Source organism: Curtobacterium sp. MCLR17_059 (assembly GCF_003234665.1).
GTDB lineage: Bacteria > Actinomycetota > Actinomycetes > Actinomycetales > Microbacteriaceae > Curtobacterium > Curtobacterium flaccumfaciens.
This window is the reverse complement of sequence record NZ_QKSU01000010.1, coordinates 55,898-111,238: the sequence shown is the minus strand read 5'-3', so window position 1 is coordinate 111,238 and position 55,341 is coordinate 55,898. Positions and strand designations below refer to the sequence as shown.

59 protein-coding genes and 1 tRNA gene (2 of these 60 only partly in view) are annotated in these 55,341 nt (G+C 69.5%); 30 read left to right on the top strand and 30 right to left on the bottom strand.

Going from position 1 to position 55,341, the window contains the following annotated elements:
- From DEJ12_RS14060 to DEJ12_RS14020, 9 genes are all read left to right on the top strand, one after another.
- Positions 1–291 carry the end of a ParA family protein gene (locus DEJ12_RS14060; protein ID WP_017885900.1) on the top strand. 585 nt of this gene lie to the left of the window's left edge, so the window shows 291 of its 876 coding nt (coding positions 586–876); the start codon falls outside the window, past its left edge; the stop codon is at positions 289–291.
- Positions 275–1,078 (top strand): ScpA family protein, encoded by an 804-nt coding sequence (locus DEJ12_RS14055; RefSeq protein WP_181433035.1) that lies wholly within the window; start codon positions 275–277, stop codon positions 1,076–1,078. The genes DEJ12_RS14060 and DEJ12_RS14055 overlap by 17 nt, the downstream gene beginning before the upstream one ends.
- Entirely contained in the window at positions 1,068–1,757 is a 690-nt protein-coding gene (gene scpB, locus DEJ12_RS14050) for an SMC-Scp complex subunit ScpB (RefSeq protein WP_258370495.1), read from the top strand. The genes DEJ12_RS14055 and scpB overlap by 11 nt, the downstream gene beginning before the upstream one ends.
- A gap of 1,156 nt (positions 1,758–2,913) precedes the next feature.
- The gene (locus DEJ12_RS18250; protein WP_231495626.1) at positions 2,914–3,702 is read left to right on the top strand and encodes a pseudouridine synthase; all 789 of its coding nucleotides are present in this window, start codon (positions 2,914–2,916) and stop codon (positions 3,700–3,702) included.
- A 58-nt stretch (positions 3,703–3,760) separates the two neighbouring features.
- Complete coding sequence (locus tag DEJ12_RS14040) at positions 3,761–4,873, top strand: prephenate dehydrogenase (RefSeq protein WP_111030462.1); 1,113 nt, start codon at positions 3,761–3,763, stop codon at positions 4,871–4,873.
- 194 nt (positions 4,874–5,067) lie between these two features.
- Positions 5,068–5,763 (top strand): (d)CMP kinase, encoded by a 696-nt coding sequence (cmk, locus tag DEJ12_RS14035; RefSeq protein ID WP_111030508.1) that lies wholly within the window; start codon positions 5,068–5,070, stop codon positions 5,761–5,763.
- Positions 5,764–5,872: 109 nt separating this feature from the next.
- Entirely contained in the window at positions 5,873–7,393 is a 1,521-nt protein-coding gene (gene der / locus DEJ12_RS14030; protein ID WP_111030461.1) for a ribosome biogenesis GTPase Der, read from the top strand.
- Positions 7,394–7,507: 114 nt separating this feature from the next.
- The gene (locus DEJ12_RS14025; RefSeq protein WP_146245547.1) at positions 7,508–8,134 is read left to right on the top strand and encodes a hypothetical protein; all 627 of its coding nucleotides are present in this window, start codon (positions 7,508–7,510) and stop codon (positions 8,132–8,134) included.
- A gap of 141 nt (positions 8,135–8,275) precedes the next feature.
- Entirely contained in the window at positions 8,276–8,797 is a 522-nt protein-coding gene (locus DEJ12_RS14020) for a hypothetical protein (RefSeq protein ID WP_111030459.1), read from the top strand.
- 82 nt (positions 8,798–8,879) lie between these two features.
- Here the strand turns inward: DEJ12_RS14020 and DEJ12_RS14015 are convergent, their stop codons facing one another.
- On the bottom strand, positions 8,880–11,009 hold the full coding sequence (locus tag DEJ12_RS14015; RefSeq protein WP_181433036.1) for an ATP-dependent DNA helicase RecQ: 2,130 nt from the start codon (positions 11,007–11,009) through the stop codon (positions 8,880–8,882).
- A gap of 65 nt (positions 11,010–11,074) precedes the next feature.
- A complete protein-coding gene (locus tag DEJ12_RS14010) occupies positions 11,075–12,550 on the bottom strand; it encodes a hypothetical protein (protein WP_111030458.1) in 1,476 nt (491 codons plus the stop codon).
- 70 nt (positions 12,551–12,620) lie between these two features.
- Here DEJ12_RS14010 and DEJ12_RS14005 point away from each other — a divergent pair, with 70 nt between their 5' ends.
- The 3 genes from DEJ12_RS14005 (at position 12,621) to DEJ12_RS13995 (ending at position 14,240) form a co-directional block, all read left to right on the top strand.
- Positions 12,621–13,451 carry an endonuclease/exonuclease/phosphatase family protein gene (locus DEJ12_RS14005; protein WP_111030457.1) on the top strand — a complete coding sequence of 277 codons (831 nt, stop codon included), beginning with the start codon at positions 12,621–12,623 and terminating at the stop codon, positions 13,449–13,451.
- Entirely contained in the window at positions 13,448–14,029 is a 582-nt protein-coding gene (locus DEJ12_RS14000; RefSeq protein ID WP_146245548.1) for a hypothetical protein, read from the top strand. Before DEJ12_RS14005 ends, DEJ12_RS14000 begins: the two co-directional genes overlap by 4 nt.
- Positions 14,030–14,166: 137 nt before the next feature.
- Positions 14,167–14,240: transfer RNA gene (locus tag DEJ12_RS13995), tRNA-Pro, on the top strand.
- A gap of 224 nt (positions 14,241–14,464) precedes the next feature.
- Here DEJ12_RS13995 and DEJ12_RS13990 read toward each other — a convergent pair.
- The gene (locus DEJ12_RS13990; RefSeq protein ID WP_111030455.1) at positions 14,465–15,106 is read right to left on the bottom strand and encodes a GNAT family N-acetyltransferase; all 642 of its coding nucleotides are present in this window, start codon (positions 15,104–15,106) and stop codon (positions 14,465–14,467) included.
- Positions 15,107–16,690: 1,584 nt separating this feature from the next.
- Between DEJ12_RS13990 and DEJ12_RS13985 the strand changes: the two genes are divergently transcribed.
- Together DEJ12_RS13985 and dapC are read left to right on the top strand one after the other, a co-directional pair.
- Positions 16,691–17,359: a trypsin-like serine protease gene (locus DEJ12_RS13985; RefSeq protein WP_220034778.1), complete on the top strand. Its 669-nt coding sequence runs from the start codon at positions 16,691–16,693 to the stop codon at positions 17,357–17,359.
- Positions 17,360–17,411: 52 nt separating this feature from the next.
- Complete coding sequence (dapC, locus tag DEJ12_RS13980) at positions 17,412–18,515, top strand: succinyldiaminopimelate transaminase (protein WP_111030453.1); 1,104 nt, start codon at positions 17,412–17,414, stop codon at positions 18,513–18,515.
- A gap of 43 nt (positions 18,516–18,558) precedes the next feature.
- On the opposite strand, the gene DEJ12_RS13975 is transcribed toward dapC, so the two are convergent.
- The gene (locus DEJ12_RS13975; protein WP_111030452.1) at positions 18,559–18,939 is read right to left on the bottom strand and encodes an MmcQ/YjbR family DNA-binding protein; all 381 of its coding nucleotides are present in this window, start codon (positions 18,937–18,939) and stop codon (positions 18,559–18,561) included.
- 531 nt (positions 18,940–19,470) lie between these two features.
- Between DEJ12_RS13975 and DEJ12_RS13970 the strand changes: the two genes are divergently transcribed.
- Complete coding sequence (locus DEJ12_RS13970; RefSeq protein WP_111030451.1) at positions 19,471–20,358, top strand: intradiol ring-cleavage dioxygenase; 888 nt, start codon at positions 19,471–19,473, stop codon at positions 20,356–20,358.
- A 23-nt stretch (positions 20,359–20,381) separates the two neighbouring features.
- On the opposite strand, the gene DEJ12_RS13965 is transcribed toward DEJ12_RS13970, so the two are convergent.
- Entirely contained in the window at positions 20,382–20,747 is a 366-nt protein-coding gene (locus tag DEJ12_RS13965) for a DoxX family protein (RefSeq protein WP_111030450.1), read from the bottom strand.
- A gap of 35 nt (positions 20,748–20,782) precedes the next feature.
- Positions 20,783–21,226 carry a MarR family winged helix-turn-helix transcriptional regulator gene (locus tag DEJ12_RS13960; RefSeq protein ID WP_220034779.1) on the bottom strand — a complete coding sequence of 148 codons (444 nt, stop codon included), beginning with the start codon at positions 21,224–21,226 and terminating at the stop codon, positions 20,783–20,785.
- Positions 21,227–21,366: 140 nt separating this feature from the next.
- On the opposite strand from DEJ12_RS13960, the gene DEJ12_RS13955 reads away from it, so the two are divergent.
- Both DEJ12_RS13955 and DEJ12_RS13950 read left to right on the top strand, forming a co-directional pair.
- Entirely contained in the window at positions 21,367–22,425 is a 1,059-nt protein-coding gene (locus tag DEJ12_RS13955; protein ID WP_111030449.1) for an LLM class flavin-dependent oxidoreductase, read from the top strand.
- Positions 22,422–23,099, top strand: a complete 678-nt coding sequence (locus DEJ12_RS13950; RefSeq protein ID WP_111030448.1) for an NADPH-dependent F420 reductase — start codon at positions 22,422–22,424, stop codon at positions 23,097–23,099. Before DEJ12_RS13955 ends, DEJ12_RS13950 begins: the two co-directional genes overlap by 4 nt.
- Positions 23,100–23,138: 39 nt before the next feature.
- Here DEJ12_RS13950 and DEJ12_RS13945 read toward each other — a convergent pair whose 3' ends face one another.
- The 11 genes from DEJ12_RS13945 to DEJ12_RS13895 all read right to left on the bottom strand — a co-directional run bounded on the left by DEJ12_RS13945 (position 23,139) and on the right by DEJ12_RS13895 (position 36,580).
- Positions 23,139–24,464, bottom strand: coding sequence for a replication-associated recombination protein A (locus tag DEJ12_RS13945; RefSeq protein WP_111030447.1), 1,326 nt, complete (start codon positions 24,462–24,464; stop codon positions 23,139–23,141).
- On the bottom strand, positions 24,457–24,813 hold the full coding sequence (locus DEJ12_RS13940) for an MmcQ/YjbR family DNA-binding protein (protein WP_111030446.1): 357 nt from the start codon (positions 24,811–24,813) through the stop codon (positions 24,457–24,459). The genes DEJ12_RS13945 and DEJ12_RS13940 overlap by 8 nt, the downstream gene beginning before the upstream one ends.
- 112 nt (positions 24,814–24,925) lie before the next feature.
- Positions 24,926–25,402: a MarR family winged helix-turn-helix transcriptional regulator gene (locus DEJ12_RS13935; protein WP_111030445.1), complete on the bottom strand. Its 477-nt coding sequence runs from the start codon at positions 25,400–25,402 to the stop codon at positions 24,926–24,928.
- A 70-nt stretch (positions 25,403–25,472) separates the two neighbouring features.
- The gene (locus DEJ12_RS13930) at positions 25,473–25,889 is read right to left on the bottom strand and encodes a hypothetical protein (protein WP_111030444.1); all 417 of its coding nucleotides are present in this window, start codon (positions 25,887–25,889) and stop codon (positions 25,473–25,475) included.
- Positions 25,890–25,926: 37 nt separating this feature from the next.
- On the bottom strand, positions 25,927–26,766 hold the full coding sequence (locus tag DEJ12_RS13925; protein ID WP_220034780.1) for an NADP-dependent oxidoreductase: 840 nt from the start codon (positions 26,764–26,766) through the stop codon (positions 25,927–25,929).
- A gap of 90 nt (positions 26,767–26,856) precedes the next feature.
- Positions 26,857–27,732, bottom strand: coding sequence for an NmrA/HSCARG family protein (locus DEJ12_RS13920; RefSeq protein WP_111030442.1), 876 nt, complete (start codon positions 27,730–27,732; stop codon positions 26,857–26,859).
- Positions 27,733–28,094: 362 nt separating this feature from the next.
- Positions 28,095–28,670, bottom strand: a complete 576-nt coding sequence (locus DEJ12_RS13915; protein ID WP_111030441.1) for a DUF6338 family protein — start codon at positions 28,668–28,670, stop codon at positions 28,095–28,097.
- Positions 28,671–28,716: 46 nt separating this feature from the next.
- A complete protein-coding gene (locus tag DEJ12_RS13910; RefSeq protein ID WP_220034781.1) occupies positions 28,717–32,562 on the bottom strand; it encodes a TIM-barrel domain-containing protein in 3,846 nt (1,281 codons plus the stop codon).
- Between the two features lie 329 nt (positions 32,563–32,891).
- A complete protein-coding gene (locus tag DEJ12_RS13905) occupies positions 32,892–34,709 on the bottom strand; it encodes a histidine-type phosphatase (RefSeq protein WP_111030440.1) in 1,818 nt (605 codons plus the stop codon).
- 396 nt (positions 34,710–35,105) lie between these two features.
- Positions 35,106–36,089 (bottom strand): zinc-binding alcohol dehydrogenase family protein, encoded by a 984-nt coding sequence (locus DEJ12_RS13900; protein ID WP_111030439.1) that lies wholly within the window; start codon positions 36,087–36,089, stop codon positions 35,106–35,108.
- Positions 36,086–36,580: a MarR family transcriptional regulator gene (locus DEJ12_RS13895; protein WP_111030438.1), complete on the bottom strand. Its 495-nt coding sequence runs from the start codon at positions 36,578–36,580 to the stop codon at positions 36,086–36,088. Before DEJ12_RS13895 ends, DEJ12_RS13900 begins: the two co-directional genes overlap by 4 nt.
- Positions 36,581–36,624: 44 nt before the next feature.
- On the opposite strand from DEJ12_RS13895, the gene DEJ12_RS13890 reads away from it, so the two are divergent.
- Together DEJ12_RS13890 and DEJ12_RS13880 are read left to right on the top strand one after the other, a co-directional pair.
- Positions 36,625–37,047: an ester cyclase gene (locus DEJ12_RS13890; RefSeq protein ID WP_110864774.1), complete on the top strand. Its 423-nt coding sequence runs from the start codon at positions 36,625–36,627 to the stop codon at positions 37,045–37,047.
- A 715-nt stretch (positions 37,048–37,762) separates the two neighbouring features.
- Entirely contained in the window at positions 37,763–37,954 is a 192-nt protein-coding gene (locus DEJ12_RS13880; RefSeq protein ID WP_111030436.1) for a hypothetical protein, read from the top strand.
- Positions 37,955–37,962: 8 nt separating this feature from the next.
- On the opposite strand, the gene DEJ12_RS13875 is transcribed toward DEJ12_RS13880, so the two are convergent.
- Positions 37,963–38,178: a hypothetical protein gene (locus tag DEJ12_RS13875; RefSeq protein WP_111030435.1), complete on the bottom strand. Its 216-nt coding sequence runs from the start codon at positions 38,176–38,178 to the stop codon at positions 37,963–37,965.
- Positions 38,179–38,265: 87 nt separating this feature from the next.
- On the opposite strand from DEJ12_RS13875, the gene DEJ12_RS13870 reads away from it, so the two are divergent.
- On the top strand, positions 38,266–38,610 hold the full coding sequence (locus DEJ12_RS13870) for a DUF2750 domain-containing protein (RefSeq protein ID WP_111030434.1): 345 nt from the start codon (positions 38,266–38,268) through the stop codon (positions 38,608–38,610).
- Positions 38,611–39,018: 408 nt separating this feature from the next.
- Entirely contained in the window at positions 39,019–39,225 is a 207-nt protein-coding gene (locus DEJ12_RS13865) for a hypothetical protein (RefSeq protein ID WP_111030433.1), read from the top strand.
- Positions 39,226–39,339: 114 nt separating this feature from the next.
- Here DEJ12_RS13865 and DEJ12_RS13860 read toward each other — a convergent pair whose 3' ends face one another.
- From DEJ12_RS13860 to DEJ12_RS13850, 3 genes are read right to left on the bottom strand one after another with little or no spacing between them, the layout of a single operon-like run.
- On the bottom strand, positions 39,340–39,936 hold the full coding sequence (locus tag DEJ12_RS13860; RefSeq protein ID WP_111030432.1) for a TlpA disulfide reductase family protein: 597 nt from the start codon (positions 39,934–39,936) through the stop codon (positions 39,340–39,342).
- A gap of 52 nt (positions 39,937–39,988) precedes the next feature.
- A complete protein-coding gene (locus tag DEJ12_RS13855; protein WP_111030431.1) occupies positions 39,989–40,327 on the bottom strand; it encodes an ASCH domain-containing protein in 339 nt (112 codons plus the stop codon).
- Between the two features lie 55 nt (positions 40,328–40,382).
- A complete protein-coding gene (locus DEJ12_RS13850; RefSeq protein WP_111030430.1) occupies positions 40,383–41,573 on the bottom strand; it encodes an FAD-dependent monooxygenase in 1,191 nt (396 codons plus the stop codon).
- 55 nt (positions 41,574–41,628) lie between these two features.
- Between DEJ12_RS13850 and DEJ12_RS13845 the strand changes: the two genes are divergently transcribed.
- Positions 41,629–42,111, top strand: coding sequence for a MarR family winged helix-turn-helix transcriptional regulator (locus tag DEJ12_RS13845; protein ID WP_111030429.1), 483 nt, complete (start codon positions 41,629–41,631; stop codon positions 42,109–42,111).
- Positions 42,112–42,481: 370 nt separating this feature from the next.
- Here the strand turns inward: DEJ12_RS13845 and DEJ12_RS13840 are convergent, their stop codons facing one another.
- Positions 42,482–43,192, bottom strand: a complete 711-nt coding sequence (locus tag DEJ12_RS13840) for an SDR family oxidoreductase (RefSeq protein ID WP_111030428.1) — start codon at positions 43,190–43,192, stop codon at positions 42,482–42,484.
- A gap of 56 nt (positions 43,193–43,248) precedes the next feature.
- Here DEJ12_RS13840 and DEJ12_RS13835 point away from each other — a divergent pair, with 56 nt between their 5' ends.
- Entirely contained in the window at positions 43,249–43,644 is a 396-nt protein-coding gene (locus DEJ12_RS13835) for a MerR family transcriptional regulator (protein WP_111030427.1), read from the top strand.
- Between the two features lie 10 nt (positions 43,645–43,654).
- On the opposite strand, the gene DEJ12_RS13830 is transcribed toward DEJ12_RS13835, so the two are convergent.
- Positions 43,655–44,032, bottom strand: coding sequence for a VOC family protein (locus tag DEJ12_RS13830; RefSeq protein ID WP_111030426.1), 378 nt, complete (start codon positions 44,030–44,032; stop codon positions 43,655–43,657).
- Between the two features lie 112 nt (positions 44,033–44,144).
- A complete protein-coding gene (locus DEJ12_RS13825; RefSeq protein WP_111030504.1) occupies positions 44,145–44,840 on the bottom strand; it encodes a YafY family protein in 696 nt (231 codons plus the stop codon).
- Between the two features lie 99 nt (positions 44,841–44,939).
- On the opposite strand from DEJ12_RS13825, the gene DEJ12_RS13820 reads away from it, so the two are divergent.
- On the top strand, positions 44,940–45,503 hold the full coding sequence (locus DEJ12_RS13820; RefSeq protein ID WP_111030425.1) for a hypothetical protein: 564 nt from the start codon (positions 44,940–44,942) through the stop codon (positions 45,501–45,503).
- Positions 45,504–45,742: 239 nt separating this feature from the next.
- Complete coding sequence (locus DEJ12_RS13815; protein WP_111030424.1) at positions 45,743–46,813, top strand: magnesium and cobalt transport protein CorA; 1,071 nt, start codon at positions 45,743–45,745, stop codon at positions 46,811–46,813.
- Positions 46,814–46,874: 61 nt separating this feature from the next.
- Here the strand turns inward: DEJ12_RS13815 and DEJ12_RS13810 are convergent, their stop codons facing one another.
- Together DEJ12_RS13810 and DEJ12_RS13805 are read right to left on the bottom strand one after the other, a co-directional pair.
- The gene (locus DEJ12_RS13810; protein WP_111030423.1) at positions 46,875–47,654 is read right to left on the bottom strand and encodes a hypothetical protein; all 780 of its coding nucleotides are present in this window, start codon (positions 47,652–47,654) and stop codon (positions 46,875–46,877) included.
- A gap of 25 nt (positions 47,655–47,679) precedes the next feature.
- Positions 47,680–48,219 (bottom strand): RNA polymerase sigma factor, encoded by a 540-nt coding sequence (locus tag DEJ12_RS13805; RefSeq protein ID WP_083389453.1) that lies wholly within the window; start codon positions 48,217–48,219, stop codon positions 47,680–47,682.
- Between the two features lie 110 nt (positions 48,220–48,329).
- Here DEJ12_RS13805 and DEJ12_RS18085 point away from each other — a divergent pair, with 110 nt between their 5' ends.
- Entirely contained in the window at positions 48,330–48,476 is a 147-nt protein-coding gene (locus tag DEJ12_RS18085; RefSeq protein ID WP_181433037.1) for a hypothetical protein, read from the top strand.
- Between the two features lie 35 nt (positions 48,477–48,511).
- Here DEJ12_RS18085 and DEJ12_RS13800 read toward each other — a convergent pair whose 3' ends face one another.
- Positions 48,512–50,029, bottom strand: a complete 1,518-nt coding sequence (locus DEJ12_RS13800; RefSeq protein WP_111030422.1) for a SulP family inorganic anion transporter — start codon at positions 50,027–50,029, stop codon at positions 48,512–48,514.
- 213 nt (positions 50,030–50,242) lie between these two features.
- Between DEJ12_RS13800 and DEJ12_RS13795 the strand changes: the two genes are divergently transcribed.
- The 3 genes from DEJ12_RS13795 (at position 50,243) to DEJ12_RS13785 (ending at position 52,823) form a co-directional block, all read left to right on the top strand.
- Positions 50,243–50,629 (top strand): MerR family transcriptional regulator, encoded by a 387-nt coding sequence (locus DEJ12_RS13795; protein ID WP_111030421.1) that lies wholly within the window; start codon positions 50,243–50,245, stop codon positions 50,627–50,629.
- Positions 50,630–50,799: 170 nt separating this feature from the next.
- Positions 50,800–51,612 (top strand): mannosyl-3-phosphoglycerate phosphatase, encoded by an 813-nt coding sequence (locus DEJ12_RS13790; protein WP_111030503.1) that lies wholly within the window; start codon positions 50,800–50,802, stop codon positions 51,610–51,612.
- Positions 51,609–52,823: a glycosyl transferase gene (locus DEJ12_RS13785; protein WP_027464806.1), complete on the top strand. Its 1,215-nt coding sequence runs from the start codon at positions 51,609–51,611 to the stop codon at positions 52,821–52,823. Before DEJ12_RS13790 ends, DEJ12_RS13785 begins: the two co-directional genes overlap by 4 nt.
- 406 nt (positions 52,824–53,229) lie before the next feature.
- Here DEJ12_RS13785 and DEJ12_RS13775 read toward each other — a convergent pair whose 3' ends face one another.
- The 3 genes from DEJ12_RS13775 to DEJ12_RS13765 form a co-directional block, all read right to left on the bottom strand.
- Positions 53,230–53,430, bottom strand: coding sequence for a hypothetical protein (locus tag DEJ12_RS13775; protein WP_110864786.1), 201 nt, complete (start codon positions 53,428–53,430; stop codon positions 53,230–53,232).
- Positions 53,431–53,525: 95 nt separating this feature from the next.
- The gene (locus DEJ12_RS13770; protein ID WP_111030420.1) at positions 53,526–54,575 is read right to left on the bottom strand and encodes an LLM class flavin-dependent oxidoreductase; all 1,050 of its coding nucleotides are present in this window, start codon (positions 54,573–54,575) and stop codon (positions 53,526–53,528) included.
- 63 nt (positions 54,576–54,638) lie between these two features.
- The gene (locus tag DEJ12_RS13765; RefSeq protein ID WP_111024478.1) at positions 54,639–55,031 is read right to left on the bottom strand and encodes a VOC family protein; all 393 of its coding nucleotides are present in this window, start codon (positions 55,029–55,031) and stop codon (positions 54,639–54,641) included.
- Positions 55,032–55,101: 70 nt separating this feature from the next.
- Here DEJ12_RS13765 and DEJ12_RS13760 point away from each other — a divergent pair, with 70 nt between their 5' ends.
- A protein-coding gene (locus DEJ12_RS13760) for an SMP-30/gluconolactonase/LRE family protein (RefSeq protein WP_111030419.1) crosses the window boundary here: on the top strand, positions 55,102–55,341 show its beginning. Its footprint extends 627 nt past the window's final position; the window shows 240 of its 867 coding nt (coding positions 1–240); its start codon is at positions 55,102–55,104; the stop codon falls past the right edge of the window.

Here is a 55,341-nt window from a genome sequence, read left to right as displayed (position 1 = left end):
CTCATCGAGACGATCGACAAGGTGCGCGACCGTCTCAACCCGGCGCTCAAGCTCGACGGCATCCTGGCGACCATGTACGACTCGCGCACGCTGCACTCGCGCGAGGTCATGGAGCGGGTCGTCGACACCTTCGACGACCGCGTGCTCGACACCGTCATCGGCCGCACCGTGAAGTTCCCGGACGCCACCGTGTCCGCACGCCCGATCACGCAGACCGCGCCGGACCACCCTGCCGCCCACGCCTACCGGCAGCTCGCACGAGAGCTCGTCCAGCGTGGCGCCGTCGCCTGACGCGGGGTTCCGGGTCCGGCTCACCAACTTCGACGGACCGTTCGACCTCCTGCTGTCGCTCATCACGAAGCACGAGCTCGACATCACCGAGGTGTCGCTCGGTGCCGTGACGGGGGAGTTCATCCAGTACGTCCGGCAGGCCGAGTCCGCCGACGAACTCGACGAGGCCAGCGAGTTCCTCGTCGTCGCGGCGACCCTGCTCGACCTGAAGATCGTCGGGCTGCTGCCCCAGGGTGAGCTCGTGGACGCCGAGGACGTCGCCCTGCTCGAGGCCCGCGACCTGCTGTTCGCCCGATTGCTGCAGTACCGCGCGTTCAAGCAGGCCGCCGACTGGTTCGGGGAGCGCTGGGGCGTCGAGTCGCGCCGGCACGTCCGCAGCGTCCGGCTCGAGGAACGGTTCCGCGCGCGGACGCCGGAACTCGTCTGGACCCTGTCGGTGCAGGACTTCGCCGCACTGGCCGCGCTGGCCTTCGCGCCGCGGGAGATCCCGACCGTCGGCCTGGATCACCTGCACGCCCCGCTCATCAGCATCCGCGAACAGGCCGCGATCGTCGTCTCGATCCTGCGCACCCGCGATGGTGAGGGCGTCTCGTTCCGTGAACTGGTCGCGGGCGTCGACCAGACGGGTATCGTGGTGGCTCGCTTCCTCGCGATCCTCGAGCTGTACCGGAACGCGTCGATCTCGTTCGAGCAGCTCGAGCCGCTCGGGGAGCTGACACTGCGGTGGACCGCCGAGGACTGGTCCGACGAGAGCCTCGCGAACCTGGGAGCCGACTATGACGGATGACGTGCACGACACGTCGAGCGCCGAACCCGGCGGCGCCGACGAGATGGCCGACGCCCGCGCGATCGAGCACGAGATCCACGAGCGCGCCGCAACGCAGTCCCACCCCACCATCCCCATCGACCGGCAGCTCGAGGCCATCCTGATGATCGCCGACCAGCCGCAGTCGCTCGTCGCCCTCGGTGCTGCGGTCGGTTCGCCCGTCCCCGCCGTCCGCCAGGCGATCGAACGCCTGGTCGCCGACTTCGACGGCGTCGACGGCACGATCCGCCGTGGCTTCGAACTGCGCGAGGTCGGTGGCGGCTGGCGCTTCTACGTCCGCGCCGACCTGGACCCAGTGGTCGAGCAGTTCGTCGAGGCCGAGCGCCCCTCGCGGCTGTCGCAGGCCGCACTCGAGACCCTCGCGGTCGTCGCCTACAAGCAGCCGATCACCCGCTCGCAGATCGCTGCGATCCGCGCCGTCAACGTCGACGGCGTCGTCCGAACCCTGGTGGCACGCGGCCTCATCGAGGAGTCGTTCACCGACGCCGAGACCGGCGCCATCAACTACGTCACGTCCGACCTGCTCCTGCAGCAGCTCGGCATCAACTCGCTCGACGAGCTGCCGCTCATCTCGCCCCTCCTGGACGACGGTGCGGACGGCTTCGAGCAGAACGAAGGGATCCCCGATGGCAGGGTTTGACGACCGGGGGCGCGGCGCGCCCCGAGACCGAGACGACCGCAACGGACGCTCGGGAGGCCCGGATCGCTCCGGCCGCCCGGCCGGCGGACGCGGTGGGGCCGGCTCCAGTGCCGGTGGCCGCTCCGGCGGGTACGGTCGCGACGACCGCGGGGGCGCACGCCCGCCGCGTGACGACGACCGTCGTGGCGGGTACCCGTCGCGCGACGACCGCGGCGGCGAGCGTGGTGGGTACCGCGGGGCTTCGGCTCCGCGTGACGACCGTGGTGGCTACCGGGGTCGTGACGACCGTTCCGGTGGCGGTGACCGTGGTGGCTACCGGGGTAACTCCGCTCCGCGTGACGACCGTGGTGGCTACCGCGGCCGTGACGACCGTGGTGGGTCCGCTCCTCGTGACGACCGCGGTGGTGACCGTGGGGGCTACCGCGGCAACTCCGCTCCGCGTGACGACCGCGGTGGCTACCGGGGTCGCGACGACCGTTCCGGTGGCGGCGACCGTGGTGGCTACCGCGGCAACTCGGCTCCGCGTGACGACCGCGGTGGGTACCGGGGCCGTGACGACCGTGGGGCTTCGGCTCCGCGTGACGACCGTGGTGGCTACCGGGGCTCCGCTCCGCGTGACGACCGTGGTCGTGACGACCGCGGGAGCTCCGCACCGCGCGATGACCGTGGCGGGTACCGCGGGCGAGACGACCGTGGTGCTTCGGCTCCGCGCGACGACCGTGGCGGCTACCGGGGTCGCGATGACCGTTCCGGTGGCGGCGACCGTGGTGGCTACCGCGGCAACTCCGTTCCGCGCGACGACCGCGGCGGTTACCGGGGCCGTGACGACCGCAGCGCCGCTCCGCGCGACGACCGTGGTGGGTACCGGGGTCGCGACGACCGTGGCAGCTCCGCTCCCCGCGACGACCGGCGCGACGACCGCCGGACTCCCGACGGCCAGCAGAGCCGCGTCTGGCACAACGGCCGCCGCTACGTCGGTGGCACCACGAGCGTCCGCAACAGCGACCGCACGACGCCGAAGCCGAGCGGGCAGCGCGACGACCGGGGCAACCCGGCCGAGGGCACGCCCGAACGGCCGATCATCGAGGACTGGGACGCGGCGGACGGAACGGCTCCTGCCGGGGCCGAGCCGAGCCTCCAGGCAGAGGGTGAGCGCCTGCAGAAGGTGATCGCCGCTGCCGGCGTCGCATCCCGCCGAGTCGCGGAGAACCTGATCGTCGAGGGCCGCGTGACGGTCAACGGCGAGGTCGTGGACGCCCTCGGGCGCCGCGTCGACCCCGAGAAGGACGCGATCAGCGTCGACGGCGTGCCCGTGCAGATCGACTCGTCGCGGCGCTACATCGTGCTGAACAAGCCGACCGGTGTCGTCTCGAGCCTGCAGGACGAGCGCGGTCGCCGCGACCTGACGGAGTTCGTGGACCGGTACGAGGAGCGCCTGTTCAACGTCGGCCGTCTCGACACCGAGACCTCCGGGCTGCTCGTCCTGACGAACGACGGCGACCTGGCACACGTGCTCGCGCACCCGTCGTTCGGCGTGCAGAAGACGTACATCGCGAAGGTCCACGGCAACGTGAACCCCGCAGTGGTGCAGCGCCTGACCGAGGGCGTCGAGCTCGAGGACGGTCCGATCAAGGCCGACAAGGTGCGGTTGCTCGAGTCCTCGCGGGGTGAGTCGCTCGTCGAGATCACGCTGCACTCCGGCCGCAACCGCATCGTCCGTCGCATGCTCGAGGCCGTCGACCACCCGGTCCTCGAACTCGTCCGCCGGTCGTTCGGACCGCTGCACCTGGGCAGCCTGCCGCCGGGCAAGATGCGCGAGCTCGGCACGGTCGAGGTCGGCAAGCTGCTCAGCACCGTCCGTGACGCGAAGCCGTCCGCTCGTGACGACCGCGACGTCGCGCTCGACCAGGACGACGACGAGTACGAGGACGAGTCGGCGGACTGACCGACCCCGAGGCTCGGGCATCGACCGATGCCCGAGCCTCGATCGGTAGGCTTGCCCGGTGACCGACGTGACCCCGACCGACATCGACCGCCGTCTGCGCGGCCCGGTCCGGGTCGTCGGTGCCGGGTTGCTCGGCGCCTCGATCGGTCTCGCCCTGCGTGAGAAGGGTGTGGACGTCGTCCTCGACGACGTCTCGCCCGCCGCGCTGGCGCTCGCCGTGGACTACGGCGCCGGCCGTCGACCGGCTGCCGGCGACCAGCCGGAGCTGATCGTCGTCGCGGTGCCCCCGGACGTCGTCGCGACGGTGGTGGAGCGCGAGCTCGCCGCCCACCCCGACGCCGTCGTGACAGACGTCGCCAGTGTGAAGTCCGGGCCGCTCGCCGCACTGGTGGCGGCCGGGGCCGACGTCTCCCGCTACATCGGGTCGCACCCGATGGCCGGACGCGAGCGCAGCGGTCCGACCGCCGCCCGCGCCGACCTGTTCGTCGGCCGCCCGTGGGTGATCGCGGGGCACGACGGCATCACGTTCCAGCGCGCCGCGGTGGTCGAGGACCTCGCGCTCGACGTCGGCGCCACCGTCGTGCCGATGGACCCCGAGTCGCACGACCTCGCCGTGGCGTACGTCTCGCACGCGCCGCAGCTCGTGTCGACGCTGATGGCCTCGCGCCTGCGGGACGCCCCCGACGGGTCGCTCGGCCTGGCCGGCGGCGGCGTGCGCGACGTCACCCGGATCGCCGCGAGCGACCCGGGGCTCTGGGTGCAGATCATCGGGGCGAACGCCGGGCACATCCGGCCGGTGCTCACCGACCTGCGCGACGACCTGTCCCGCGTGATCGACGCGCTCGGCGACCCGGACGGTGCCGGTTCGCCGCGCACCATCGCCGAGACGATCGCCGACGGCAACCGCGGGGTCGAGCGGCTCCCCGGCAAGCACGGCACCACCAAGCGCTTCGCCCAGGTGGTCGTCCTGGTCGACGACACCCCCGGGCAGATCGCCGCACTCCTGACGTTCATCGGGGAGATCGGCATCAACCTCGAGGACATGCGCCTCGAGCACTCACCGGGCGCACAGATCGGCATCGTCGAGGTGTCGGTGCTGCCCGAGCAGGAACAGCGACTCGTCGAGGAACTCGAGGGGCGCGGATGGAGGATCGCAGCAGCATGGGCCTGAACGACGACACGAACGCAGCGACGAACGACTCCGGTGTGACCGGCGGACCGGACGGGCCCGACACCGGCCTCCCGACCCCGGGCCAGGGCGGTGCCGGCGGCCCGCTCAGCGGCAGCGGCGACGGCGGCGCACTCGGGGGCCCGGCAGGTGGCCTCGGCGAACCCGGCGGGGAGCCCGGCTCGACCAGCGCCCCGATGCCGTCCGGCCTGGCCGACGGTGCCTACGTGGCGAAGATCGTCATCGCCGTCGACGGCCCCGCCGGCAGCGGCAAGTCGAGCGTCTCCCGCGCGGCCGCACGCGCCCTGGGCTACGGGTACCAGGACACCGGCGCCGCCTACCGGGCACTCGCGTGGCACGCCCTGCAGCAGCAGGTCGACCTCGACGACGCCGCGGCGGTCCTGGCGAGCTGGGACACCTTCGACTACGCCATCGGCACCGACCCCGACGACTACTACGTCAAGGTGGGGGAGACCGACGTGACCGAGGCCATCCGCAGCCCCGACGTCACCGGCGCGGTCGCCCACATCGCGAAGCTCCCGGACGTCCGGAAGCGCCTGGTCCAGCTGTTCCGCAACGTCATGCGGAAGACCGACGCCCCGGGCATCATCACCGAGGGCCGGGACATCACCACGGTCGTCGCACCCGACGCCGAGGTCCGGATCCTGCTGACGGCCGACGAGTCCGTTAGAATGGCCCGACGCTCGGCAGAGGTCACGACCCAGTCGGCCGCCGAGACCTCCGCAGCACTCGCTCGTCGCGACGCGGCGGACGCGAAGGTCGTCGACTTCATGAACGCCGCCGACGGCGTCACGACGCTCGACTCCACCGACCTCGACTTCGACCAAACCGTGCAGGCGGTCGTCGACCTGGCCCGCGCGGCCACGCACTGACGCACGACCGGACGGCCTCGGCCGCCTGGTCACACCACGGCCGGACCCCCGGCCCCGGCCGGCAACGGCCACCGACACCGCGGCCCCGGCCGCTCGCGAGGAACCCAAGATGGCTCAGCTGGACAACCCGGACAACGACGACTTCCCCCGGTACGACGACGCCCTCGGCGAGCGGCTCGCCGGACTCGACGAGGCCGAGGCCGAGCAGCGCGCGACCGCGCTCCGCGCCGGACTCGAGGAGTACGACCTCGAGGACGAGGACCTCGCCCTGCTCGAGGCCGGTCAGGTCGGCGAGGACGGCGTCCACTACCTGCCCGCCTACCCGGTGCTCGCGATCGTCGGCCGCCCGAACGTCGGCAAGTCCGCGCTCGTGAACCGCATCCTCGGTCGTCGTGAGGCCGTCGTGCAGGACGTCCCCGGCGTCACTCGCGACCGCGTCAGCTACAAGGCCGACTGGAACGACAAGCGCTTCACGCTCGTCGACACCGGCGGCTGGGAGCCCGGCGCCGAGGGCATCAACGCCTCCGTCGCCGCGCAGGCCGAGGTCGCGATCGACCTCGCCGACGCCGTGCTGTTCGTCGTGGACGTCACGGTCGGGATCACCGCCACCGACGAGCACGTCGTGAAGATGCTCCGCGGCACCGACCGCCCCGTCATCGTCGTCGCGAACAAGGCCGACGACGAGCGCCGTGAACTCGACGCCTACGAGCTCTGGAACCTGGGGCTCGGCGAGCCGCACCCGGTGTCGGCCCTGCACGGTCGCGGCGTCGCGGACCTGCTCGACCTGATCATCAAGACGCTGCCCGACATCTCGGCCGTCGCCAAGCAGGAGGTCGGCGGCCCCCGCCGTGTGGCCATCCTCGGCCGTCCGAACGTCGGCAAGAGCTCGCTGCTCAACAAGGCTGCCGGTGAAGAGCGGGTCGTCGTGAACGACATCGCCGGCACCACCCGTGACCCGGTGGACGAGCAGATCGAGCTCGGCGGCAAGGTTTGGCGCTTCGTCGACACCGCCGGCATCCGGAAGCGCGTCCACATGCAGCAGGGCGCCGACTTCTACGCCTCGCTCCGCACCACGGCCGCGCTCGAGAAGGCCGAGGTCGCCGTCGTCGTCCTCGACGTCACCGAGCCCGTGTCCGTGCAGGACCTCCGCATCATCGACCTCGTCCTCGAGTCCGGCCGTGCCCTCGTGCTGGCCTACAACAAGTGGGACCTGCTCGACGACGAGCGACGCCGTTACCTGGAGCGCGAGATCGAGCAGGACCTGGCGCACGTCGCCTGGGCCCCGCGCGTGAACATCTCCGCCCGCACCGGCCGCCACCTCGAGAAGCTCGTGCCGGCGCTCGAGACCGCTCTCGAGTCGTGGGACACCCGCATCCCGACCGGCAAGGTCAACGCCTTCATCGCCGAGCTCGTGCAGGAACACCCGCACCCCGTGCGCGGCGGCAAGCAGCCCCGCATCCTGTTCGGGACCCAGGCGTCGAGCCAGCCGCCGACCTTCGTGCTCTTCACGTCGGCGTTCCTCGACCCGCAGTACCGACGCTTCATCACGCGTCGCCTCCGCGAGGTCTGGGGCTTCTCCGGCACGCCGATCAACGTCAACATGCGGGTGCGCGAGCGCCGGAAGCGCTGAGCGCTCCCACCCGTCACGCAGAACGCGCCTCGATCCGTCGGGGCGCGTTCTGCGTTCGCGTTCGGCCTGGAGGCCCGGGGCCGGTCCGGCGCGCCGGTGCGGCATCATGGGGGCGTGGGTACCGGGCCGTGGGCAGCGGACCGACGTCGGCTCGCCCTGGTGGGTGTCCTCGTCGGTGTGGTCGTCGTGGGGTCGGTGTCCCTGTGGACGATCTCGCACGCACCGGACGACGGCGACTCGGTCACCCGTGCCGACTCCGTGCCCTCCGAGCCGGCGCAGTCGCCAGACGTCCGACTGCCGCCGGCCAACGGCCTCGAGGAACCGATCGACCCCGAACCCGTCCGTCCGGTCGACGGTTCGCCCATCGACCCGTGGTGGCGCCGCGTCCCGCCGGTATCCGGTGACATCGTCGGCATCGGAGCTGCGGCCTCGGGGCACGTGCGGATCGCCGGGAACACAGGTGACGAGACCCTCGCGGTGGAGATCGACCACCTGGAGACCGGCGGGGACGGCCCGGTCGACGTGGTGCTGTCCGCGGGGACGGTGCGCGGTGGCTCGAAGCCGGTGTGGACCCCCGCCGGGGAGTCCTACGACCTGTTCCAGGCCGCCGGGGTCGAACAGGGGCTGACCGTCGTGCTCAGCGACCCGTGGTCACTGCCCGACGAGGTCCGTTCCCTGGTCCTGCTGGACGCCGGCACCGGCACCGTGCTGGGCGGCGCGGCACTCGTCCCGTCGGACTGAGCGGGGCCGGGGCGGGGGCCTTGCTGTGCCGACGCAGAACGACTGTGTCGTGGTCGTCCGACGTCGACAGTGTCGTTCCGCATCGGTGCTCGTGGCTGTGCCGCGTCTGCTGTCGGCCTCGGGATGGGGCACGATGTACTGGTGACGCAGCAGAACGACGGACTCGGTGTGCTCGCCGACCGTGTGTGGTGCCGTCTGCGGCTCGACCGGTTGGCCGGAGGTCGGCAGTCCGGGTACGTGATCCGCGAGGACATGCTCGAACACCCCGACACCGTCCGCTCGTTCCGGTGGATCCGGTGGCTGCTCGTCGCGGAGACCGTCGTCGGCCTCACCGCCATCGTGGTCGCCGTGCTGCTGACCCGCGCGGGGGACACCCTGTCGTGGGCGGTGTGGTTCCGGTCCACCGTGGTGCTGCTCATCACCCTGACGCTCTACGTGTTCGCCTGGCGTGCGCAGCTCGGGTACTACTGGGCGTACCAGCGGCTGCGGTTGTTCAGCCGGATCTTCCCGATCGTGACGCTGATCGTCGCGGCGATCCCCGGGCTCTACCCGTTCTGGATGGTCATCGAGCAGATCCTGTTCTCGGTGCTCATGGTCGGCATCGGCGACGTGCTGACGAGCGACCACATGCGGGCCACGTTCCCGAAGCCCGCGCGGCGGTAGGGTTCCGGCGGGCGGGTGGACCGGCTCCGCGACAGAACACGAGTCGATCGACGCGTGGAGTGTCGCAAAACAGGTGCGGAGGCTACGCGACCGTGGCCAGGGCGAACGGGAGCACGGCGGAGGCCCCGGCGCGCCGGAGCTCCCGGCCGGCGACGGTCATCGTCCACCGGCTGTCGACCAGGTCGTCGACGAGCAGCACCGGGCCCTCGTGTGCCTGCAGGGCGGCGGCGAGCGACGGATCGACCACGAAGGTGTCCCACACGCCGGACAGTCGGTAGGCGCTGTTCGTCGCACCGTCGCCACGAGGGGTCCCGCCGGCACGGCCGAGCGTGCCGAGGAACTGCAGCCGCCCGATGGTGGACAGCGCCTGGGCGAGGGACCCCACGAGCTCGGGCCGTGACCGCGAGGACATCGCCACGACGCCGGTCGGCCGGGTCTCCCACGGCCAGTCCTTGAGCGCCCGGACACAACCGACGACGAGCTCGCGCGAGATCGGGGCATCCGGGGTGGACGGCGAGAACAGTGCACGCAGGGGACCGCCCCAGCCGAGGTCGGTCAGACGCGCCACCGCACGGCCGGGCTGCACGAGCTCGTCCGCGCCGATCTTGCCCCGCACCGAGACCCCGAGCGACGACATCCCCGAGGGCCACTGGGCACGCGGGGCGATCTCGACGCCGACCTTGTCGAGCGCGGCCGCCGCTCCGGACGAGTCGGTGTCGGACACGGCGGTCGGGAACCACGCCCCGGCGCAGTTGTCGCACCGGCCGCAGGGCTCGGCCGAGGGGTCGTCGAGGTCCTGCTGCAGCAGCTGCATGCGGCAGGCCGAGGTGGACTCGTAGTCGAGCATCGACGCTGCCTCCGCAGCACGGGCCGCTGCGACCCGCTCGTACCGGGGCGCGTCGTACTCCCACGGCTGCCCGGTCGACACCCAGCCGCCGGTGACGCGTCGGACGGCGCCGTCGACGTCGAGCACCTTGAGCAGGAGTTCGAGGGTGGAGCGCTTGATGTCGACCAGGCCCTCGAGCGCCACGGTCGACATCGCGGTGTCGGTGGACAGGGCGCCGAGCACGGCGGCGGCGCGGGCCTCGGTCGGCATCGAGGCGCTGGCGAAGTACTGCCAGATCTCGCGGTCCTCGCGCCCGGGCAGGAGCAGGACGTCGGCGTTGTCGGTCGCACGACCCGCACGACCGATCTGCTGGTAGTAGGCGACGGGCGACGAGGGAGCCCCGACGTGCACGACGAACCCGAGGTCGGGCTTGTCGAACCCCATGCCGAGCGCGCTCGTGGCGACCAGGGCCTTCAGCTCGTTGCCCTTGAGCTGCTGTTCGAGCTGTTCGCGCTCGTCGGTGTCGGTGCGCCCCGTGTAGGCACGGACGGCGTACCCGTTGTCGCGCAGCAGCCGGGCGATGTCCTCGGCCGCCGAGACGGTGAGCGTGTAGATGATGCCGCTGCCGGGCAGGTCGCCGAGGTGCGCGAGGAGCCAGCCGAGCCGCTGCCGGGCATCGGGCAGCGTGAGCACGCCGAGGCGCAGGGACTTGCGAGCCAGGGACCCACGGATGGTGAACACCGGGTCGGCCGGACCGGCGGTGAGCTGCTCGGCGACGTCCTCGACCACGCGCTCGTTCGCCGTCGCGGTGGTCGCCAGGACGGGGACGCCATGGGGGAGCGACCGGATGAGCTCGGCCAGCCGGCGGTAGTCCGGCCGGAAGTCGTGGCCCCAGTCCGAGATGCAGTGCGCTTCGTCGACCACGAGCATGCCCATCCGGGCGATCAGGGTCGGCATCTGCTCGTCGCGGAACTTCGGGTTGTTCAGGCGCTCGGGGGAGACGAGGAGCACGTCGACCTCGTCACGGGCGAGGGCAGCCTGGGTCTCGCCCCACTCGTGGGCGTTCGCGGAGTTGATCGACACCGCACGGACACCGGCCCGCGCGGCGGCGGCGACCTGGTCGCGCATCAGGGCGAGCAGCGGCGACACCAGGACCGTCGGGCCGCCCCCGCGTCGGCGCAGCAGCAGCGTCGCGAGGAAGTACACCGCGGACTTGCCCCACCCGGTGCGCTGCACGACCAGGGCGCGCTGCCGGTGCTCGACCAGCGCCGAGATGGCCTCGAGCTGGCCGGGGTGGAACACCGCGTCGGGGCGCCCCGTGAGCGCAGCGAGCGCCTGCTGCGCCTCGGCGGCGATGTCTGCAGAAGGCGGGGCGGTGGTTTCCATGCCCCCATGCTGTCAGCACCGACCGACGTAACGCAGGTCGCGCCTCCAGGCTGTGGAGAAGCTCCCTACTGGTAGGTGACCAACGACGGCGTCGGCCGCACGTCCCGCATCGTCTGCGCGGGCGTCAGCATGGGCGTGTCCTCGTCGTAGAAGTTCTTCCAGCCCCAGTGCAGCCCCTCCGGCGCGCCCTGGTGCAGTGCCTTCCACGTCGCCTGCTTGTCCGGCTGCGACCCCTGCCCGTCGACGTGCACGAGCATGTCGAGCTCCGGGTGGGTCTGCAGTGCGGAGCGGTCCTGGATCATCGACAGCCGGAACTGGTGCAGCACCAGGGCCTTCGGCGGCAGCCCCTCGTCGCGCACGAGTCCAGCCAGCCACGAGGAGACCTCGTTCACCTCGGACGCCGAGACGCTCCCGATCTGCTTGAGGGGCACCTGGTCCTTCGTCAGCCGCCACTCCGGGTCGAGCGCCAGCCAGACGCCCGGCTTCTTCAGCAGCGACTCGTACTTCTTGGCCTGCGACAGGAAGTCCGACCGCCCGGGCTGCAGGTCGATGATGACCGGCATGTCCGCGTCGTGGGCGGCCTCGACGTAGGGCTCGAGCGTCGACACCGGCAGCTCCGTCGAGTAGTCGCCGTCGGCTCCGGCGTCCCCGGCGGCGACGGTCGCGATGACCTCCATCGCCGGCGTCACGAGCTCGTCGGACTTGGCCCGGTACGGCTTCGCGACCTGCTCGGCACGCTGCACGGTCTCCTTCGGCCCCTGCTCACCGAGCACGCCCAGCGCCGGCGCCCCCGGAGCCCCGTACAGCGCCACGTACCGGTGCCCGTCGAACGGCCGCTGGCCGCCGTTCCGCAGCTGGAACCCGCCCTCGGCAGCCCGGACCGTCCACTCCGGGTCCGGCAGTGCCTCGAACGCCGCACCGACCAGGACGGTCGGGTGCTTCGCCCGCTCGTGCAGCGCGGTCACCACGTCGGGTGCGGCAGCCGGGTCGGTCACGCCCCTCGGCATGGTCACGACGCGGGCACCGGCGGCCTTCGCTGTTGCCACGGCAGCAGCGTCCGCACTCGCGTCCGCCACCACCACGGTCGCCTGCCGGGAGGCCCGGGTCGACTCCGGCGCGTCACCACCGTCCGGCGCCTGCCGCTGTTCGACGTCCGTGTCGACCGACAGGTCGCCCTCGGCCTGGTACCAGTCGGCATCGAGCCGGTCGAGCTCGCGGGCGACGGCAGTGCTCTTGTCCTTGGCCGTCAGCAGCACCGGGACGTGGGCGCTCGCCGCAGCCTTCGCCGCATCGCGGATGCCGTCGGCGTCGCCTGCCCGGGCGACGACCGCTCCCGGGGCACTCGCGAACAGGGCCTTGCTGACGCGGACGGACCGGGCTGCGGCGTCCGAGGCGTCGGCCACCGTGACGGTGTCGGCCGAGGCCTTCGCCAACGTCGGGCGGCTCGTGTCCGGTCCGCTCGACGTGCACCCGGCGGCTCCGAGCAGCAGGCCGGAGACCGCGATCGCGACCAGGAGACGAGGGGTGGAACGAGAACGCATCGAGCCACCATACGAGCCAGACGGAGAGGTCCCTGGGAATCCGACGGGTGTCGTCTCGTAGAAGGGAGGCATGCCCCACCACCCCGACGACCGCCCGCTCATCGGACCGGTCCGGTCGCCCGAGGTGCACTGCATGACGCTCAACGTGCGTCGCCGCGTGCCGCGGCAGCCGACCCACCCGGACGCCTGGGATCGTCGCCGAGACGCCGTGCTCGCGCTCGTCACGTCCGAAGCGCCCACCGTCCTCGCCGTCCAGGAGGCCCTGCCCACGCAGGCAGACGACCTGACGTCCGGCCTCGGGTCGGGTTGGGAGCCCGTCCTGGCCGGGCGGGGAACGCGCGGCGGTGGCGAACAGGTCGGCCTGTTCCTCGACCGTTCCCGCCTCGACGTCGTCGAGCGCCGCACCTGGGCACTCTCCCGCACACCCCACCGCCCCGGCTCGCGGTCGTGGGCCACGTCCTTCCCCCGGCACGCCGTCGGAGCCGTCGTCGACGACCGCGCGACCGGCGTTCGGTTCCTGGCGATCGCCACCCACCTCGACGTCGCCTCGCCGTGGGCCCGGCTGCGGTCCGCCGAACTGCTCGGCCGGATCGTCCGGCAGCGCGGCCTGCCCGCCGTGGTCATGGCCGACTGGAACAGCCCCGCCGGATCCGCACCATGGCGAGCCCTGGCGGAGGCTGGGGTCGAGGACAGCTGGGGGCGGGCCTCCAGGCAGGTGGGTGAGCCCTACGGGACGTACCCGCACTACGGGAGTCCGCGTGTTGGTGGCCGGCGGATCGACGGGGTGCTCGTGACCTCCGAGGCGGAGGTGGACCGCGTCGCGGTCGACGTGCGGCGGCCGGGCGGCGTGTGGCCGTCCGACCACGCCGCCGTGCACGCGGTCGTGCGGTGGGCGTCGTGATCGCCACGCTCGGGCCGACGTTCCTGCGGCCGCGGTTCCTGGTGGCCGACGTGGTGCGGGCGCTGACGCTCGTGAGCGTCGTCGTGGCGAGTGTCGGGTGGGGTGGGACGGCGTTCCCGGTCATGGCGCTGGTGCTGCTCGGTGTCGTGGTGCCGCGGATGCTCGGACTGCGGCCCGCCTTCGACGTGGCGGTGTGCGTGCTCGTCCTCGTCGCCGGGTGGTCGAGCGTGCTCGAGTGGTACACGACCGTCTTCCTGTGGGACAAGTTCATGCACGTCGTGCTGACGGGGCTGCTCGCGGCGGTGCTCTACGTCATCGGTGCCGACCTGCGGGCGGTACCGGCCCCGCACGCCGAGCGCCGGGTGGTCGTCGCGGTGCTCGCGCTGTGTGCGGGACTCGCGGTCGGGGCGGTCTGGGAGATGGGGGAGTGGCTCGGGCACAACTTCGTCGACTCGAAGATCTTCGTCGGGTACGACGACACGATCGGGGACCTGGCGGCGGACGGGTCCGGCGGGTTGCTCGTCGGGCTCGGGTTGCCGTGGTTGGCGGCGCGGCGCGAGGTGGTGCGGCCGGGATGAGCGTGTCGATCGGGTCGCGTTGCTCCGACTCGCCGTGGCACGGAGGGGGTCTGACGTCCGCTATGCTGGACCGGTCGCTCGCGCTCCGGTCGGACGTGGGCGAGGATCCTCCGGGGTCCTGAGTTCTCCGGAACTCGCGGGCTGTGGCGCAGCTTGGTAGCGCACTTGACTGGGGGTCAAGGGGTCGCAGGTTCAAATCCTGTCAGCCCGACCGAAACGTGTCTGACACTACGACAGAAGCCCACCGAGGATCTCGGTGGGCTTCTTCGTTCCCGTGGCTGTCATCGGACCGTACGCCCAGGGCTGCCTCACGGCGTCGTTCAGCGGACCACCCATGTGCGACACGACTCTGCTCGCGGGTCGTCCAGTTCCGAGTTGGACACCGAGGTCCGTGGAAGGACCGGCTACCGGGCGGCTGTGTCCTCGCCTGCTCGACTACATCAAGAACTCGGTCGCTGCTTCGACCCCTTCAGTCGTCAGGCTCCAGCTCGGCCGAGCGAAGTCCTCCCGCCTCAAGCGCACCCTGACCTCGTCAACGACCTCATCGGCGCGAGTCTGGGCACGAGTGACACCGTTGAGCTCGTAACCGAGCTTCGCGGACACCCGAAGGGATGGCTCGTTCCACGCGACTGCGCTCGACTCCGCCCACTCAGCCCCCAAACGGTCGAACGAGAACAGCAGCAGCGCCGCCCGCATCTCGGTCCCGAGCCCTCGGCCCTGCTGCGCGAGGGCAAGCCATGAGCCGCTCTCGACGGTCCTTCGAGCTGCGAAGCGGCGAGCGTGCAGCTCCTGAACCCCGACCGGCGTCCCCTCGTGGAACACGGTGAAGCTCACACCCCACGAGTCACGGCTCACCCCGGACCGGAGCTTCCAGTGGTACTGCGCCAAAGAACGAGCCAACGTCGTCGGTTCTGCGTCCGTCCACGGGACACCGAACGGCATCCGAGCGGGATCGTGGACACCTGACAGGGCCACGTCGACGAGTCCAGGAAGATCCTCGTCGCGCAAGGGCCGCAGTTCCAGACGAGGAGTCATGAGGCGCAGCCCGAACAAGGGCCAAACGTGATCGAGATTCATCGCCCAACGATACGAGCGCGGCGTCGAACGTTACGGGCTCGCGATGTCCCGCTGGCCGATCCGCTACCGGGCGGGATCTAGCAGAGCCTGGGGGTGGCGGTTGGCGAGGGCTCTGGTTGGGCACCGTTCGCTGATCGCCGTCGTGCAGGGTGGCCGCTAGAGGACTACGGCCAGGACGACCCATCCGACGATCGCTGATGCCACTACCAGCAAGAGCGGGGAGACCGACACTGGTCGTCCTTCAGGTGGTCGTCGCCGTTCTTGCACGACGACGAAAATGACGCTGGCTATGAGAACCCCAAGTACGACTGCCCATACCGCCCACCAGGCACCCCCACGTCCCAGTGCGAAGGCAAGCCAGCCGCCCTGGGCCGGAAGTAGGAGGGCTCCGCCAACTCGGTCGGCCACCTCACGTCGTCGCCGGCCGCGGTTCCGCCGCGCGCCGGGCTCGCGATCACGGACCATCCGCTCAATCTAGCGAGCGAGGGGGCTATGACCCGATTCTGTCAACCGCCGTGGTTTCAGAGCTTCCAGCGCGTCCGGTCGACGATCGGCTATCGGACATCGCTGGCTGACTCCTTGTCGGGTATCCGCTTCGACTCCGAGTGTGGGTGTGGGTGTGGACGAGGCTTCGAGGGGGGTGCGTGCTGCGCGCTGTGTGCGGGCGGCGCCGTGAATGCCCGCTACCGAGCGGTGGGCATGGGGTGTCGCTCGGGCAACTGTCTAATCAGTGAGTGCACGGTTCTGTACGACTGCAGTAATGCCTGCTGAGACGAGAAGAACACCATGGCGGCAGCGTGAAGGAGCACGGCCGGGCAGGGTGCTCAACTGACCTCGCCATCCGCATCCAGCTCGGCCTGAGCAGGGCTGCACGCGGGCACCCGGCGGATTGCCCGCCCCGCCTGGGATGCTGTGACTAGTTTCACTAGACGGTCGTATAGGAACCTGTTTAGCCTTGCGTGACCAGTCACTGGCCCTTGCGCGTGCAGGCCTCTGACTCTGAACCGCCAACGACATCGGCCGCATCCGCAGTCGGTCTCAGCATCCACTGCTCGGTATTCGAGCTGAGGGTCGTCAACACGACGAGCTTGCACCGAGTCGGTTGTTGAGAACTCGGCGGCGCCGAGGCGGACTGATTCAGCTGGTCGCTACTTTCCCGACGGTCGCCGTGTTGATGATCGTCGCCAGGCCAACATCCACAAGAGGACGTAATCGTTGCTGGAACCGCACAAGAGCCCCATGCCGTCGGACGTGAAGCGTTTTTCCGGGTCGGAAGCACCGACCGAGGATCGCGAGCGGACCAGCTCACAGCGGTCGAGACGCCGGCGCCGCGTTCTCGCGGTTGCCGTCGTGGCCCTGGCTGCGCTGCTACCCCCGTTGCTCGGCAGTGAGGTCGCTTCAGCGGTCGTCCCACCCCGGAACCCAGATCGCGCGTCGTTGCCGATCATCTCGGGGACGAAGGTCAGTGTTCCGGGAGGGTCGTGCACGGCGGGTGCCGTCCTCACCCCGAAGAGTCTCTTCTCGCGCCTCACCGCGTATCAGAGGGCGACGAGGTGGGTGGTCCTGGCAAAGCACTGCGCTCCCATGTACGCGTCCATCCACATGGGGACCAGAGCCGTAGGGAACGTCGTCTGGCAGTCCGCCACGTCGGACATCGAGCTGGTGCGCGTTTCGCCGCAACCGGACAACATGGCGCTGATCTGCGCAGCTCATCACAGCCAGCCCGCGTTCTGCAGTCCCTTCCAGACCTACACTCCGCTGGCGAACAACCGGGTGTTCTTCCTCGCGAATGGTCGCGAGGCGCGGGTGCCTGTGAGTGGTTGGGCCGATGCGCCTGATGACCAGTTCTGCACAAGCGGGTGGGCTTCTGGCGTCAAGTGCGTCTGGCACGGGTTTTCCCTCGAGCCCGGAATCTACCGGCCACCGTACGAGCACATCAGCGCGGCGAACGCCTCGGAGTTCGAGAGCATCGCCAACGGGGACTCTGGCGGGCCGGTGGTGACCTACGACCGACACCTCCTCGGGATCATCTCGTCGGGCGAGGCGGTCGGACGTACCGGCGGACGATCGGTTGTGTACTACACGCCGATGCGCCAGGTCCTGCATGAGCTGTTCAGCTATGAGCTCGGCCCCGCGGACATACCGACGGCCGAGGGGGAGGGCAATGCGCTGCCGGACAGCGGAAGCGGCAGCGGCAGCGGCAGCGGCAGCGGCAGCGGCAGCAATGCCGGGTGGGAACTCGCGCCGAACTAGCCCACCGCCGCAGGCACCGACAGACCCTCGCTGACCAACGATCGGACTCCACATGTCGAAGCTCGATGATCTCCCCGCCCTGCCATGGGACACGCTGGACGGGTTCAAACGAACCGCGAGCCAGCATCCAGATGGGTTGCTCGACCTTTCGATGGGGTCTCCTGTCGACCCGACGCCGCAGATCCTCCGAGACGCGCTCGTTGCGGCAACGGATGCGCCGGGCTACCCGCAGGTCGCTGGCACCCCCGCGTTGCGTGACGCGATCGTGCAGTGGTACGAGCGCCGACGGGGTGTCGCTGACCTCGACGTCGCAGAGGTCCTCCCGACCATCGGGTCGAAGGAACTCATCGCGGGTCTGCCCACGTGGCTCGGGCTCGGACCCGGTGACACCGTCGTCCACCCCTCGCTCGCATACCCGACCTACGCTGTCGGGGCGGCCCTCGCCGGCGCGGACTCCGTCGGTGCCGATGACCCCGCTGCTTGGCCCGCGTCGACGCGTCTCGTGTGGCTGAACAGCCCGCGGAACCCCGACGGGAAGGTCTGGGGAATCGATGAGCTCCGCGGGGCGGTGCGCCGAGCTCGGGAGCTCGGCGCGGTCATCGCCTGTGATGAGTGCTACGCGGAGCTCGGATGGTCAACGTCGTCAGAGCGAACGACACCGAGCATCCTTGATCCGCGCGTCGTCGGTGTGACGCGCCATGGAGTTCTCAGCGTCTACTCCCTGAGCAAGCAGTCGAACATCGCCGGGTATCGAGCCGGGGTGATTGCGGGGGATGCCGACATTCTGCGCCGGCTTCTGACGATCCGCCGCCATTCGGGACTGATCACCCCGAACCCGGTGCAGGCAGCGATGCGAGCGGCGTTCAGTGACGACCGTCATGTGGCGGCGCAGGTTGCGTTGTACGCTCACCGCCGTTCACGTCTGATCGGCGGATTGGCCGCCGCCGGACTTGGTGTCGATGAGAGCACTGCCGGCCTCTTCCTCTGGGCGACGCGACGCGAACCGGCGCTCGAAACCGCGCAATGGTTCGCCGAGCGTGGCATCTTGGTCGCGCCGGGGAGCCTCTACGGGCCTTCCGGCGCTGAACACGTTCGTCTCGCGTTGACGGCTACCGACACCCACATCGACGAAGCGGTGGAACGCCTCGCGACTTGACCCACCCAACGCACACTTCCGCCCGTCGAGGTCCGGGTGCCGCTCAGTTATTCGTGAAAGAGGCTGGGTCCACTGGCTGTCGAGTCTTGGGAAGGCCGGCCACGACGAGCAAGTACGACTCGGTCACGAGCTCGTCGACGTGGGTTGCGTCCAAGGTCCCGTTGGGATGCAGCGTGATCCAGTGCCGCTTGTTCATGTGGTAACCGGGGGTGATGTCGTCGTGTTGCTCGCGGAGGGCCTTCGCGTCTGCGGGATCGGCCTTGAGGACGACGATGGGTTCCCCGGTGACCGCCGTCTGCAACATGAACACCTTGTCCCGGACCTTGTACACATCCCACTCCGCACCGAAGGGGTGCGTCAACTCGGCACCGGGGAGTTCCTGTGCTCGAGCTGACGCGCGCTTCTGCAATGTGTCTCCATGCATGTTTGATGTCTCCAGTTTCTCTTTGCGGACGGGGGGAGGGTGCGTCGATGGTGATCAGAGGGAACGCCATCGGGGCTGATTGGTGTGCAGTCGGTGTTCGCCGAGCTGATCGGAGTGGGCGCCTAGCTGGACGCGGTGCTGGGTTTCGCCGGCGGGGACGAGTCGAGCACTTGGAGCGAACACCAAGGAAGCCTCGCTGGTCAGCGAACGAGCCAGCGGCGCCCGGGTCGTCCCGGACTGGTGTTGAAGCCCAGATGGATCTTCGGAGCAAGGTCGACGAGGACGTTCATCCTTTGACGGACAAGCAACAGGATCAGTCCTGATTTCCGCCGAGGGGCAACTTGTGTGCGTGATTGCAAATCGGTCCCATTGCACGCGTCGTCGCCATTCGCTCCTTGCGGGCTGCGAGACGCGCAGGAACAGAATGCGTCATGACGTCGTTCACGGCTGATTCATCACCGGATCAGGGCAGCGGTTCACTGCGGGCCGGAATGGTGGTGCTCCCCGACGCTCGTTCTTTGAGAGGACAGCATGAGCCGCATCCCCGAGCCCGACGCTACCCCCGATGGGCCTGCCTACGAGGGGCGCCTGCTCGAGAGGGCCGGCGATGAGGTCGTCGACCAGGGGGTCGCTTTCGATGTCGGGACGCTCTTCTCGCGCCGGGCCGTGTTGAGCCTCATCGGCATCGGTGTCGGCTCGGTGGTGCTGGCGGCCTGCAGCGCCGCCGCCCCCGCCCCGGTGGTCAGTCCTGGAGGTGCGGCGAGGCCGGGAGGGGCGGCAGGCGAGATCCCGGAGGAGACCGCCGGTCCGTTCCCCGGAGACGGTTCGAATGGGGCCGACGTTCTTGAGCGATCGGGCATCGTCCGCAGCGACATCCGGACGAGCATTGGGGGAGGGGGCACTGCTGCCGGGGTACCGATCACCCTGCGGCTCACGGTTCTCGACATGGCGAACGGAGACGCACCGTTCGCTGACGTCGCCGTGTACGTCTGGCAGTGCGACGCGAGTGGCGGTTACTCGATGTACTCCGCTGGCCTCGAGGATGAGACGTACCTCCGAGGCGTGCAGGTCGCCGACGCGACCGGCACGGTGGGGTTCACGTCGATCTTCCCCGGCTGCTACACCGGTCGCTGGCCGCACATCCACTTCGAGGTGTACCCGAACCGTGACGCGGTCAGCGACTCCACGAACGTCATCGCCACATCCCAGGTCGCCCTGCTCGAGGACGCCAGCCGAGCCGTCTACTCCCAAGGTGGCTACGACGGATCCACGCGGAACCTCGACGAGGTCAGCCTCGACACCGACATGGTCTTCGGTGATGACGGCGTCGCTCTCCAGCTCGCGACGATGACCGGCGACGCGACCGCCGGCTACGAGGTGTCCCTCACGGTGCGTGTCGACACCGGCACGACCCCCTAGTCTGCCGCCCCTCGCTCGGAGGATCAGATCAGCACGATGAAGCCGAGCACGGCTGCGACGATCGAGAGCACGCCCAGGACCAGCGGCGGGAGGACCGGTTCGTCTCGGCGTGCGTGAACGACGACGGCATCGGTCATGAGGGCAGCGAGTCCGAGAGCAGCGATCGGGCTGAGAAGGGGCGCGACCCCGGTCAGACGGGGCAGGACGAGTCCGATCGCCCCGATGGCTTCCAAGGCGGCCACGGTTTTGATCGCCGGCGAGGAGAATTCCGCCGCCCAGGGCATTCCTCCATCGATGAGGGCCGTTCGCGGGCGGAGGAGCTTCAGGATCCCGGCGCCGAGGAAGGCGAGAGCGAGAAGGCCGGTGATGATCCAGAGTGCGATGTCCATGGTGTCTTCCGTTGGGTTGTGTCAGCTTGAGTAGGTCAGCTGGGGGTGGGGGGCTGGCTGGTGTCGAGGTGCTGGTGCAGGGTCTCGGTCAGGGTGCGCATCGCGTCGAGCTGAGTCGGAGTGAACGCGTCGATGAAGATCTCGCGGACCAGCCGCAGGTGAGACGCCGATGAGCTGCGGAAGATCCTGGAGCCGGTGTCGGTCAGGGTCACGGCGGCGCCGCGGGCGTCGCCGCCCACGAGCCCTCGAGTGATGAGGCCGCGTTCTTCCATGCGGCGCAGGTGGTGCGACAGGCGGCTCCGCTCCCACCCCACGACATCGGCGACATCGGACGACCGGAGCGTCTTCTCGGCCGCCTCGCTGAGGGCGAGCATGACCGCGTAGTCGCCGGGTGAGATCCCTGACGTGTCGTGGAACGCGGTCGTCAGGGTGCGTTTGACCTGTTCGGAGGTCTCGACGTAGTCGCGCCAGACCGCCAATTCGGCTGCGTTGGGCGATCTTCGTCGTGCTGGTGCGTCGTGTTCGTCTTTCATCACGCCTCCCTGTTGACATCTCGACCGTAGCGGCAGATTATTGACGCGTCAACCACATGGTTGACGTGTCAATGAGATGAGGAATCATGATCGACGTCGACTTCGGCCTCGACACCTTCGGGGATGTCCCCTCCGACGAGACCGGTGCGCCGGTCAGCCACGCCCGCTCCATCCGGCAGCTCGTCGATGAGGCCGTCATGGCCGACGAGCTCGGCGTGGACGTGTTCACGGTGGGTGAGCACCACCGAGCCGAGTACTCGGTCTCGTCACCCGAGACAGTGCTCGCCGGGCTCGCGACGGCGACCCGTCGCATCCGCCTCGGTTCCGGGGTCACCGTGCTCAGCTCCGACGACCCTGTGCGCGTGTTCCAGCGATTCGCGACCGTCGACGCCCTCTCGGGTGGGCGAGCCGAGGTGATTCTCGGGCGTGGCTCGTTCACCGAGTCGTTCCCCCTCTTCGGATACGACATGGCCGACTACGAGGTCCTCTTCGAGGAGAAGATCGAACTGTTCGCGCGCTTGCTGACCGAGAGACCGGTCACCTGGTCCGGGACGACCCGGGCGCCGCTGACCGATGCGGATGTCTTCCCGAAGACCGAGCAAGGCCTCTCGACTTGGGTCGGCGTCGGCGGGTCGCCGCAGTCCGTCGTGCGGACGGCGAAGTACGGCTTCCCGCTCATGCTGGCCATCATCGGAGGGCAGCCGCAGCGATTCGCCCCGTACCTCGATCTCTACCGCCGTGCCGCCGAGGAGTTCGGCACGACGGCTCACCCCATCGGCATGCACTCGCCCGGGTTCGTCGCCGACACCGACGAGGAGGCGCTCGAGGCCTGGTACTCGCACTTCAAGGTCGTCCGCGACCGCATCGGCGCTCTGCGCGGCTGGCCGCCGGTGACACGGAGCGAATTCGACCGCGAAGTGGCGTCCGGGTCGATGTACGTCGGCTCGGCCGAGACGGTCGCCCAGAAGATGGCCCGGACCATCCACGCCATGGGTGTCGGCCGTTTCGACATGATCTACACCTCCGGCACGCAGTCGATCACGGACCGCCTCCGATCGGTCGAGCTCTACGGCACCACGGTCATCCCCCGGGTCCGGGAGCTCCTGGCCGAGATGCCGGCCCGCCCAGCGGTCGTGACCGCGTGACGACCTCGACCATCGCGATCCTCGGCGCCGGCAAGCTCGGCACCGTCCTGGCCCGGTTGGCCCTGGCGGCGGGGCACCGGGTTCTCGTCGCGGGATCCGGTGACCCCGAGAGCATCCGCCTGATCCTCGCCGTCGTCTCTCCCGGCGCGGAGCCTGCTCGCGCAGTGGACGCCGTGGACGCGGCCGACGTCGTCATCCTCGCGCTGCCGCTCGGACGGCTGGGCACCGTCCCTGCCACCGCACTGCGCGGAAAGGTCGTGATCGACGCCATGAACTACTGGTGGGAGGTCGACGGCACCCGCGACGATCTCGGCGACCTCCGCACCTCGACCAGCGAGCTCGTGCAGCGTCGCCTTCCTCAGTCGGTCGTCGTCAAGGCCTTCAACCACATGGGATACCACGACCTCGATGAAGGCCCCAGGCCCTTGGGCGCTGCGGATCGCAGAGCGATCGCGGTCGCAGGAGACGATCCGCACGCCGTCGCCACGGTCTCGGCGCTCGTCGACGCGTGGGGTTTCGACCCCGTCCCGGCCGGTTCGCTGCACGACAGCATCGAACTCGAACCCCACGCCGAGACCTTCGGCGCGAACGTCTCCGCTGGCGAGCTGGAAGAGATGCTGGAACGGTTGCCAAGCACCCTCCGAGGGCTCGAGGTGACCCTCGCCCGGTCATGACGCCGAGCGCGCCTGCTGTGTCCGGTGCTGGTCCGGAGGCTAGTCCGAGGCGGCAGCCCGGTCGGGGGCCTCAGGCTTCTCGGCGCGCAGCTGAGCCCAGTGACGCAGGCGCTCGGTGATGGCCCGCTCGTAGCCTCCCGTGGTCGGCTCGTAGAACGTCTCTCGGGGCATGTCGTCGGGGAAGTAGTCGGCTCCCGAGAAGCCCGTCTCGGTGTCGGGGTCGTATTGGTAGCCCTGGCCGTAGCCGAGATCCTTCATCAGTCGGGTGGGGGCGTTGAGGATGTGCGCCGGCGGCATCAGCGAGCCCGTACGTCGGGCTGCGGCGCGGGCTCGGGCGAAGCCGCGATAGACGCCGATCGACTTGGGTGCGGTCGCGAGGTAGAGCACCGCTTGAGCGATCGCGAGTTCCCCCTCGGGGGAGCCCAGCCGTTCATAGACGTCCCATGCGGACAGGGCCTGCTGCACGGCCCCGGGGTCGGCCATGCCGATGTCCTCGGTGGCGAACCGGGTGATACGCCGGGCGATGAACTGCGGGTCCTCTCCGCCCTCGAGCATCCTGGCCAACCAGTAGAGGGCCGCGTCCGGGTCCGAGCCTCGCATGGACTTGTGGAGCGCGGAGATGAGGTTGTAGTGGCCCTCCTGCGACTTGTCGTAGAGGGGGGCTCGTCTCTGAACGGCCGCGGCGAGAGCTGCGGGATCGACAGGCGCGGGAAGTGCTTCGATCTGCTCGATCATGTTCAGCAGATAACGACCGTCGCCGTCGGCCATCGCGACCAGGGCCTGACGGGCGTCCGCGTCGAGGGGCAGGGGTCGTCCCAGTACGGTCTCGGCTCGGCTGATCAAGGTGTCGAGCGCTGTCGCGTCGAGACGTTCGAGGACGAACACCTGACAGCGTGAGAGGAGCGCGCCGTTGAGCTCGAAGCTGGGGTTCTCGGTCGTGGCGCCGACGAGAACGATCGTGCCGTCCTCGACGTAAGGCAGAAAGGAGTCCTGCTGCGCCCGGTTGAAGCGGTGGATCTCGTCGACGAACAACAGCGTCCCCTGACCGAGCTCCCGACGACGCTGCGCCGCCTGGAAAACCTTCCGCAGGTCGGCGACACCGGAGAACGTCGCCGAGAGCGGCTCGAAGGCGAGGTTCGTCTGCTCCGCGAGGAGGCGCGCGATGGTCGTCTTGCCGCACCCGGGCGGTCCCCACAGGATCATAGATATGAGCCGCCTGGTGCTGACCATCCGCCCGATGGGGGCGTCAGGGGCGAGGAGGTGCTCCTGACCGACCACATCGCCCAACGCGGGAGGTCGCAGGCGGTCCGCGAGAGGCCGGGAGGTGTCGTCGACCTCGAACAGGGAAGGAGGCTGCTCACCCACCGGCTACATCCTCCAGGCGTCCGCCGGCGAGTTCGTAGGATCCGAGGACGAGGTCCTCGATGAGTGTCTTCGTCACGCCGGTTCCCGCACCGACGGAGATCCAATGCTGCTTGTCGAGATACCGACCAGGTGCGATGGAGGCGTGGTCGCGGCGAAGCGCATCACCTCGATGGGGATCGACCTTCACGGTGATGATCTGAAAGTCCGGGTCATCCTCGGTGACGATGAGGAACACCTTCTTGTCCACCTTCCACACCTCGAGATGCGGAGTGAACGGGTGGCCTCGACTGACACCTGCCAGTGCCCCTGCCGTGTCGCGTGCTGCTCGCTGCAGACCTTCTCCCTGCATGCGTCCTCCCGGTCCTTCTCGATGGGGCATGTGCGCGCACCATCGCACGTTCTGCCACGGCCCCACCGGTGTGAGGTGAAAGCTCGGTGTGGCACGTCGGCGCCCGCGCCGCTCATGAGGCCCGCTCGGCCGTCGTCTCCGTCAGCGTCACAGCCACGCGAGCCAAAAGGTCACGGAGCTGAGCCTGCTCATCGGAAGATAACCCGGCCGAAGTGTGCTCCTCGAGGGTCGCCCAGGCCGCTGTCACGGCGTCTTCCAGTTCCCGTCCGGCTTTCGTCGGTGATACGAGGACGACACGGCGGTCAGTCGATGACCGTTCCCGCTCGACGAAGCCGCCGCGCTCGAGTCGCGCGAGCATCTTGGCCATCGTCGGCGGCTCGATGAGCAGCAGACGGGTCAGATCGGCCTGAGTCCGAGGGGATTCTTTCCACAGCAGCATGAGGACGAACTCCTGCCCCGCGGCGAGACCGAGCTCTTCCAGGAGCGACCCGGCGAGCTTCCGGTGCGCTTTGGCCACGGTGGGGATCAGCGAGCTGATCGGCCCGACCGTGTGTCGGGTCAGACCGATCTCCTCGTGGGGCGACGACATGCGGCTACCTGTCCTTCTCGCTGCTCGGAACGCTGCGCGCCAGTCTCCCACCTGGCGCAGACACCGACGATCAGCGAGTGATCCACCGCTGGATGGCGTCGTAGGCGTTCTGGGGGCTGGTGTTGAAACTGATGCGGATGCCGGGCTGGAGGTCGATGAGGACGTTCACGACGCGTTCGAGCAGGACGGTGTTCTCCGGCAGCATGCGAACACCGCCGCCGATGAGGGCCACTCCGTAGGGCTGCTCCGCGAAACGAGTTCGGAGCTGGGTCTCTGTCTCGTCGGGATCTCTGCTGATGCCGCAGAGGGCACCCTCGACCCCTTGTTCCTTGATGGCGGCCCAGCCGCGTTCGATCTGCTCGGAGAGCTGCTCGACGGTCATGTTCAGCGGGGCGAGTTCTTCGGTCGTCATGGCCTCAGCCGCGAACCCGATGAACAGGGTCTGGTTGTTGATGGGTGCTGCAACGGATGAGTTCCTGTGCGACATGGTGCTTCTCCTTCGGTGGGGGTCGGTTGACGACCGGTCAGGGGATGACGACGATCTTTCCGCGGGTGTGGCCGGCTTCGGAGGTCCGGTGAGCAATCGCCGCGTCGGCGAGTTCGAAGCGCCGATCGATGTGCAAACCGAACGAGGGAAGCGCTGCGGCTTCGGCGAGAGCGTCGCGGGGATCCGTGGTGCGGCCATCACCCGTGGAGACGCGTGCGCCGAGCTGGGGCGCGGTGAAGTCGGAGATGGAGATGACCTTGGCAGGGTCGCCGACCAGGGCGATGAGCTCGCCGATGACTCCCTTGCCTGACAAGTCGAGTGCCCCGTCGACACCATCGGGTGCCACGGCCCTGACCCGGTCGACGAGGCCCGAGCCGTAGGTCACAGCCACCGCCCCGAGCTCCTGCAGGTAGGCCTGGTTGTGCTCGCTGGCAGTGCCGATGACCCGGAGCCCCCGGGCTGCGGCCAGCTGGATGAGGGCCGATCCGACACCGCCTGAGGCACCGCTGAGGAGGATCGTCCCGTCGTCGGTTCCCAGCTCGGACAGGAGGCGGTGAGCGGTCTCGACTGCGACACCCCAGCCGCTGGCCTCAACGGGGTCGACTCCGGCAGGAACCTTCGCCCACGCGTTCAGGACCGCCTGTTCGGCGAGCGTGTTCCGCCCGATGCCGAAGACGACGTCGCCCGGCGCGACGTCATCGACGTCGGTGCCGACCTCGAGGACCGTGCCGGCCGCGTCGAATCCCGTGCCGCTCGGGGCCGTGAGCGGTGCCCCGCCTGACATCATGCCTGCACGGAGTTTCGCGTCGAGTTGGTTGATTCCCGCCCCGGCGACCTGAATCAGGATCTCACCTGCGGACGGGCTCGGGGTCTCCACATCGACGACGTCGAGGACGTCGGCGGGACCGTAGGTTGTGAACTGGACGGCTCTCATGCGGTGCTCCTGGTCTTGATGTGTCGGATGCGGTCACGCGGCGGGGATGTAGTCGACGGCGTGGAGCCACTGGCGGAAGCTCCACGTTCCGGGGGCGATGCGTCGGACCTGCTTGAGGTCGGCCTGGTAAGCGGGCGTCTCGGCGAACCAGCGGAACATGGCCTGCATGTCGTCATTGCCGTCCATGACCGTCAGGGGCAGCGCCTCGTACCGGGCGGGCATGCCTGTGTGCTCTGCGAACGCGGCCGCGATCTCGCTGCCCGTCAGGGCGTCCCCTGCGATCTCGAGCGATGCGGGCACCGCGGCCGGGTCGAGCAAGGCGGTGGCAGCGATGACGCCGATGTCGCGGGTGGCGATGAGCTGAAGGGGGACTGCGTCGGGGAAGGGCAGACGCAGGACCAAGGTCCCGTCCTCCACAGTGGGTGCGAAGCCGAAGAAGTTATCGGTGAAGAACACGGGCCGCAGGATCGTCGTGTTCAGGCCGAGTGAGTCCAGGTGCTCCTCAACAAGGTGCTTCGAGTCGAAATGCGGCACGCCGGATCCGCGCTCGGCGCCTCCGACGGAGTTGAACACGACTCGGCCCACACGGGCCGCGGCGGCCGCGTCAGCGAGGGCGATGCCTTGTGCGGTCTCGCCATCCAGGTCAGCGTTCTGCATACCGCCGGGAGGGGTGGTCATGAACCAGAATGCGTCCACGCCCTGCAGGGCCGCGGTCAGAGTCGCGGGGGAGCCGATGTCGATCTGCACGAGCTCGACACCGCGCGCAGCCAGCGCAGTGGCTTTCTCCGATGCAGTATTGCGCAGGAGCGCACGCACTCTCGCGCCGCGCTCGAGGAGAGCGTCGGTGACCGCGCCTCCCTGTGCTCCGGTTGCTGCGAAAACTGCCACGGTGGCGGTCGTCTGTGTCATGGTGGGGCTCCTCTGATTGACTGTCTACGCAATCATGAGCCGGCTAACTACTTTTGGGAAGAGAGTTCCCGAGTCTCGGGTGAACTCACAGGATTGGATGATCCGCTGACGGCCGAGGTCCGCCGCGTCCATCCATCGACCACTGACCATGAAAGGCCCGCCCGGGGGCTGACACGAGTGTCGAAGACAGGTCGCTTCATCGGGATCGGCCCGACTGGTCTTTCTGGACGAGTTAAGGTCAGCAGCTACTGGCGGCGAAGCACCCAAGCACAACTAACGCCCCCCGGACGACGGACGGAACGAGCGGGCCAGCGCAATGCGCTGGCCCGCTCGGCGGCGCCGGTCGTTCAGGCGGGAGGCCGCTACGAGCCCTGCGCGGCTTCGTTGGCATCGCTACCGTCGGCGGGGATCTCGATCTGCACGAAGGCAGCGTGCAGCTGCTCGATCTCATCTGCCTCGACGACGACGTAATCGGCGCCTTCGATCGGGACGGCTGCATCGCTGCCCTCGGGCCGGTAGCGCGGTTGGGTCAACACGATTGCCCGGTGTGGGTGAGGGTCCGGGTCGTTGTCGAACTCGTACAGTGCGCCGCTGACCCATGCTCCCGACTTCAATACCAGGGCCACCTCGACCAGCGCGTCCTCGGGTGCGTCGTTGAAGAGCCGTGCCCACGCGGAGGTGTTCCGAGGGATGGCGGAGTTCCAGATGCGGCTGAGGCCGTGCACGTCGGCCCACTGGGAGCCGAGGAAGTAGCCGAGCAATGTCGCGATCACGGCTGTGCCAACAGCGATGAAGATCGAGGGTGCGACGTTGTCCTGCGCCCAGCTGAGGTCACCGCTGACGACCTCGTGGAGGCGGGCCCGCAGGTCGCTCCACCAGATGGAGGCGGCTGCGATGACGAGCGCGACGACTGCGTCGCAGATAGCGCTGATGAACACCAGCCAGTCCGTTATCCGCCCGTGACGGGTGACCGCTCAGGCGGGCTCAGGCACGCGCGCGGCGTCGCCGACTGCGCAGCGTCCACACGAGTCCACCGGCCGCGAGCAGTGCCGCCGCCAACAGCCCGAGGGGGAGCATGTTCGCGCCCGTCCAGGCCAGTGCGCCGCCCGGGTCGCTGCCCGCATCAGCGCCACCGTTGCCCGGCGCTGCCGCGCCCGGCGCACCGGATCCGTTGTCATCCGGCGTCGGAGCGCCGCTGCCCGGCGTGCCCGCACTCGGCGACGTGGTCGGCGTCGGAGCAGCCGCAGCCACCACGGTGAAGGCGGCCCGAGCCAGGGCCACACCGTCGACCGATGCGGTGACGGTCACCCGACCGGACGCGGTGCCGGGCACCCGCAGGTCGGTCGAGAACGCACCACTCGCGTCGGTGTGCGCGGTGGCACCACCGATGCGTGGCGCGGTCGCCAGCGCCACGTCGGTGTCAGCCGGGAACCCGGCGCCGGTCACGGTCTGCGGGTCGCCCGCGTGCACCCGAGGCGACTCGACCCGCAGGACCGGGGTCGCCGCCGCCTTGCTGCTGAAGGCGACGACCGTTCGCTTCGTCACGGACCGTTCGTCGACCGGCACGCTGATGGTGCGGGTGTCGGAGTCGTAGGTCCAGGCGGTGTCCGCGATCACCCGGGCGTCGATGGTGACGGTGCGGGGGCGGTCCGCGTTCGTGAACGTCGCCGTCCACGAGCGGTCCTGCACCTGGCCGGCGAAGGAGCCGTCGGCGGGGGCGATGGCGAGCGAGCCGCCGGTCGCCTGCTGCGTGTAGCGGACGGCGGTGGAGGCGCTGCCCGCCGTGGCCTTCGCGGACGCTGTGGCCGTGGTCATCGCGCTCGACTTCGCGGCGCCGTCAGCGGCGCTGTCCTCGCCGGCATCTTCGTGCAGGTCGAACGAGCCGTTCGCGCCGGTCGCCACCGTCAGGGTGACGGCGTCGAGCGGTGCGGCGTCGTTCTTGACCTGCTCCGTCCGGGTGGGGACGATGCCGCCGCTCTTCACGAACACGGGCATGCTGTTCAGGTCGGTCGTCACGTCGGCGGTGGTGCCTCCGGCGTACGTCTTGCCGGTGAACCAGTCCGTCCACGAGCTGCCGGCCGGGAACCAGACGGAGCGGGTCGCCTTGCCGGAGTCGTCGTTCGCGGTGGTGACCGGGGCGACGAGGACGTCCGGGCCGTACAGGTACTCCGAGCCGGCCTGGGCGTAGGACTCCTGCGCTTCGGGGTGCTGCAGGTAGAGCGGCTGCAGGATCGGCGTGCCCGTCTCGGTCGCCTGGGCGGCGAGCGTGTAGGTCAGGGGGACCAGGGCCTCGCGGAGGTTCAGGAACCGCTTCGCCGACGCCTCAGCAGCGGCCGGGTACTGCCACGGCAGTCGGTCGCTGTGGTTGCTGTGCAGGCGGTCGATCGGCTGGAAGGCGCCGAGCTGCACCCAGCGGGCGTAGAGGTCCTCGGGCAGCTGGGTCGTGCCCTCCTCGGCGCCCTCGATGCCGTACTGCGCACCGTTGTGGCCACCGATGTCGTGGCTGACCGAGGCCAGACCGGTCGCGGCGGACTCACCGGGGGTGTAGCCGACCTCGGCGAGCAGCATGTCCCACGACGACGTGGTGTCGCCGGTGAAGTGCACGGTCGTGCGCTTGTCCGCCCACGGGCCGGTCGGGACCGGCTGCGGGTTGCCGTAGCCACCGGCCGTCAGCGAGCCGTACGCCCGCGAGAACGCGAGCCCCCGGCCGCCGAGTGCCTGGTCCGTGTACTCCGCGTACTGCTGGTTGATGAACGCGTCGGGGGTGACGCCGTTCGCGGAGTACTTCGAGTTCTCGCTGCAGCACCAGTCGAGCCACCACATGTCGACGCCCTTCGGCTGCAGCGAGGTGTGCAGGTCGAAGTAGGCCTTGAGCTGGTCGGGGTCGGACCAGTCGAACAGGTACCGGTCGCCGTCGCCCTTGGTGAGCTTGCCCTTCGCGGTGGCCTGGGCCTTCGCGAACTGCGGGTCCTGGCTCGAGATCGACGGGTGGATGTTGAGGGTGTTGTGGATGCCCTCGGCGTGCCAGTCGGCCAGCAGGCCGGTCATGTCCGGGATCCGGGACGGGTCGACCGACCAGCCGTTCCACTTGCTGTCGCCCTGGTTGGTGGGGCTGCCGATCTTGTAGTCGGTGTCGATCGCCATGACGTCGACGGGGACGCCTTCGTCCTCGAACTGCTTCGCGATGGCCAGGTAGTCGGCCTGCGAGCGGTCGTAGTACTCGGAGTACCAGACGCCGTACGCCCAGCGGGGGAGCAGCTTCGTCGGACCGGTCAGGACGGCGAGCTCCTCGAGCGCGTGGCGGTAGTCCGAGCCGTACCCGAAGACGTAGCCGTCCTGGTAGCGCTCGCCGCCGTGGTCGCCGGCGGGGGTGACGGCGTCGGTCGCCTCGTCGTACAGCGCCGAGGCGCTGTCGTCGAGGAGCGACCAGCCGTCCTGGTAGAGCAGACCCGGGTTCGTCTTCACCGATCCGTTGGCGGTGTCGAGGTCGCGGCGGTACCCGCCGAGCGGTGCATGTGCGGCGAGGACCGGCGACGCGGTGTCGACCACGGCGACGGTGTCGAAGTTCACGTTGCAGTTGTTCGCCACGGTCGGGCACCCGATCACGACGTCGTTCGTGCCGGCGGCCAGGTGCACCGGCACGGTGGCGGTGTTCCAGTAGTCCCAGCCGCTCGTCTTCGGGAGCGGTGCAGTGGTCGACTGCTGACCGGTCGGGGCCGCGGTGAGTGTCGGCGCCCCGGCGGAGCCATTGGCGTAGCGGACCTGCAGGGCGTAGTCGCCCGCGGCCGGCACCCCGGTGACGTGGGTCGTCAGCTGCGCCCCGGCACGCTCGAACCCGGCGACGAAGCCGTCCCCGGCGAAGCCGTTGTGGTTCGTGGCGGTCGTCGCCGGAGCGGTGCGTGCCGAGTCCTCGGCCTGGCACACGGTGCCGAACGCGCAGTCCTCGCCGGTGACCGTGGTGGACGGTGCCGGGTAGGCGTCGCCGGTGCTGACCAGGGCCAGGCTGTCGACGTTCACCCGGCCGGAGTCGTCCGCGGTGCGTTCGATGCGCACGCGGTGCTCGCCCGCCGTCAGGTCGAGGGTCGTGGCGGCGGTGGTCTTCCAGTCGTCCCAGTTCGCGCCGGGTGCGAGCCGGATCGTCTTCGCGGCACCGCCGTCGACGGTCACGCTGAGGGTGCGGGTGGCGACCTGGCCGTCGCCGCCCTGCGAGTTCGCGTAGCGCAGGGCGAGGTCGTACGAGCCGGCACGTGCCGCTGTGGTCGTGAAGGTCATCGCGTTGCCGACGGACTCGAAGCCCGCGGCGAACCCGGCTCCGGTGAAGCCCGCGTGGTCCGTCGCGAGGGACAGGCCGGTGAGTCCGAGCGCCTCGGCCTCGCAGAGCGACCCGATCGTGCACGAGGGGGTCGGCGTCGACACCCACGGCGTGCCGGTGACCCGCTGCCCGGACGCCGTGGTCACGGTGGTCTGCAGGGTGTCCTGCGTGAAGGCCCCCGAGCCCTCCTTGTACCGGACGGTCATCGCGCCCGTGTCGAGGGTCAGCCAGCCGTCCCGCTCGGTCTTCGTGAACGTCGTCGGTGCGAAGTCGTCGCGGCCGATGACGTTGAAGGTGCTGCCGTCGGTGAACTGCGAGTCACCCGCGTACTCGGTGCGGATCAGGGTGGGGGAGAGCACCTCGAACCGGGCCTGGCCCGAGACGACGGTGCGATCAGCGGCCGGGTCCGCGGCGGCCGGGATCGCGGCGATCCCGAGCATGCCGAGGGCGGTCGCAGCGACGATGCCCGACGACAGCGCACGGCGCAGCCCTCGGGATCGGAAGGAGATGGGGCGCAAGTGGGTGCTCCTCGTGGACGTCGTCGTCCATCGGGCCGTGCAACGGCCGTGCCTGCGGGCCGTCCCTGCGGCGGCCCGTTTACAACGCTGTAAACCATACGACCCGGAGGGCTCCCGAGGAAGGGGCAGCTGGGCGTCGGCTCGTTTCGCGGCTTCCGCCGCAATGGTGAGCGGCGTGGTCGCGTCGTCCGTGGCCCTGGACTCGAGACGCTGACGGACTGGAGGCACGGTGCCAGCTGGCACCGTGCCTCCAGTCCGGCCGTCACCCCGCTGGGGCGGGGCGCCGGGACAGGCTGGTCATCTCGAGAAGCCGCGGATCCGCGTCGGTGTCACTCGGTGGGTCGCAGGCGACGCCGGCGACGCAGCACCAGCGTCCCGGCGCCGGCCAGGAGGAGCAGTGTCGCGAGCAACGCCGGTCCGACAGGTGACTCCGCTCCGGTCGCGGCCAGCGAGCCCGTCGCCGGCGCCGTCGCCGGGGTCGTCGGTGCGCCGGCGCCCTGCGCCGCTGGTGTCACGGTCGGCGTCGGCGTGGGCTCCGCGGTGGGCGTCGCGGTCGGTCCTGGCACGGCCGCAGCGATCAGCGGGCTCTCGGTCATCGCCGCGCCGGTCAGGCAGTGCTTGAGCTCGGTCTCCTTGACCCAGTGCGACCCTGCGGCGACCGCACGGCAGCCGGAGGCGAACGCGATCTCCCGCTCGTTGTAGAGCATGCGCACGAGCGGCGTGTAGGTCGCTCCGGTAGCGGGGTCGATGCCCGCTCGCGACACGACGTCCCACTGCACGTTCGCAGCCATCGGCGTCACCTGGGATCCTCGCCACGGGTTGGTGGCGTCGTCGTAGACGTCGGCGTCCGAGGTCGGAGCAGCGTTGTCGGGCGCGGCGACGGTGGAGCCCGGCAGACGCAACAGCGCCGCGAACGGGATGATCGTCTCGGCGTGCGCGAAGCGGAAGGTCGCGACCACGTCACCGCCGGCGACGCGGGCGTCGATCGTGGCGAAGAAGTCGTCGAGCAGGGGCTCGGCGATCGAGTAGGTCTCGTCGTGCCCGGCGAGGCTCGGGCCCTTCTCGTAGAAGTCCTCGGCATCGAGCAGGTACGCGAACCACTCGGCATCCGCCGGCCGGCCAGCGAAGTACTGCGCGAAGTCGAACGCGTGCGGAGCGACGTTCTCCTCTTGCATGTCGGCCGCGATGATGTACAGGTTGTACAGCGACATCGCCGCATCGACGGTGCTCTTGATCGACTTCTTCGGATCGCCGCAGGCATCGGGATCGGCCTTGGTGTCGGCACCGGGCGCGCACGCCACCGCGCCGCCCTTCGAGCCGTCGGCGGTGTTGTACCAGGTGTGTGCCTTGTCCGTGCCGATCGCGGCGATGAACCCGGGCGTGAAGATGCCGGAGAGCAGGTCGTTCGCCGCTTCGACGGATCGCGGCTTCGCCTCGATGTACTGCAGGGCTGCGGCGATCGTGCCGCCGTCACCGGTCTGTTGGGCGACGTAGTCCTCGTACGCCTGGGCGCGCTGGCGCTCGGGCGACCCTTCGGCCTTCTCGGTGCCGTCCGGGTTCTCGACCTCGTGGAAGTAGAGCAGGTCAGGGCGCGGCTCGAGCTTGACACCCGTGGCCCCGAAGCCCCGCAAGAAGTTCTCGCCCGACTCCGTCGCGCGAGACTCACCCGAGGTCTCGGCGACGACACGCCCGCCCGTCTTCGCCGCAGCTGCGAACAGCTGCTCGTTGCGCTGCGCGGCTCGTGCTCCGATGCCCTGGTGCTGGGTGGCGCCCTGACCGGTGAGCATGCCGTAGCCGTTCGCGACGTTCGCCGCGGTGATGGCATCGAGGTTCGCGGAGAACTCCTTCCCGATCTCCGGCGTCAGGAACCCGTTCTCGGCCTGCGCGGTCGCGGCGAGACGGTGCAGCAGTGCGTCGTACTTGTAGGCGGAGAGTCCCCGCGATCCGTGTCGGGCGACCGACTCCGTGGCGACGGGGGCGTAGCCCGTCGGCGCCGGCGAGTAGGCGTCGATGTCCGGCTGGCTGGGGGCGATGTACGGCTGCTTACTGCTGTAGGAGCTGGCCTCGTCGGCGTGCGCCGGTGTCGCGAACACCAGCGAGGCGAGGGCGGCGACGGCAACGCAGGACAGTGCGGTGCGGGTGTTCATGGGTCCTCCGGTATCGGGACCCTCGGGCGGCGGTCCGACAAGCAGAGGTAGCGGCAGCGGGTGAACAGCCCTTGACCTGGGGGTGACCGGACGGTGCTGCCGGGCACGGCGGCGCGCGTGGGACGCCACGACAGAGGCGCAGGCCCTGGACGCGTGCCACTGACGGACTGGAGGCCCGATGCCAGCTGGTACCGGGCCTCCTGTCCGTCAGTTGCGGGCCACCAAGACCTGCCTAGCTGTGCCCGGATCGTCGGGTCAGCTTCGAGCTGACGACGCCGTACAGCAGCCAGGCGACGACAACGACGAGTGCGACCGCCTGACTTGCACTGGCTGGCGCCCTTGTCGAGGACGAACGGGTTCCACCCCGAGAGCGGGGTTCCGGAGAGCCCGTACCCATCATCGGATGGTGACGACGAGCTTGCCTGACCGGGTCCCGTCCTCCATGTCGCGGTGGGCCTGCACGATCTCCTCGAGCGGATACACCTTCGCGATCGGGACCTGCACGGTGCCGGCTGCGACGGTGTCGAGGAACGTCTGCAGCACCGATGCCGGCAGGTCGCTCGCTTCGCCGGAGTACGCGGTGAGGCGCACCCCGTTGGGGATCACCGCCATCGGGTAGAAGTCGGGGATGGTCCAGACGTCGGAGAGCATCCCGCTGAACGACACGGTGCCGTGGACGGCTGTCGCCCGGAGCGTGTCGGGCAGCGTGTCGGTGCCGATCAACTCGACCGCTCCGTTGACGCCGTCCGGCACGATTCGACGGACCGCGTCGGCGATCCGGCCCGAGTCCACCACGACGTGGTCCGCACCAGTGGCGTGCAGTCGCTCGGTGCGGTCCGGGTTGCGCGTGGTGGCGATGACGGTCATGCCCTGCTGCTTCGCCAGCACGATGCACGCCAGGCCGATCGACGACGTGCCACCGCGGATCAGGATCGTGTCGCCCCGGCGGGCACCGACGCCCACGGTGAGCGACCCGTGTGCGGTCTGCAGCATCTCGGGGACGGCGCCGAGCACGGACCAGTCGAGGCCGCTCCGGAACGGCACGACGCTGCTGGCCGGAACGACGGTGTACTCGGCGTAGCCCCCGTCGAAGTCGCGACCCATCCCGCCCATCAGCCCGGCTACTTGGGTACCGGCGGGGAACTCTCCACCTGGGGCTGCCTCCACGGTCCCGACGGCTTCGATCCCGGGCACCCGTGGGAAGGTCCCGAAATGGCCCATGCCGCGGCGGAAGTGCAGCTCGGACCGGTTGAGCCCGAACGCTTCTACACGGATCAGCACCTGGCCCGGGCCTGGGATCGGGATCGGCAGCTCACGGAGGTGCAAGACGTCGGGGCCACCGGGTGCGTCGATCACGACGGCCCGCATGGTGGCCGTCATCGCCTTGCCTCCAACGTCGACTGCAGGCGCTCGAGTGCCGCGATGCCGTCTGCGATCGCCGCGGCATCGGCGTCCGAGAGCACGGCGTCCAGCGCTTGGTCGAACCGCTCGTCCGCGAGGGCGAAGGCGTCTCTCCCCTGGGGTGAGAGCACACTGCGGACGCTGCGCCGATCGTCCGGGTCCGTCGAACGCTCGAGGAAGCCATCGGCGGCGAGCCGGTCCAGCAAGCGACTGGCTGCAGCGATCGACGTCCCGACGCCGGTCGCGACGTCCTGCACCCGGGCGCCCGATGGGGCTGCCTGGACGATCCGCAACACTTCCAGTCGGGCCAGGCTCAGCACACCCTCGTCCCGCATCCGCTTCTCGACCGCGTTCCACACGTCGGTCTCGTGCCGCACCAGCGCGGCGAAGTACTCGTGCAGACGCGCCGCTCGCCCGGTCCGGTCATCCGCGGCGTCGATTCCAGGGAGGGGGGCGAGGTCCGTGCTCATGCTTCGACTCTACGGCATCTACTTGCTATGTAAAGTAGTTGCCCATGACCACAGACACACGCCTCTCGTTCCTGCGATTCGTCGACTTCATCAACAGCGCCGACCCGTCCATCGGTGAGACGGTCATCGCACCGGAGGCGGCGTTCTTGACGCCGTTCTCGCCCGAGCCGCTGCGCGGGCTGCCGGGGTACCTGCAAATCCTGACGATCATGCGGGGCGCGTTCTCCGACATCCAGTGGAGCATCGACCGGATCGTCGTCGAGGGCGACACGGTCGCAGCACGTTTCGAACTCCGCGGCACGCACGACGGCGAGTTCCTCGGTGTCCCCGCTACGGGGAGGACGGTGGTCGCGAACGCGAGCAACTTCTACCGTTTCGACGAGGGACTGATCGTCGACGAGGTCGGTCAGCCGGACGTGCTCAGCATCCTCGGGCAGATCGGGGCGCTCCCGCCGGCACTCGGCTGAACGGTCACCGTTGAACGCCCTCGAGAGCCCACCCGTTGTCGCAGATGCGCATCGGGGGAGTGAGTGACCTGGAACCGTGGATGCTGCTCGGGTTCGGCGAGGACGTGCCCTGATCGCTACGGTGATGCGCGCGCAGCCTCGGGCGGCAGCGGCGTCCGTTGGCAAGGTGCATGGATGCAGACCGAGGACGCTTGGCAGATCGCAACCCATTTCCGTCACCGACGCTGTTCGCGGGGGAGTTCGCCGAGTTCTCCAGTCGAGACTGCACCGCGGTCGAGTGTTCGGGCGTGACCCGCGGTCGTCGTCGAGGAGGTCCGGAGCGCAGCCGGTGACGGACTGGGTGTGGCCGCCACATCCCGGCACGGACGTCACTTCGCCAGCGCGCGCGGATCGCGGAGAGTCGAGAGTTAGATGGGCGCATGTTCTCTCGCGTTCCGCCTCGTGTGTTCGGCCTTGCGTTCGGCCTCGGGGCTCTGGTCGCGGGGCTCGTGATGGCGCTCCTCGGTGCGGGCGTCCAGTACGTCGGACTCGTAGCGGGAGGGCTGGTCATCGCAGCGATGGGATTGCTGGCTGCGATCGTCGGCGCGATCGGCTTCGCACTCCACGGGTCCGCCCGATCCGAGCGGGACCGGTCGAAGCGAACCTGAGTCGCTGGCAGGCTCGTTCGGCGGTCGATCGTTGTGCGAGACCATCCGCTCGCCGTTACGTTGAGCTGGTGAAGCCGCCGAAGTATCCGCGCCCGTTTGCGTGGTTCATGGTGATCGCAGCCAGTCTTCTGCTCGCGCTCGGACTGCTGAACATCATCATCAACACCACCCGCCCCGGGTCGTGGCTTCTGTTGATGGTGCTCATGCCGTGGCCGCTGTATGCGGGCTTGAAAAGCTTGCGGGACGGCGAAGACCGCTAGCGGATCGGCTACCGGGAGCTCTGCTTGTCGCTTCGTCGTCGCCACTCCCCGCCGGCATAGGCGAGCGTGTACAGCCCCACGATGGTGAGTGGTGAGATAGCCAGGAAGACCAACATCGAGTCGACGAGGACCAACAGCGACGCGGCGACGCCGAGAAGAACGACACCAACGAGGACCAGCGTCCACAGCGGCAGGCGTCGGCCCAGCCACTCGCGAGTCATCATGATGCTCAAGCTACCCGCGGAACCACCCGACCGACGTCCCCATGGGCGATCGGCTACCGGTACGAGGGTCTGCGCTAGTTTTGTTGTGTGACTGTCAGTGCTGCACAGGCGTCGTCGTTCTTTCGTGAGATCGGCAGCAACGGTCCGGTGTGGACGGTCGAAGACAACAACGGTGTGCCGGCACCGAAGGCAGCCGATGGCCGCCGGGCAATGCCGTTCTGGTCTCGGCGGTCGCGCGCGGAGCGCGTCATCGCACAGGTTCCGGCCTACAAGGGCTTTCGACCCCTGGAGATTTCGCGGGTTGACTTCGAGAGCCGATGGCTTCCGGGAATCGAGAAGGACGGACTGAACGCAGGCCTGAACTGGTCGGGACCTCGTGCGACGGGCTACGACCTGACGCCAGAAGAGCTCCGAGCCCGGTTGACCGCCTAGCGATCCCGTACGCGGCGTTCCTCCGGCCCTCAGCGCCTGAGGAACTCGGCGACGAACGTCCCAGTTGCGATGACGCCTCCGAGAACAAAACCACAGCCGACGAATCGTGTGAGCTCCGGAGTCAACTGCCCTCCCCAGAACTCCCCTTGCACTTTCCGCGCGAAGCGGGAGATTGGCCTCGGGAAGAGTACGAGAACACAGCCCCATGTGACGCCGACCACTGCCAGCCCAACCAAGAACATGCCCACTTCGCTGAGCGTAGCGCGGTCGCGCAGCGCAAGCGATGGAAGCAGTACCGCAAGCCGATCGGCTAACGGGAAGTTTCCACCGGCCTCGTCACTGAACGAATGCCGTTGACCGCGAGGCGAATTGATACCGATCCACGACGGTGACGATAGATTCGCACTCATGACTCCTCGACGCGTCGTACTCGCGACACTGGGCGCGCTGGTCATCGTCATCGGCTTCGTGTTGATGGCCCACTCCGACGGCACGCTCGACCTTCTGGTCGCGTTTCTCGTCATCTTCACCGGGTTCGCTGTAGTCCTGTTCACGACGGCTCGACCGGGCCAAGCGGCTCTCGCCCGCTACTGGGAAAAGTTCGAGAACAAGTAGCCACGACGCCCGTCACTCCTGCCGGACCGTCAGGCGATACCTCCACGGGGCACCCCCCCCGTCCGCGCTCGGCGCACTGACTGGCTCGTTGTTCAGGACTCCGACGTCACGTCGTCACTTGTTGGCTTCGTCGATCAACGTCGTCAACACACTGCGATTGATCGGCCCGAGGATGCGGGCGCTCACCCGGCCCTCCTTGTCGAGAATGATGGTTGCCGGCGTCGAGTTGGGGGCGTTCGTCCCGGAGAACGCGAGTTGCACGGCCGCGTCCTGGTCAACGGCGTTGCTGTACGAGACGTCGTGCTCCTTCACGAAGGCACGCGCCGTCGCTGCCGAGTCCCGGATATCGACACCGAGGAACGACGCCTGGGCGTGCCGATCATCGCTGACGGCTTGGAGGTCCTTTGCCTCGACGCGGCAGGGTGCGCACGACGCGTACCAGAAGTTGAGGACGAGCGCCTTGCCACGGTACTGATCGGCACGGATGACCTTGCCGTCGAGGTCATGGGTCTCGAAAGTGACCCGTTCACCACGATCGTTCGCGGCGAACTCCGTGACAGCGCCGTCTCCCGAGATGTAGTTCTGCGTGCCGCCTTCGCGGTACTGCTTCGCGAGGCCGTCGCTGCCTCCCGTGCAGCCGGTGAGCGTCACCGCGACCGCGACGGCGACGCCGACCAACAGTGCAGGACCCCCGACTCGACGTTGCCTCATTGCGCCAGGGTATGCGCGCTGGCGCACACTCTGGTGTCCGTCAGCAGATGCCCTACAGAGATGGCCGAGTCATGAGTTCTGCCACTTCGACGACCGCGTCGTCCGGCGTCTCGGGGTAGTAGTTCTCGCGGAGCTGTTCCCCGAAGCTCCGCATGTCCGTCCCCGGAGGCTGATGCGCCTGTTCTGCCGTGAGGGTGTCGAGCCGGTACCGGTGCACGGCGGTGATCGCGCCGGTCAACGGTTCGGCGGTCGGGTGATCGTCGAAGACGAACGTCGCCGCGCCGACCTGTACAGACTCGTTCCACCGCACGGTGGTGACCTTGTCGCCGCGGATGATCGCTTCGTGGTGCTTCTGGTGGAAGTGGACGGTACCTGGGGCTGTGTCGGCCATGCTCCCAGCTTGCCGGACGTCGCGGAGTGAGTGCGTCCCCTGTCACGCTGAGGACTCAGCGATCGAGGAGGACCGGCAACTCGCGATCAGTCTCGGCGACCTGGGTGAGCTTCATGGCGACTGGTCGGAGCGGCCGTGACATCAACACCTTGTTGAGGAGCCCGCGGAGCGCGAGCGCCAGTCGGGACTGCGGGTACGCCAGTGCCTTGAGTCCGCGAGGGAGGTCCTGCACATCGTCGACCAGCGGGCGCATCCACGTCTCGTACGCGGTCAGCGCTGCTTCCTGGTCCTGCGTCACGTCGGCGAGCTCCGCGGCAAGGACGAACCCGGCGATGAGCGCGAGTGAGGCGCCGCCGCCACCCATCGGTGTGACGCACCATCCGGCGTCACCGGCCATCACGACGTGGCCGCGGTGCCAGGTCCGCATCCGGATCTGCTGGAGCTGGTCGATGTAGACGTCCGGGGACGTGTCGAGCGCGTCCAGGACCCGTGGCGCCTCCCACCCGACTCCGTCGTACCTGCGCCGCACCGCCGCCAGCGTCTGCTCACGAGTCAGACCGATGACGTCGTCCCCGGGAGAGTAGGCGAGGATCGCGCGGGTGGTGCCGTACGGGTCGGGTCGCAGGTGGACCTGGCGTCCGCGAACGGCGTTGTGCCACCGCCAACGGTCGTCATCGCTGTCGGTCCGCGGGATGGTCCCGAACACCATGGTGACGTCGAGGTCGCGCTGGTCGACGTCGCTCTCGGCGAAGACCATCGCACGGGTCCGGGACCGCACACCCTCGGCGATGACGAACAGGTCCGCGCTGAGGCGCTGTCCATTCGCGGTCGTCACGGTGACTCCCGCAGCGTCGTCGGCGACGTCCGACACGGTGTCCCCGTAGATGAAGGAGACGCCGGCCGGCAGGTTGTCGAGGATCGTCCGAGCGAGGTCGCCGCGCAGGATCTCGAGTTCCGCGGTCGCACCGCCGGCCCCGTCGGAGGGCAGTTCGGCGGTGACGGCCCCTCGCCCGTCGACGAGCACGGTGCCCGTCTCGGTGGTGTTCCGTGCCTTCACGGCGTCGAACAAGCCCATCTTGCGAAGCACGTCGCGCGCGACGCCTCGAACATCGACGTTCTGTCCGCCGTCACGGAACGCAGCGGCGCGTTCGATGACGGTCACGTCCCATCCGGTCCGGCGGAGCCAGTATGCGGTCGACAGGCCAGCGATACTGGCTCCTGAGATGACAGCGGTGCGGTTTGCCATGGTGTTCCTCCGTTTTGAGCTTTACAATAAAGATACTACACAGTAAAGGAATTCGATGGACGACGTGTTCGAGGCGGAGTGGGATGCACCCCAGGTCGAGGTGATGGAAGCGCTCCAGACCTGGGCGGTGGCGTTCGCGGAGCTCAACCAGCTGATGTCCTCCTGGCTCGACCTGCCGACCACAGATGCGAACGCCCTCGGACAGGTGCTCTGGGCCGACTCGTCCGGGGACCCGCTGTCGCCCGCACGGCTCGGGCAGCGGATCGGTATGACCTCCGGCTCCGTGACGGTGCTGCTGAACCGCTTGGAAGCGGCCGGTCTGCTCGCACGCAGCCGTGAGCACACCGACCGGCGCCGGGTGACGCTCCGTCCGACACCGGCGGCACGGGAACGTGCGCGGGCGTTCACGGAGAGGTCGACCGCCGAGATTGCTGCCGCCCTGCAACAGGTGCCTGCAGCGGAGCTCGAGCACCACGCCGCGTTCATCCGCCGCATGGTCGGTGCCGCGACGGACGCCGCGGACCGGCTCCGCAGGTAGCGGCCGTCGATTGCGGGGAGCCGCGTGGTTCGGTTCGATGCGCTCTCTTGCGACCATGATCGGGTGGAGCGTGGGCAGGGTGTCGACGCAACCTGAGCGCCGGTACGTCGAGGAGCACCCGTCAGCGGACCAGGCGCGGGAGCTGGAGTCCCTCGCCTCCTGAGCTCGGGTGTCAGTGCTCTCCCTTCATCTCAGGAGCCGACCGGAGGCCGGGTGTCAGGGTTGTCGTCATCGATCTCGGGCATCGCCGTCGCCGCAGCCGCGAAGCCCGGGTCCGAGCGCACGTCAGCGACACCGAGCGCGTCCGCAGCAGGCGGCCCAGCACGGCCGCACGTTGGCGGCCGTGCCGAAGGCTGCGTGAAGCCGGCTCCTACGACGCGAGCATCTGCGCCACCACCGCGTACAGCTCCTTGGGGTCCCCGGCGAGCATCTGCTTGATCAACGCGGCCTGCTCGTCCACCACGACCTCGTAGTCGTCGCGCTCGACCCCGTCCAGGGTCGCGCGCGCCACGTCCGCCGGGTCGGTCTTGGGCATCGAGATCCCCGCGGTCATGTCGGTGTCGGCCACTCCGAGGTGCACGGACATCACCGCGGTCCCTTGGCCGGCCAGCTCGTGCCGCAACGCGTTGCCCATGTTCCACAGGGCGGCCTTCGACACCGCGTAGGCGGAGGCTCCGGGCATGGCGAGCCACGAGGCACCCGAGGCGATGTTCACGATGCTCCCACCGCCGTTCGCCGCCAGGACGGGTGCGAACGCGCGGATCACGGACAGGGTGCCCCAGACGTTCGTGTCCATGTCGGCGTGGGCTGCGTCCAGATCGCCCAACAGGGTCGCCGTGGTCGCGATCCCGGCGTTGTTGATCAGGAGATCGACATCGGTCGCGACCGCGGCGGCGGCTGCGACGGACGCGGGGGAGGTGATGTCGAGGGCGAGACGCTCGACGCCCTCGAGGTCGATCAGTTCGGGGCGTCGGGCGGTGGCGTAGACCTTCGCCCCGCGGGCGATCAGCTGTGCGGCGAGGTGGCGTCCGATACCGCGGTTCGTGCCGGTGACGAGGGCAGTGGCTCCAGAGAGGTTCATGCCCGCTACGGTAGAACCTGACGTCAACGTGAGAATCAAGCCCGAGGGACAGAACGATGCGGATCGGTGAACTCGCAGAACGTGCCGGCGTCAGCGTCCGGTCACTGCGGTACTACGAGGAGCAGGGGCTCCTCGAGTCGGAGCGGACCACGGGCGGACACCGGGAGTACCGCGAGCCCGATGTCGCGCGGGTGCGCTTCATGCAGATGCTCTACGCGGCGGGCATGCCGAGTCGTCGGATCGTCGAACTCCTGCCCTTCCTCGACACCGGGGTCGCCACGCGGACGATGCTCGACCACTTCGACGAGGAGAGCGATCGCATCCGACGCCAGATCGAGGCCCTCGGCGCCACCCACGACCGGCTTACACGGCTCCGTGACATCGCTGCGGAGTCCGTTGCTGGGCGACCACCGGAGGAGTGCCGCTCGTCCGCGAACGCCGCCGCCGCCTGAGCCGCTCCGCCTAGTTGGCGGCGTCGGGCCTGCTGAACAGGTTGACGACGTTGCCGTCCGGGTCGCGGACCAGTGCGGAGCGGTTGCCCCACGGCATCGTGGTCGGCTCCAGGACGACGTCGTCGCTGCCGAGCTGCAGTCCGGCGAAGTCGCCGTCGACGTCGGCGACCTCGAACTCGATGAGCACGGAACGGTTCGTCGCGGGCGTCAGCGTGCCTCCGAGCATGGCCACTGTCGCGGTGCTTGCGATCGCGAGGGTCCCGCCCGAGCCGCTGAACTGCGCGAAGACCGGTGCGGGGCGCTCGGCCGGCTGGCCGGTGATCCGCTCGTAGAAGGCGACCATGCCCTCGAGGTCGTCGGTGATGATGCGGACGGATGCGAACGACATGGGGTTCCTCACGGTGGTGCTGCTGACTCGGAGCGACCAGCTTCACCGGCCGCCGCGACACCGTCCTGTCGGTGTTTCCGGAAACCGACCGCGTTTCCGGAAACCGACCGCGCTAGTCGTCGAGGACCGGCCGGAGTCGTCCGTACTGGATCGCGAGGTCCTCGGACCGCAGGACGCGCTGCGCAGGCCGCTCGTCGGTGACCTCGACCGACAGCATCCGGTCGCCGCGGAACGCCCGCACCCCGTCGCGGGTCCGGCACCAGGCGATCAGGTACCACTGACCGTCCTTCCCGATCGACCCCAGCGGTTCGACGTCGCGGACGGACTCCGCTCCGCCGGCATCCCGGTACCGGAGTCGTACGACCCGATCCGCGCGCAGGGCCGCCGCGAACTCTGCCGGGACCACCGTGTCCTCGTCGTCCTCCAGGAAGTGCACCCGGGATGCCAGTGCGCTGGCTCGTGCGGCGTCCCCGGCGGGCATCACCGCGAGCGTCTTCCTGGCCGCGGTCTGCGCCGCCTGCCGGAACGGACTGCGCCCCAGCGAGCCGAGCCCGATCAGCACCGCGAGGGCCTCGTCCGGCGTGAAGCCCGCCGGGCCGAGCGTCGCGGACGCGTCGATGACGTACCCGCCGGTCCGGCCGGGCTCCGCCCAGATGGGCAGACCCGACTGCTGCAACGCGGAGATGTCCCGTTCGATGGTCCGCACCGACACCTCGAACCGCTCCGCGAGACGACGAGCGCTCCGCGGCTGCGGGGCGACGGCGCGCAACTCCTCCACGAGGCCGTAGAGCCGGTCGGTGCGATTCACCAGGCCATCTTCGCTGTCGTCGCGACGTTCCGTCAGATCCACGCCGTCTCGCCTGCCACGTGCTCGTGGGGCTCGCGTCCGTCGGCCTAGGCTGCGGGGGTGTCCGCAGCCTTGACCGTCGAACTCCTCCGGACGTTCGGTGTTGCTCTCGAACCCGGGTTGTCCGATCGGGAACTGGCCCGGGCCGAGCGTCGGTACGGCGTTCGGTTCGGCGCGGACCACCGAGCCCTGCTCTCCCTCGCGCTGCCGAGCGGGGACGGGTGGTTCGACTGGCGCGCTCGGAACGACGAGCGACTGCGGCGAGCGATCCGGTGGCCGGTCGAGGGTGCCCTGTTCGACGTCCGTCACGACGCCTTCTGGCCCGGGTCGTGGGGCGAGCGACCCGGCGACGAGTCGCAGCGTCTCGAGGTGGCTGAGCGGCACCTGCGGCAGTGGCCGCAGCTGGTGCCGTTGTACTCGCACCGCTACCTGCCTGCCGCGCCGCTCGGTAGCGGGGCGCCGGTCTTCTCGGTCTACCAGACGGACGTGGTCATCTACGGCGATGATCTCGTCGACTACGTCAGGCGGGAGTTCCGGCCGGATGGTACCGAGTGGGAGACCAGCGTCGGGATGCACGACCTGGAGCCGTGGACGCTGCTCGCCTTCGGCGAGGACGTGCCCTGAACGCAACGAGCGGATCGGACTGCCGGCGGTCCTGAACGCGACGGCTGACGGACTGGAGGCACGGTGCCAGCTGGCACCGTGCCTCCAGTCCGTCCTGGGGTCGCGCCCAGGGCGTGTCAGGACTCCGACAGGAATCCGGCGCGAAGCGTGAGGGCTCCGTCAGGGAAGCGCGCCCGCCGTCGGCGGTCCGGCATGATCGGCAGGTTGCCCGCATGCACCACGGAACCAGGAGGACACCGGTGGCCCTCATCGACAACGGCATCTACGTCAACGGAACCCGAACGGAGTCGCCGCAGGACCTCAGCTTGACCGACGAGGCGCTCGACGCCGCGGGAAGCGGCGCGATGGCCTGGATCGGGCTGTTCCGACCGACCGCCGCCGAGCTGGCCTCGGTCGCGGACGAGTTCGGGCTGCATCCGCTCGCGGTCGAGGACGCGCACAAGGGGCACCAGCGCGCGAAGCTCGAGCGCTACGGCGACACCCTGTTCGTGGTGCTGCGACCCGCCTGGTACGACGAGGACGAGGAGACCGTCGAGTTCGGTGAGGTGCACCTGTTCACCGGGCGCGACTTCGTCGTGACCGTCCGGCATGCGGAGCAGCCGAACCTCGCCGACGTGCGGAAGCGACTCGAAGCCGATCCGGACGCCCTGGGGCGCGGGTCCGAGGCGGTGCTCTGCGCGGTCCTCGACGAGGTCATCGACAGCTACGCCCCGGTCGTCGCCGGGCTGCAGGACGACATCGACGACATCGAGGACGACCTGTTCGACGGTGACGTCGACCCGGCGTCCTCGCGGCGGATCTACCAGCTGCTCAGCGAGGTCATCGGGTTCCAGCGCGCCATCGGCCCGCTTCCCGGGATGCTCAACGCGTTGCTGCGCGGCGCTGAGAAGTACGGCACGGACATCGAGGTGCAGAACCAGCTGCGGAACGTCCTTGACCACGCGATCCGCGTCACCGAGCGGGTGGACACGTTCCGGACGCTGCTCGAGAACGCCCTCACGCTGCACTCGACCCTGGTGACGCAGGAGCAGAACGACGCGATGCGCCGGATGACCAGCGCGAGCCTGGCACAGGGGGAGGAGAGCCGGCGGCTGGCGCGGGCGTCGATGGAGCAGGGCGAAGAGGTGAAGAAGATCTCGTCGTGGGCAGCGATCCTGTTCGCGCCCACGTTGGTCGCGTCGATCTACGGCATGAACTTCGAGCACATGCCCGAGCTGCGGTGGGTGTGGGGCTACCCGGCGGCGATCGTCGCGATGGTCCTGCTGGCGGTCGTGCTGTGGGCGGTGTTCAAGCGGCGGCACTGGCTCTGAGCGTGCGTGACGACGGACAGGAGGCGCGGTGCCAGCTGGCACCGCGCCTCCAGTCCGTCGGTCAGTCCGTCCAGGTCTGCTGGACGAGCGCTTTCAGGAGGCCGTCGGTCGGGACGTTCGACTGCGTGATCGAGATCCAGGTGTCGCCGCGCACGAAGAACGTGTGCGTCGTCTCCACGCGGTCCGAGTAGTACATCGACGTCTCGGTGTGCTGGCACGAACGTCCACCGAGCGTGTCGGTGCAGGTCCAGTCCTTGTCGGCGACGACGCGGAGGCGAGCCTGCAGGACGTCACGATCTGCCGTGCCCATCTCGAGGAACAGCCCCTCGTCGCCCTCGGAGGTACCGCCCGGTGTCCAGGAACAGACCAGCTCCGCGTCCTCCTTGAACGGGGTCTCGGGGTCGATGTAGTAGTCGGTCCTGCCGCCCGGTACCTGGGGGCGGAACTGGGTGATCCCCAGCGAACCGAACAAGCGCGGAGCATCGGCGGCCGGCACGGCGTCGGTGCACGCCCCGGGGATCGTCGCCGTGGTGTCGGCCGGCGCCGGGGTCGGCGTGATGCGGGCGGCGGACGGTGACGGTGACCCGGTCGGTTCCGGTGTCGGCGGCGCAGAGGACGGCACGGGTGCCGGTGCTGCGGCGAAGGGCGTCGGAACGAGTCCGAGCGCCACCGAACCGCTCGCGGTGCCGATGCCGAGCACCCCGATCAACGCCACGATGAGGCCGACGCGACGGCGTGCGGAGGCCGGGCGTGGCTTGTTGTGCATGCCCCGGACGACCTGCTGCCGCATGCCGGCGAGCATCCGCTGCATCTCGTCGCCTCCGGGCGGCTCGTTGCTCATCGGGGACCCGTGGTCGGTTCGTCGTTCATCGTTCATCGTTCGTCACCGCCTTCTTGATCCGTGCACGGGACCGCCACACGCGCTGGGTGACGGCGCCGACGCTCATGCCGAGCAGGTCGGCGGCCTCGGCGTAGGAGCGGCCCTCGATGAGGCAGAGCTCGCACACCTGGCGATCGAGTGGTGCGAGCGCGTCGATCTCGGCGCGGACCCACCGCAGCCGTTCGCGGGCGTCGTCGTCCGGCTCGGGCGCGGCGAGCTCGTCGGGCAGGTCGACACCCTCGTGTCGCCGCTGCTGTCGCCGCAGGTTCGCGGCGTGGTTCCGGCACACGACGAGCAGCCACGGCAGGAGTGACTCCCCGGGGACCTCCACGGTGTCGGCCTTCTGCCAGAGGGTCAGGAACGCGTCCTGCACGATCTCCTCGACGTCCATGCGCCGCGTGACCAGTGCCCACGTGTAGCGGGTCATGGTCTCGGCGTGACGGTCGAACAACGCGGTGACCGCACTGCGGTCGCCGCGCGCGGCTGCCGCCACGAGCGCGCTGTCCGGCTCGGCTGATCGGTTCATGTCCACCCCCTTCACTCCGCAGTGTGCACGGAGGGGACATCCTCACAGATCCTTCGCCGCCGGGCGTGTCGTGTGGCCGAGGGGGCGCCCCGGAGTCGGTGGTCACAGGGGTGCCATCGCGTCGCCGGTCGCGTCAGACGTCGGTCTCCCTCTCGGCCTCCTGGAGCGGCTGGGCGACGTTCGTCGTCGTCATCGGCGTCCTGTCCGCGCTCGTCGGGTTCGTCTTCGCGCTCGTCCCGGCGGACGGCCGACGCTGACGGGCGTTGCCAGGTGACGGGCGGAGGTCAGGAGGTCAGCGGCCGGCGCCGAGGTTCCCGGCGAGGCGGCTGTGGAAGGCCTGGCTGGCGTCGTTCATACCGCGGATGTCGACGCGCTTGCCGTGCTGGTGGTACTTCGTCTCGATGGCGTCGAGCGCGGCGACGGTGGAGGCGTCCCAGATGTGCGACCCGGTCATGTCGATGACGATCAGGGCGGGATCGTCGACGTAGTCGAACTGCGTGGTGAGGTCGTTGCTCGACGCGAAGAAGAGTTCGCCCTCGACCGTGTAGAGCGCGTGCTGCTCACCGGTGCTGAGCGTCTCGATGCTCCGCGACACGGTGGTGAAGTGGGAAACGCGGCGTGCGAAGACGATCATCGCGGCGATCACCCCGATGATCACGCCGATGGCCAGGTTGTCCGTGGCGACGACGATCACGACGGTGAGGACCATGACGACGGTCTCGCCGACCGGCATCCGCTTGAGGGTGGAGGGCTTGATGCTGTGCCAGTCGAAGGTGCCGACGGACACCATGACCATCACGGCGACGAGGGCGGCCATCGGGATGATCGCGACGACGTCGCCGAGTCCGACGACGAGGACCAGCAGGAAGACCCCGGACAGGAACGTCGAGATCCGGGTGCGGGCACCGGACGCCTTGACGTTGATCATCGTCTGGCCGATCATCGCGCAGCCACCCATGCCGCCGAACAGGCCGGAGGCGATGTTCGCCACCCCCTGCCCGAGGGCTTCGCGGGTCTTGCGGGAGCCGGTGTCGGTGACCTCGTCGACGAGCTTCGCCGTCATGAGCGACTCGAGGAGTCCGACCAGGGCCATGGCGAGGGCGTAGGGGGCGATGATCGTCAGCGTCGCGAGCGTCAGCGGGACGTTCGGGACGAACAGGGTCGGCAGGCTGTCCGGGAGCTGGCCCTCGTCGCCCACGGTGGGGATGGCGATGGAGGCCAGCACGGTGACGAGCGTCAGGACGACGATCGCCACGAGCGGTGCCGGGATGGCCTTGGTGACACGGGGCAGCAGCACGATGATCGCGATGCCGACGGCGCCGATCGGCCAGACGAGCCAGTCGACGCCGATGATGTTCGGCAGCTGTGCGGTGAAGATCAGGATCGCGAGGGCGTTGACGAACCCGACCATCACCGACCTCGGCACGAAGCGCATCAGCTTGGCCGCGCCGAGCCCACCGAGGACGAGCTGGAAGACGCCGCCGAGGATGACGGTGGCGATCAGGTAGTCCAAGCCGTGCTCCTTGACCACGGGGGCGACGACGAGCGCGATGGCTCCGGTGGCGCCGGTGATCATCGCGGCACGTCCGCCGACGAACGAGATGACCACGGCCATCACGAACGCCGAGAACAGCCCGACGCGGGGATCGACGCCCGCGATGATCGAGAACGAGATCGCTTCCGGGATCAGTGCGAGGGCCACGACGAGGCCGGCGAGGACCTCGCGGAGCAGGATCTTCGGGTTCCGCAGGGCGGACAGGACGGTGGGGCTTGCGTGCACCGGAGCCGGTGCGGGCGTGACGGTCGTCACGGTTCTCCTTCGCTGAGGGATGCGGACGCTCGGCGTCCGCGGGGGGAATGTCGTGGGGCGCTTCGTCGCGCGCGCTGACCGAGTGCGGCCAGGGACCCGAACCTTCCGCGACGGAAGAGTTGGTCGTGTCCGACTCTAACGCAACGGAAGGGTTGCTGCGCAAGCATCGGTACGATCGGTCGGGACCGGGCAACCGGGCGGAAGGGGTCAGCAGTGACGGACGCGGCAGGAGCATCGACGATGCAGATCGGTGAACTCGCCGACCGGACCGGGCTCTCCATCCGGACCGTGCGGCACTACGACGACGTCGGGCTGCTCCACCCCACCGGACGGACCGAGGGTGGCTTCCGGCTGTACTCCGACGACGACCTGCAACGCCTGCTCGTGATCCGCCGGATGAAGCCCCTCGGCTACTCCCTCGAGCAGATGGCCGAGCTCCTCGGCATCCTCGACGGGCTCCAGGTGGCGGACGGCACCGAGCGGGACCGGCTGCAGGCGCAGCTCGACGCGTACATCGTGGACACCGAGGAGCGCCGGGCGAAGCTCGCCCGCAACCTCGAGTGGGCCGACGAGTTCCTCGGCATCCTGCGCGCGCACTGACACGCCGTGACGGACTGGAGGCGCGGTGCCAGCTGGCGCCGTGCCTCCTGTCCGTCCGCTGGTCGCGTCGCGCGACCGACGCCGGCTTGTTCACCCAACCGACGCATGCGCGTGGCAGGGTGGTCCGGGGCATCGTCGCCCGCAGCCCAGCCAGCCGCCAGCGGAGCACGATGCCAACACCCGACCTGATGATCGTCACGGACCTCGACGGGACGTTCCTCGACCACCACGACTACTCGTTCGACGCGGCCCTGCCGATGCTGGAACAGCTGCGGGCGGACGACGTCCCCGTGGTGTTCTGCAGCAGCAAGACGCGTGCCGAGATCACGGCGCTGCAGGCACGCACGGGGCTCGACGGACACGCGTTCGTGGCGGAGAACGGCGCGGTCGTCGTCGGACCGGTGGGCGACGTGCTGGTCGGACCGGTCGACGGTGAGCTCGAGCGGCTGCACGCGGAACTCGACCGCGTCCGCCAGTCACTGGAGCTGCACTTCGAGACCTTCGGCGACGTGACCGACGCGGTCGTCGCCGCGTGGACCGGCCTCGACCTCGAAGCGGCCGGACGAGCGCAGCAGCGCGAGGCGTCCGAGGTGCTGCTCTGGCACGCCGAGGACGACGACCGGGCGGACGCGTTCCGCGCGGCGCTCGCCGCGGTCGGCCTCGACCTGGTGCGCGGCGGCCGGTTCTGGCACGTGCTGCCGGCCGGCCGCGACAAGGGCGCGGCCGTCCGGACGCTGATCGCCGACCACGAGCGTCGGACGGGCTCGGTCCCGCGCACGATCGGACTCGGTGACGGCCCGAACGACACCGCGCTGCTCGACGCCGTCGACTTCGCCGTCGTGGTCCGCGGACACGGCCCGGCACCCGGACCGCTCGCCGACGACCGCCCCGAGCGCGTCCACCGCACGACCGCCCCCGGCCCGCAGGGCTGGACCGAGGGCCTCACCCGGTTCACCACCCCGTCCGTCAGGAGCCACCGATGAGCGACTTCCACCAGAACGGCGTCATCACGACGTTCCACGACCTCGGTCGCCGCAGCACCGCGAGCCTCGAAGAGGACCTGCGGGGCTTCGCCGAGAAGCGCCCGATGAGCCTGATCCTGCCGGCGCTGTACTCCGAGCTCGAGCGTCCGGCCCTGTCGCGGATCGTCGACGAGCTGGCCGAGGCCGACTGGCTCAGCGAGATCGTGATCGGGCTCGACCGCGCCGACCGCTCGCAGTTCGAGCACGCCCGCGAGTTCTTCTCGCGGCTGCCGCAGCGGCACCGGATCCTGTGGAACGACGGGCCGCGACTGCGCGAGCTCGACGCCGAACTGGAGCGTGCTGGTCTGGCGCCGGGGGAGCCCGGCAAGGGCCGGAACGTCTGGTACTGCACCGGGTACGCCCTGGCGTCGGAGCGGGCGGACTGCATCGCCCTGCACGACTGCGACATCACCACCTACGAGCGGGGCATGCTCGCGCGGCTGTTCTACCCGGTCGCGAACCCCGCGTTCGACTACGAGTTCTCGAAGGGCTACTACGCCCGCGTCGCCGACGGTCGGATCAACGGCCGCGCCGCACGGCTGCTCGTCGGGCCGCTGCTCCGCTCGCTCCGCCAGGTCTACGGGGAGTCCGAGTACCTGGAGTACCTGAGCAGCTTCCGGTACCCGCTGTCCGGCGAGTTCGCGATGCGCGCCCACGTGCTCAACGGCCTGAAGATCCCCGGCGACTGGGGACTCGAGATCGGCATGCTCTCCGAGGTCTACCGCGACTACGCGACCCGGCAGGTGTGCCAGGTGGAGATCGCCGACGCGTACGACCACAAGCACCAGCCCCTCGCCGAGGCCGACGGCACCGGCGGCCTCGCCCGGATGGGCAACGACATCGTGCAGTCGCTGCTCCGGAAGCTCGCGACGATGGGCGTCCCGCTCACGTCCGACTCGTTCCGGGTGCTCAAGGCGACGTACTACCGGAACGCGCTCGACATCGTCGAGGTCTACCGGCACGAAGCCGAGATGAGCGGGCTCGCGTTCGACCAGCACGCCGAGGAAGCCGCGGTGGAGCTCTTCACCAAGGCGATCCTCGACGCCGGCGGCGCCTTCACGGCGCGGCCGAACGACAAGCCGTTCATCCCGAGCTGGAGCCGGGTGCGCTCAGCGGTTCCGGACGTGCTCGACCGGCTGCGGGACGCGGTGGAGGCGGACCAGCAGGACTGACCGGTTCGCTCGACCGGGTGACGGCGTCGACGAAGCCGTCAACGACCAGACCGGCGCAAGCCGTCGAGGGGGACCCACCCTGGCTGCGAGCGTTGCCACGATCGGAAACGGTCGATGCGCCCCTGCGCGGCTGCCACGGCAGGCCGAGCCCGCCGGATCACGCGGCTCCGCAAGACGAGGAAGCCCGAGCCCACGAGGACGAAGAAGCCCGCCAGAGCCAGCCCCGTAAATCGGATCGGACCGACTACCGACCAGCCGATCGAGGCGCCGCCGAGCGCACACAGCACACAGCCCCAGAACAACAGTCGGCTCGCGGTGTGCCGGAAGGTCCGGACGAGCCGTTCATCGTGTTCGATCGTCGGCGTGCTGCCGGGCTCTGACTCTGCGAACCCCACCCGGAGCCGCATCACGAGCCCCAGATGACGTACGCGACGACCCCGAGGACGACGACACCGCCGATGGGAACGAAGAAGATCCAGTCGTTCCGGATCGGCGCGCTACCCGGTTGATGGTCTCGCTGGAACGGGGCGACCGGGTTGCCGCTGACCCCGGGGAGGAAGTCGGTCGAGTGCTGTCGGACCGGTTCTTCGGGACGCTGGTCGTGCATGTGACCCCCCAGAGTCGACGGGTGCTGATGACCCTCCCGTCGATCTTGCCCGACATCGGGTGCCTTGACCACCACCGGTGCAATCGGCCGACTCGTCATCCGTGCTGCGGGTCCCACCCGTCGGATCCCGGCGCCCAGCCGAGTTCCGGTCCAAGCCGTTCGGCGATGTCCGTGATGATCTGCGCGTAGTCGTCGGGCTCGAACGAGAACGGGAGTGCGAAGGCGACCTCGGTGACCGCCTGGTAGCCGACGTCGGCGCGCAGCCGGTCGGCGATCTCGGCCGACGTGCCCACCAGGTCGGCGGCGAAGAGCATCCCGGCGGGGCCCTGCGGCACGCCGACGCGACCCGAGCGGCTGTCGACGTAGGCGCGGTAGCGGGCCGCTTGCTCGGCGGTCGCGGTGTCGGTCGGGATGACGACCAGGCCCTGCGAGACGCGGGCGGCAGCGGGGTCGGGGTGGACGTCGAGGTAGGCGTCGATCTGGGCGCGCTGGTTCGTGGCGAAGTCCGTGCCGACCTCGCTGCGGGTGACGCTCGAGGTGAGCAGGTGGAAGCCGTTCTCACCCGCCCACACGGCCGACTTCGTGCTGCCGGTGCCGTACCAGATCCGGTCGGCCAGACCGGCGCTGTGCGGCTGGACGGTGCTCGCGAACTCCTCGATGCCACGCCGTTCGACGGTCTCGGTCGCCGTCACCGGGTCACCGCGCACGAGGTCACGGAAGCGCAGGAGCCGGTCGTTGCCGAGGTCCTCGTGCTCCAGGGTGTCGGGGTAGATCGCGTCGCGGTACAGGTCGAAGTTCATCGGCGTGCCGACCGAGAACCCGGGGTTCAGGCGGCCGCCGAGCAGGACGTCGACCGTGCCGAGGTCCTCCGCCAGGCGGAACGGGTTCTCCGCGCCGAGCGGGGTGACGGCGGTGCCGAGGTCGATGCGCGAGGTGCGCTGCGAGGCGGCGGCCAGCACCGCGACGGGGGAGGAGATGCCGTGCTGCAGGTGCCGGTGGCGCAGCCAGGCGCTGTCGAAGCCCAGGGTCTCGGCGCGCTCGATCACGCGCAGGGTGTCCTCGTGGCCCTCGGACGGTCGGACGGGGTCGAACGACCCGATCGTCAGGAAGCCGAGCCGGTGCAGGGGAGTTCCGTCGAGGGGCATGGGTCGATCGTGCCAGATGCGTCGTCCGTTGCGGCTGTCGATGACCGTCGTGCAGCCGCCGGGTCAGTCGCCGCTCTCCTTGATCAGCGCTTCGACGTTGTTCCCGTCCGGGTCGGACACGAACGCGGTGTACGCGTGGTACTCCGGCCAGTAGCGCGGTTCGTGCCGGGACACCCCGCCGGCGGCGACGGCTTCGCGGTGGAAGGCGTCGACCTCGCTCCGCGATCCGGCCTCGAACGCCAGGTGGAGTCCGCGCGTCGTCGCCTCGGGGGTCCGGGCAGTCTCGAGCGAGACGCTCGGGGTGTCGTCCCCGTGCTGCCAGAACTCGGCGACGGCGTCCGTGCGGTAGCCCGCTCCGATGCCGAGGGGCGCGAGGGCGGCGGTGTAGAACGCGTCGCTCGCGGCGAAGTCGCTGGCGAAGACGCCCAGGTGGTGGATGAGGTGACGACCCGGCATGGGACGACCCTAGGCCGCAGTCACGGCATCTGTCCGGGCAGCTTCCCGGTCCCGCTGGCAGGCTGGATCCGTGCACATCACCCTGGACTCCGCGACCGACATCGTCATCTCCGGCATCCGTTTCCCGGAGGGGAACCGCTGGCACGACGGACGGCTCTGGTACTCGGACATGCACACCGGCGAGGTGTTCTCGGTCGACCCGTCCTCGACCGACGGCCCCCGGCTCGAGGCCACCGTCGACGGGCAGTCGTCGGGGCTCGGGTGGCTCGCCGACGGGCGGTTGATCGTCAGCTCGATGGAGTCCCGCACG

Coding starts and splice junctions, on each gene's coding strand:
- DEJ12_RS13890 (WP_110864774.1), top strand. CDS start 36,625: ATGACCACAGACACACGCCTCTCGTTCCTGCGATTCGTCGACTTCATC.
- DEJ12_RS13790 (WP_111030503.1), top strand. CDS start 50,800: ATGCCAACACCCGACCTGATGATCGTCACGGACCTCGACGGGACGTTC.
- DEJ12_RS13955 (WP_111030449.1), top strand. CDS start 21,367: ATGATCGACGTCGACTTCGGCCTCGACACCTTCGGGGATGTCCCCTCC.
- DEJ12_RS13830 (WP_111030426.1), bottom strand. CDS start 44,032: ATGTCGTTCGCATCCGTCCGCATCATCACCGACGACCTCGAGGGCATG.
- DEJ12_RS13860 (WP_111030432.1), bottom strand. CDS start 39,936: ATGAGGCAACGTCGAGTCGGGGGTCCTGCACTGTTGGTCGGCGTCGCC.
- DEJ12_RS13965 (WP_111030450.1), bottom strand. CDS start 20,747: ATGGACATCGCACTCTGGATCATCACCGGCCTTCTCGCTCTCGCCTTC.
- DEJ12_RS13785 (WP_027464806.1), top strand. CDS start 51,609: ATGAGCGACTTCCACCAGAACGGCGTCATCACGACGTTCCACGACCTC.
- DEJ12_RS13775 (WP_110864786.1), bottom strand. CDS start 53,430: ATGCACGACCAGCGTCCCGAAGAACCGGTCCGACAGCACTCGACCGAC.
- der (WP_111030461.1), top strand. CDS start 5,873: ATGGCTCAGCTGGACAACCCGGACAACGACGACTTCCCCCGGTACGAC.
- DEJ12_RS14015 (WP_181433036.1), bottom strand. CDS start 11,009: ATGGAAACCACCGCCCCGCCTTCTGCAGACATCGCCGCCGAGGCGCAG.
- DEJ12_RS13900 (WP_111030439.1), bottom strand. CDS start 36,089: ATGACGGCCACCATGCGGGCCGTCGTGATCGACGCACCCGGTGGCCCC.
- DEJ12_RS13895 (WP_111030438.1), bottom strand. CDS start 36,580: ATGAGCACGGACCTCGCCCCCCTCCCTGGAATCGACGCCGCGGATGAC.
- DEJ12_RS13845 (WP_111030429.1), top strand. CDS start 41,629: ATGGACGACGTGTTCGAGGCGGAGTGGGATGCACCCCAGGTCGAGGTG.
- DEJ12_RS13930 (WP_111030444.1), bottom strand. CDS start 25,889: ATGTCGCACAGGAACTCATCCGTTGCAGCACCCATCAACAACCAGACC.
- DEJ12_RS13875 (WP_111030435.1), bottom strand. CDS start 38,178: ATGATGACTCGCGAGTGGCTGGGCCGACGCCTGCCGCTGTGGACGCTG.
- DEJ12_RS14010 (WP_111030458.1), bottom strand. CDS start 12,550: ATGCGTTCTCGTTCCACCCCTCGTCTCCTGGTCGCGATCGCGGTCTCC.
- DEJ12_RS13940 (WP_111030446.1), bottom strand. CDS start 24,813: ATGCAGGGAGAAGGTCTGCAGCGAGCAGCACGCGACACGGCAGGGGCA.
- DEJ12_RS13835 (WP_111030427.1), top strand. CDS start 43,249: ATGCGGATCGGTGAACTCGCAGAACGTGCCGGCGTCAGCGTCCGGTCA.
- DEJ12_RS13905 (WP_111030440.1), bottom strand. CDS start 34,709: ATGAACACCCGCACCGCACTGTCCTGCGTTGCCGTCGCCGCCCTCGCC.
- DEJ12_RS13770 (WP_111030420.1), bottom strand. CDS start 54,575: ATGCCCCTCGACGGAACTCCCCTGCACCGGCTCGGCTTCCTGACGATC.
- DEJ12_RS14005 (WP_111030457.1), top strand. CDS start 12,621: ATGCCCCACCACCCCGACGACCGCCCGCTCATCGGACCGGTCCGGTCG.
- DEJ12_RS13985 (WP_220034778.1), top strand. CDS start 16,691: ATGTACGCGTCCATCCACATGGGGACCAGAGCCGTAGGGAACGTCGTC.
- DEJ12_RS13920 (WP_111030442.1), bottom strand. CDS start 27,732: ATGACACAGACGACCGCCACCGTGGCAGTTTTCGCAGCAACCGGAGCA.
- DEJ12_RS13990 (WP_111030455.1), bottom strand. CDS start 15,106: ATGAATCTCGATCACGTTTGGCCCTTGTTCGGGCTGCGCCTCATGACT.
- DEJ12_RS13810 (WP_111030423.1), bottom strand. CDS start 47,654: ATGAGCAACGAGCCGCCCGGAGGCGACGAGATGCAGCGGATGCTCGCC.
- DEJ12_RS13970 (WP_111030451.1), top strand. CDS start 19,471: ATGAGCCGCATCCCCGAGCCCGACGCTACCCCCGATGGGCCTGCCTAC.
- DEJ12_RS13865 (WP_111030433.1), top strand. CDS start 39,019: ATGACTCCTCGACGCGTCGTACTCGCGACACTGGGCGCGCTGGTCATC.
- DEJ12_RS13935 (WP_111030445.1), bottom strand. CDS start 25,402: ATGTCGTCGCCCCACGAGGAGATCGGTCTGACCCGACACACGGTCGGG.
- DEJ12_RS13850 (WP_111030430.1), bottom strand. CDS start 41,573: ATGGCAAACCGCACCGCTGTCATCTCAGGAGCCAGTATCGCTGGCCTG.
- DEJ12_RS13805 (WP_083389453.1), bottom strand. CDS start 48,219: ATGAACCGATCAGCCGAGCCGGACAGCGCGCTCGTGGCGGCAGCCGCG.
- cmk (WP_111030508.1), top strand. CDS start 5,068: ATGCCGTCCGGCCTGGCCGACGGTGCCTACGTGGCGAAGATCGTCATC.
- scpB (WP_258370495.1), top strand. CDS start 1,068: ATGACGGATGACGTGCACGACACGTCGAGCGCCGAACCCGGCGGCGCC.
- DEJ12_RS13840 (WP_111030428.1), bottom strand. CDS start 43,192: ATGAACCTCTCTGGAGCCACTGCCCTCGTCACCGGCACGAACCGCGGT.
- DEJ12_RS13765 (WP_111024478.1), bottom strand. CDS start 55,031: ATGCCGGGTCGTCACCTCATCCACCACCTGGGCGTCTTCGCCAGCGAC.
- dapC (WP_111030453.1), top strand. CDS start 17,412: ATGTCGAAGCTCGATGATCTCCCCGCCCTGCCATGGGACACGCTGGAC.
- DEJ12_RS13975 (WP_111030452.1), bottom strand. CDS start 18,939: ATGCATGGAGACACATTGCAGAAGCGCGCGTCAGCTCGAGCACAGGAA.
- DEJ12_RS13855 (WP_111030431.1), bottom strand. CDS start 40,327: ATGGCCGACACAGCCCCAGGTACCGTCCACTTCCACCAGAAGCACCAC.